This window comes from Roseateles sp. SL47 (genome assembly GCF_026625885.1).
Taxonomy (GTDB): Bacteria; Pseudomonadota; Gammaproteobacteria; order Burkholderiales; family Burkholderiaceae_C; genus Roseateles.
The window spans coordinates 3,253,409-3,308,535 of record NZ_CP113068.1; the positions used below are offsets into that span (position 1 = coordinate 3,253,409).

The window sequence follows — 55,127 nt, forward strand, 5'->3', positions numbered from 1 at the left end:
TCAGCAGGCCGGCGTCCGTCGATGCCTCCTGCAGATCCCAGTAGAGGTCCTTGGTGATCCCCGTCACGCCGTTGATGGGCATGTTGGAGAGGGTCTTGTGCCAACCGACCTCGATATCGATCTTGGCGCGCAGGCCCAGGGCGTAGGCGACGGGTGAAGCGTTCACCGTGGCGTTGAGCGTGGTGTCCCAACGGGTGAAACCGGGGTGCAGGAGCATCAGCTCGCGGGCTCCAAACTTCTTGCGATACAGAATCGCGTCGGCGACGGTCTCGGCACCGCTCGTGCTGGCATAGGCGAAGGCTCGCAGCTTCTGCGCCACCGAAACCAGAGCGGCCGTGACTTCGGGCGTATCCAGCTCGGGCGCACCGAGGATGCGCGGCTTGACCCCGAGCTGGGCCTGGGCCGAAAGCAGGGCTTTCATGCCGGTGTATTGCCCGGATGCCAGTGTGGTACCGATGACGTTGCTGACCAGGTCGGCCGCCTTCTCTTCATCCGTGGCACCTTGACCATCAGGCACGCGCACAACGACGACCACCGGAGAGGCCTGCAGCGCGATGGCGTCCAGGGCAGCGGCCAGCGTGCCCTTCGTACCGGCCTTGCCAATCGCCGTGTTGACGTTGGTGATCAGCGCGGGCTTGTTGTAGGGGAAGGTCGCGTCGTCAGCGTCGGATGCCGTGGCAATCAGACCGATGATGGCGGTGGAGACGGTCTGGATGGTGCGCACGCCATCGGAGATTTCGATGACGCGCACGCCATGGTGGTACGAGTCGAGTGCCATGGGGCTCCTTGCGATAGAAGGGGGAGCCCGCACCGGGACGAAACCCTGACGTGCTGGCGGCTCCGGAGATGAGCCGCCAATGTGCGCGTTCTCTCGCGCGAAGTCATTCTCATGTGGGTCTACCGACGCGCAGTCACGAAGGCCCCAAGAGAGGAGTTCACTTACTCCCCACCCACTGAAGATTCCTAATGCTCCCGTGACGGTTCTGCGCAGAACTAGCCGTCATGTGGCCTTCGAGGTCAGCTCATCACGAATTGCAATCAAAAATTCGCGCGTGCTCGGTCGGAAGCCGGTAGGGATGATGCACGGCTCGAAGTACTCCTGGAAGCGTTCCTCCATTCCTGCGTCGCCGGTGTCGAGGAACGCTTCAATGTCGGCAACTAACCGATCGATAAGTTGCTGTTCTGAATCGTTTTTGAAGGCTGCAACGATGTCCTCCAGCGTGTCGCCCTCGATATCGAAGTCCTGGTGGAACCAAGAGCCCATGAAGTTCGAAAGGACTGGGAAGAACTTGTCGCCCTTCAGTTGGTATGCGGCCATGATCAGGGCACCGGAAATGCGGTGAGAACGAAGTAGATCCTGTTATTTTGCTGCACGCGTCGGAGCACAACCAGAACTTTGGACATCTGCTGAAGCTGGCCGGTCGAACGTACGACGCCCTCTCCGATCGTTACATTGAATGGATGTCGGAACGAGAGCTTGTTGCCATTCGCTGCCGTCTTTGCCCATGCTTCGATCTGAGCCTTGTTGGCCTTGATCGCTGTGCCAACATGCTTTTCGGCGTCAGCCAAGGTTCTGAAAGTTGAGGCTGCTGGTATCTTTGGCTCGGCGGCAAGTCTACTTCTGAGCTGCGCCTCGGTCCGGCCCACATGTTTCAGGATAGTGTGGCCACCTGCTGCCTCCTCTGCGGCAAGGCTGATCGCGCCGCGACGAACCGCTATGACTCGAAGGGCACCGACGCCACCAGCTATTAGCGGTATCGCGATGTCGGCGCCGAGGCCAATCATCTCCGCTGTCTTTGGGTCGGCGCCGAGAACTCCGGACAGTGATTGAGCTGCTTCTGCCGTGAGCGTAGAAGTTTCTCTCCCGCTCGCAATCTGACGGATTGCTGAAGCCGAAGTGTCTACCCCGTGAACACCGAGCGTTGCTCCTGCAACCTTCGTGAGCGCTGTGGGCTCGGGCACAAACAGTAAACCGCTTGCACCTACAAGCTCAAGCGCGCCGATCGCCAGCTTCCCGACTCCCCACAGCCGATTGCCGAGAGTCGGCTCGTCTTCGATCGATTCGCCGGACAGCACTGCAGCGAGTTGGACCGGAGTCAAGACGATACGAATACCTTCTTCGTCGTCCCAGTTCAGCTCTGAGGCGTGGACCCGAGCAACATCTCCAATCGGACCGGGTAGCGGGGAGCTGCTGAGGCACAGGGTACCCCTGTCGAATGGGGCTGCTTCACTTCCGCAGACTGGTCCCGGGACGCGCGAGTTGGCCATTCAGATTCTGCCCGTTATCGGCTGTGGCGGTTGATCCAGTGAGTTCGTTGCGCTTCCGTCCGCGTTCGTTCGGAGCGTCGGAGACCTCAAGACTTTCGGGCAATTTTCCTCTTCCAACTTTCTAGTTGGGATTACCAAAGTCACGCTGAACGCTGCGTGACGACGTGTAAATCGATGTCACGTAGCGCGCGAGGCTTCGACACTGATAACGCCTTGGTGAGCGATCTTCGGTTCTGGCAAGAGAGACGCTATAAGCTGGCGCCTTCGAAGACAATCCCGCTGTCGACGTTCCTGAGTCTAGTGGAGGATATCGAGGTGGAACCGGCTCGTGTCGAGCGCATCACGCAAGGAGTCAAGAAGCATGGTAGTTAAATTCATCGTTGGCGAATACAACGTTATTTGGGAAGCGCTGAAGCACTACGAGAAACACCTTCAGCAGATCTCCCAGACCTCGGAGGACGAGGACGACGAGATCCTCGCGGACGACAAGCTGATGAAGTTGGAATGCATCTTCAAGGACTTGCAGGACTCGGCCATGAAGGACTGGGGACTCGAACTGAAGTGAATGACATCGGCATGTAGAATTCAGGCCGAGCGTTTCTGCTCCTCGTTCTTCCTCCCTGAGCGAGCAGCCATTAAGAATTCGATGAGCTGTTGATGCCCCTGCTCCGTCAGGGGCATTTCTTTTTCTGGAGTTCGATGCGTCTCAAAAGAGACCGCCAGAGTTGGCCGCATCCCAGCTCGTGATGACCAACTCCCCTGTGGCTTGACGCTGCTCGACATCGCGGCCATTGCCGACGGAGTAGCGGATCTCCAGGCGTTCCATCCAGAATCCTTCGAAGCACCGCCGGATCTCGGGGTGGTCGTTGATGCTGACCATCACCTTCCCCTTGGCGCGCCGCATGAAGTCGGCCATGCGTTCGTAGTTGTCGAACGTCCAGTCCGTTCCATACCCCTCTGTCTGCCAATAGGGTGGGTCGGCGTAGATGAACGTGTGCGCGCGGTCGTAGCGTTCCATCACTTCCAGCCAGGGGAGGTTCTCGATGTACGTGCCCGCCAGGCGCAAATGCGCCGCGCTGAGTTGCTCCTCAATACGGCACAGGTTGATCGCGGGGCTAGTCGTCGCTGTGCCGAAGGACTGCCCTGCGACCCTGCCACCAAAGGCGTGATGCTGAAGGTAGTAAAAGCGCGCCGCCCTCTGGATATCGGTCAGCGTCTCCGGCCTGGTCATCTGCTGCCATTTGAAGACCTCACGGCTGGACAAGGCCCACTTGAACTGCCGGACGAATTCCTCCAGGTGGTGTTGCACCACCCGATATAGGTTCACCAGTTCGCCGTTGATGTCGTTGAGCACTTCCGTCTTCGCCGGTATCGGCCGAAGGAAATACAGCGCTGCACCGCCGCAAAACGCCTCGACGTAGCAATCATGCGCGGGAAACAAAGGAATCAGCTTGTCGGCAAGCCTGCGCTTGCCGCCGAGCCATGGAACGATGGGGGTGGTTTGGTACATGAGAAACGGAGCGGGGCGCCCAGGGACGCCCCGCAGTACTGCTAACGCGGTTGCCCGCTATCCAATCGAGCTGGCGGCAGAGATTGATCCACCGGCGACCGTAAAGAGAAAGTCCCTCAGGTCTCCGGTGTGAGTGGCCGGATGAAGCGCGTCAAAGCATTCCTTGACCGCAGCAACAGCAGTCACAGCGGCCAAGGCGGTCACCCCTGACCACACAGGACCGATGCCCAACGCAATCGCAAACGCACGGGCTACGGGGAAGAGAAGGGCGCCGCCCAGGGCATGCAGCGCCTTGTCATGGGGATCAGGGAGCTGATGCTCACAACGAGACCACCTCGGGTTGATTTCCCTCGGCCACCCACTGCTCGAAGGCGCGGAAGTCCACGTTCTCCGGATCCGGAGGGATGAAGGCATCGTCCACTTCGCGGCGGATGGCAACGGTGTTGTTGTCAGCGTCGATGAGTCTCTTGTACATGGTCAGAAGTCCGCGTTGAGGGAGAAGTCGAAGGCGTAGTTGCGTGCGGCTGTGAACTGCCCCACGCCATAGATTCGAGGCGGGGAATAGGGGCCTGCCGAGACGGAACTGACCGTGATCGCACCGCCCGTGTACCAGTCCGTAAGCGTGCCGCTGGTTCGGGGAGCAATGGCAGCCTTGACGACAACAGTCGGGGCGGTCCGCATCGGGACGGGCGGCGAAGGGTTGGTAGCGTGGCACCAATTTGCATTGACGCCGAACGCCAGTGCGCCCGCGCCGCTCTGGTCGCTGGTTGCGATGGTGTCGAATGCGTCCGTCTGGTAGTAGTAGCGCTGGCAAAGTGCCAGCTCCACGGGGACAGGCCGGAATTCAAACGGTGTCGAGACCGAGCCCTTTTCGAGCTGAACGCCCGTGATCTGCCAGGAGCCCATCTGCTCCATGAGGTTGACGTCCCCAGGGGTCCGATAGAACCGACCCTGGGTCCATGCGTTCTTGGTGCCGGTGGAAAAGTTGGTACCCGACCCGAGATTCCAGTCGATACGCAGACCGGCGCTGGAACCGAGTCGAGCCCACACACCAGTCTGCGGACCCGGAAGAGAAATTGTCATTCGCTCCCAGGTGTTTGCTGCTGTGACCACGTAGGTGGCGATGAACTGGGTCTCCGACGCGGAAGATCCTGACGAGATTGCCACGCAGTACGTGCCGGGAATCGTGGCCTTGACCCAGAACGAAAGGATGGCCGGCGCTGCGTCCGCTGTGCCCCACGCGAAGTCGGTGAGGTTGCTGGCCTCCACCTGGTGACTGATCGTCGCGACGCGGTCGGCTGCGGGCTGCTCAGCCGTGGTGACGGATACCTTCGCGGAGTAGCCAAATCCCGGCGGCCCGTCTTGGACTTGCTGAAAGCTCACCCGACCGGTGGGCATCTCATTCCAGCCCGAGCGAAACCGGTCAACGATCCAAACGGTGGACGCGTTGGCGAAGTTCAGACCGGATTGGATGGCACCAGCTTTGCGCTGGTCGATGCGCATGTCGCCGTTGATGATTCGATTCTTGAAGGCGAAGGTCCGCTGCGTCAGCGTGAGGTCGAGCCGCTCGATGGCCTTGGATGCGGCCCCATCGATCTCCCCGATCTTGCCGGCGACTTCTTGTGTGAGCGCGTTGGTGGAGTCCACTAACGCGGCGATTTGTTGTTCCAAACTCATGTCTTGGCTCCGTGTAGATAGGGATGAAGTTGCAAGCGCTGCAGGTCAACGATGGCCTTGGCCATTGCTGCAAACTCTTCGGCGAGTGAGAGGTTCAGGTCTCCGGTCGATTCGATGGTGACGGACCCGGCGGGGACGCCTGAGAGCGCCAGGTCAAAGCCGAGGAGAAGATCAACAGAGGGCGCCTTGTAGGCAAGCGGCCTGGCTGGATCACTCCAGATCGCGAGGAACGTGCCATCAGACAGGACGAAGCCCACCTCGCGGACCCAGAACTCGGAGTCGCCATCCGCGATAGCAGCGATGTGAAGTTGCCGCGCCCCCTGGACTTTCCCGTCAGAAACCGGGAACCGGGCGCGCTCGTTTCGGAGCGAGGTCTGCGCCTGGCTGGGTGTGTACGCGGCATCGCCGAGCGCCACATGAGTGATCTGTGCGGACAGGCCATCCCCTGTCTTGCGAAGGATGGCGGCCAGGCCGGCTTCAAGTGTTGTCGTGACAAGGGATGTCATGCGGAGTCCATGCTCATTCGAAGAATCGAAGCGATGCGGGCGGCGGTGCCGAGCCGCAGCGGCTGCGTGGCGGGAGTTGGTTGTACGGCCCGAGCATCGAGGGACGGTCGAGCCAAGCTAGCGGCCCGGACGGCGCAGGCCAGTCGCAAGTCCTGTCCAAAGGAGGCGCCGACCTGGAGTTCGTAGTGGCTGCGCTCGTTTTTCACGGCATTCACCATCCGCCGGATTCGGTCGTAGAGTTCCAGGTCGATCAGCGCGGTGGATGCGTCGGAGCCACTGGAGCCTGTCCAGACGGTTAGGGTGAAGGTGTAAGGAGCCCCCCCAGTTGCTTGCCATTCGCGCAGATCGACCGTGGCGTCGATGGCTGCGAGAACTCGCCGGATTGCTCCCGCCGTACCTTTGCGCTGGTGGATCTCCACAGAGCTACGAACCAGGGCGCGACGTGATGCCTCGGTGAACGCCCCTTGCCAGCCTTCTGTGGAGCAGGCCCAGGCGAGCCAAGGCAGCACCGACGCAGGAATCCGAGCGGAGTCCGCAAGGGTGCGGAGCACGCCTGGATCGACCTGCGGCGCAAGGACGACTGCGGCAGCTCTCTCGAGCGCGCTTGCCGAGGGCGGCAGTAGATTCCCCGATGCAGTGCTCATGCCAAGGTCTTGCTGATCATGACAGCGGTGCAGTTCGGGAAGTGCCGCAGGTCTGTCGCCACATCTTGGGCCGGTGCAGTCAGTCGCACGTTGTGAACCCCAGAGATGTGCAGGGCGGCGAATATCGCTGAGCGAGACATCAGGCCGCCAAGCTTGCGAGCCGCTGCAATGGCATCGTTGAGGCGCGCGGTTGCCGAGGCGACAACCACTTCGTGGTCGGGGCCATCCTCCAGCTCCAGCACGGCGTTGACTTCATAGTCCGTTGGTTTTCCCGCCAGAACGCGTGGCCTGTCCGTGAGCGGGCGGACTTCGTCGGCGGACAACGCGGATTGCGTCAGTTCCACGAGCGCTTGACTGGTTAAGGTGGCATTGCTCTGGGGCAGGACCGTGACGGTGACATCACCTGGAAGGGGGGAATCCAGTCCTGCGATGTAGGTGCAGACCAGCACGATGGCGCCGGCCGGGAGCTGGGCGCGCAGGTCGGTCGATACCTCGACCAGGTCGAAGGTGGGGGAGTCGATGGACGCGTCCGCGATCTGCGCGTGCGCAGAAAGCGCATGGTAGTGGTAGGCCCCGCGACTTCCAGCCACAGCAAGGCCCTCAAGAGCCATTTGGCAGCGATAGCGCAGGCGCGAATCGCTCTCGTAGACGGCGGCCACGGGCGGGACTGCCTCCAGGTCGGCTGGCGTGATCAATAGCCGCGTGACGCCGTAGTCGGCCGCACGGTTGTCCAAGTCAGTTCCCTGCGCATAGGCGAGCAAGGAGGCTTTGGCTGCCTCGTTTACGCGCTGGCGCAGGAGCAGCTCGCGGTATGCCCCCTCCTGGAGTAGCTTTGTCAACGGCTCGGACTCCAAGGCGAGGACCTCCGCCACGCTGGAGCGTGTGTCCTCTGGGAGCAATGCCAGGAGAGCGGCCTTGCGCTCCGAAAAAATGGTCTCGTAATCCAGCGCCTCCACAACAGCAGGCGCGGGCAGTTGGGATAGGTCGATCACAGAGAGGCCCTCGATTGCAGCGGCAGCACCAGGCTGATGGAGCGTTGCGCGCCTTCCAGCGGCCGGTAGACACCCTCCAGCTCCACGATGACCTGGCCGGCCCGCTCACCGGTGGCCAGGCTGACCTTGCTCAGCTTGAGACGGGGTTCCCAGCGCATGAGGGCCGTGGCCGTGGCGGCATAGATCCGCACCCGTGTGGCGCCGTTGTCCGGGTGGTCGATCAGTTCGGGCAGAAGACTGCCGTAAGTGCGGCGAGCGATGCGGCTGCCGATGGGGGTCATCAGGATGTCGGCGATGCTCTGGCGCAGGTGGTCGATGCCATCCAAAGAGCCGCCTGTGGCCTTGCTCATTCCGCTCATACCGGCCGCCCCGAGGTTTCCGTGCCGGTGCGGACCTTGTCGTGAACATGGCTGACGACGCTGATCCCGCTCACGACCAGGTCCGGAGTGCCGCTGATGCCAGAGTCGCTGAGTGTGATCTCGCTGGCGCCAACCCGCAGCGTGAGGGAGGTCGCAGATTCAATGACCAAGGCCCCGCTGGCCTGGATGGAAACGGAGCCGCCCACCTGGACAGACGAACTACCGCCAACCTTGGCCAGCAGGTCCTTGGCGGCATGCAGCTTGATGTTGGCATCGGCCTGCAGCAGGATGTCACCTACGCATTGCAAAAGCGCGCGGTGGCTCTCGTGGTTGTATTCGAGGAGAGTTCCGTCCGGATACAGCTTGGCCTCGGTGGTCGCGCGTGAGTCATTCGCTGGGATGACCTCGCTGAAGAGACCCACAAGCGCCACAGCGTTGGCGGGGTCGCCGCCTGGGGCGAGCAGGAGGCATTGCTCGCCGATGGTGGGTGGGCTCCATTCGCGCACCGCTCCTGCGCGGCGCGCGAACCAACGGACCCATGTGGACAGCAAGCTGCCATTGCGCACCCGCACCAGCGCCCCGGACACATCGACCTCTTCGATGGTGCCGGGGCGCAGGAGGTTTTCAAGGCGGCGAATCAGCTCGCTGACATCGGGGGATTCCATTGCGCCCATGTTGCCGACATACCTCGCGCGAGGCACGTCCGGCGCGGTCTGCCCGAGTTGGGCAATCCAAAGCCAATCAGGTGGCGTCGTTCAGGGCGGCACTGGCTCGTCGGAGTAGGTCGGCGTGGGGGCGCATGAGCGCAGCAATCCCACCGGCAGACACCGGCTTGTCGGCCTTTGCCAGCAGGTCAATCAGGGCGCTCAGGCCATCGTCCACTTGATTGATGGAACGGACGATTTCGGCGATAGACGGTGAGGAGATGGACGGGCTTGTGTTGGTGGCCGTCCCTGGCTTGTTGGAGCGCATGTTGTACTGCGTTGTTGTGTAACGGAGTGTGTAGAGTGGGTGCGCAAGGGCGCATGCACAAGCCGTGGCGCTCCATCAGTCGCACCAGTAAGTCGCTCAAGTTTTGTCGGCCAGGGACTGGAGCACTTTGTCGCGGATGGCTTCGCGCTCCAGGGGTGTCAGGCCGAGTAGCCGGCGCGCCGCGTACTGGACCTCAGGGCCATCGGGTCTGACACGATCTCGCAGGCCGAGCTGGTGAACGGAGGCAATGCGGGCCACTCGGCCAGCAAAGCCTACGCTGGCCTCATCGGCGGTTGCATCCACCCTGAGGTGCTTGGCGGCCCGGATCCTGGAGAACATGGCGCCACGGCGGATGTGGCCCTTCAACTCCAGGAGCGTGACCTTGCGCGGCTCATAGGCCGAGCCGTCTGGATTTAACTGAGCAGCGATTCGCTGTTGCTGCGAGCGGCGCAGATCGCGCGCCAGCTCGCGAGCGAGGCGGCGCCGAGCTGCAGGGCCGAGCTGGTCAATGAGTGGTGACAGCCAATCGTCCAGCGCTCTGAGGTCGTCGGTCATGTCTTGACTGGGAATGCCCAGGCCGCCAGCCGCTCACCCTGAAAGAACACCTCCCAGGTCTCCCCACTGGGAGTTGCGCCAGCATGTGCTGGTTCGCCGAGATGCTTCACGTCGAGGCCGATGCCGCCGTCTCGTGGCCGCACGAGCACGCGCTCCGTAAGGTCCACCTCGATGGAGAGATCCACGGTCGCTGCGTTGAGAAACTCCACTTCGAAACGCAGCGCCTTCTCGCGAAGGTCCGGGTTCTCTGCGATTTCCGGCTGGTTGAGCTGCAACCAGGCAAGCAGGGGCACCATGATGGCGTCCGCGTGGTCGGCGTAGTCAAGCAGGACCAGGTTCAGCGTGTAGCGGTACTCAAAGGAGAGCGACTCACCGCCCGCGCTGACCAGCTTGCCGTCCCGGATGAAGACGGCAAGCTTGTCCGGATCGCGCTTCAGCGCAGGCACAGCGCTGCAGAGGTGCTGACGCAGGCTATTGGGCTTGAGCATGGCCCGCCAACTCGTCCAGTTGTTTCTTCACCGCGTTGTAGCGGTCGATGACGGCGTTGAGCTGGAGGATGGCGGCGTTGCCGTCGGTGGCAATGGCGTCAAGATCTGCTGCAGCCGCTGGCGCAAGTTCGGCTCGCGCTTCGTGCCCAGCTCCGGCGGCAAGGCTGGGATCTCCACTGGCTTGGCCTGTACAAGTCGGACTGGGGGCGACGATGGGGACTGACACCCGGACATTCCCGCTACGAAGGCCAGCCACAAGGCGGTCATGCTGATCTTTTTCATTGGCGATGGTTCTGCTGAAGGACTGCATAGCGGCGGCCAGCTCGTCACGCATGGCTGCCTCGGTGGCGCGATAGCGCTGGTTCTGCGCTGCCTGGGCTGCGGCTTGTTGTGCAGACATGGCCTGTTCACGGAGATCCGCCGCCTGGCGTTCTGCTTCGGAGCCGCGCATCTGTCCGTGCAGCTCACCGAGCCAGAAGGCGATCAACGCGGACGCGATCAGGAGTAGGGTGTTGGCCTTCCGCTTCACGACTGAAGCTCCATGCAGCGGCTATGCCGGGCCTGCTGCCGTGTCCAGACGCCTAGGCAGACCTTGTTGCCGGGTTGGGCGCAGTCAAACTGCCAGCGGACTGGGTGGCCGGCCGCATTGCGCTTGGATACCGTCCAGCCGTCGTGAGGACGGGAGTCGCTCATGAATCGATAGCTCAGCAGTGCGTCGCACGCCTGGGCGTAGCGCTGGGCTCGGAGGTGGACGGCGACGGCAGATGCACAGAAGGTTGGAACACCGTACTGGTAGGCAAAGTCCATGTAGAGGTCGAACTCGCCCTGGTGGAGCGGCACGTCGATGCACTTCTTGATGTCGGCCTCCGCCTGTGCGGTATAGGCCAGCGTCCGCTGCAGCGCCTTGACGGGGGTTGTCCGATCTCCCAGGCGTACCGGGCTGCCGTCAAGGTGGGTGGTGCTGCCGAATCCGAGCGTCGGCACATCACCCTTGACCGGGACGGCAGCCTGCTCCATATAGTTCTCGCGAGTGGCGAGGCCCACCAGGCCGGCGGCGCTGAGACTGAGGGCACCGATGACGATGCGAGGGGCGCGGCTCATGCATCCTCCTCCTGGGGCTTGGTGAGTGGCGCGCCGGACTTCTTGCGCAGCCAAGTCCCCACAGTCGTCTCCTCCCGCCACCACTTGCGCAGCAGGTAGGCAATCTGCAGCACCACCAAGACGCCTGAGAGAACCGCCGTCCAGTTCACGGACGACCACCACGGCGCCGAGAAGAAGGTCAGGCCGCCAGCCGGTACGGTTTTGGTGGCCACCTCGGTGGCGAGGTCCTTGATTTCTTTTTCGAGAATCACGATCAAGTCCAGAGCTGCACCATGTCGCGGGTGCTGGGTTTGGGGGTGGGGAGTTCCACGAGCAGGCCCACCGGCAGGATGGGACCCCACTCGGCCAGGCCGGGGTTGAGGAGGAGCGTGTCGGCCACGACGCCGTCTGTGCGGCCGAGGTGGCGCCAACACAGCGCATCGACCGTGTCGCCCTGAAGGGTGCGGACCTGCATCAGATCAGCTCCACCGTGGTGCGGCGGCGGCCGACCAGGTCAGCGATGGCCCACCGCACATCTCGTCGAAGGCCGTCCAGCCGCAGCTCCAGCTTCTCTGCAGCCTTGTCCCCGGCCCCGGTCGTATCAAAGTCGCGGTAGGCCTCCACCAGGCTGGCTTGCACGCCGGCATACACGGCCCGCCGATAGCACTGCAGCTTCACGCTCTCGCCATTCAGCGCGGCGGCGGGGACCTTGGCCAGCGAGGCGTGGCCGGCGTATTGCTGAGCCTCCTGGTAACTCGCCAGCTCTGCATTGACGCTGCCCATGGCGTCCAGCGCTGCGTGGCGCAGGCGCTCGGACGTGACCGTGCCATCCAGGCGGACCGTCTTGCGAAGGTCTGCCAGGTCAATGTCCGGGAACCACCCGTTGTTGGTCAGGGTGGGTTCGTCCGCTGCGGCGGGGGAGGGTGGGGTTCCGAGGAAGCTCATGGTGTAGGTCGGCGGTGGTCGGGCGTCACGCGGTGGGGCCAGGGCCTTGAGCGATCAACCCGAGCCGCCGGGGTTCCGGGGTCCGGAAACGGTCAGGCGCCGGAGTCGTCGGCGGCCTTCAGCCGACGCTCCAGGCGCTCAATGTCCTTTTTCACGCCCACTTGCTCGAAGAGCTCGTAGGCGCGGCGGCACTGCTGCAGCGCCAGGCGCGCGGCGGGCAAGTCGAGCTGGTTGACGTCCACCTCGCTGCCGCCGCGACGGCCCATGTAGGCGTAGCCCAGGGCCTTGTGGACCTTGGCGCGTGCCTGGTCGGGGGTGTCTTCGCCCTGCGTCATTTCGCAGATCTGCTCCAAGACGCGGATGCACTCGCTGCCGAACAGGGTCTTGCCCGAGAGCGCGGCGCCGCCGATCTCGTCGAGCAGCACGGTGGCCAGGTTGCGGTCGTACTGATCGGGCATCTTCAGCCCATGGGCCAGCGCATAGCGGGCGACCATGAGCGCGGTGCCGAAGTCACCGACATCGATCAACCAGACCAGCACGGTCATGAGCACCTGGTCCTGCGCGCCCTGGCCGTGCTCCAGGGTCTGTTCCACCCAATCCCGATAGGCGGGGAGGAAGACGCGCTTGGCCTCGATCTTGCGCTCCACGGACTGAATGTCGCGGAGCTGGCGCCGGTGCTCGACGAGCTGGGCCAGCATTAGCTCATAGGCGCCGCCAACCACTTCCCCGCCGGCCGGCGCTGCGGCAGCGGAAAGAGCCGCGAGCGTGCGGGCGCGGTGGGCGCGGGCAGGACTGAGGCTCATGATCAGGCCACCTCGATCTGGATGTTCTCCAGCAGCGCGGCCATGCCGTAGTCCTCGACCACGTAGGCGTCGTTGGACGACTCGTAGTTCTCAACCCGGTCGCGCTTGGGGTTGTCGTCCACGCGGCGGCGCCGGGCGGCTTCCTGCCAGTACAGCGACAGGTTGTCGAAGCGGGTGATCAGAATCGCGTTGGCCGGGAAGAACGGGACGGTGGCTGCAGCCAGGCCGCCCACGCGCTTTTGCGACAGGATCACATCGGCCGCCAGGCGCTCTGTGGGATCGGTCGGGCCATTCACCAGGGGGAACAGCTTGTCGTGCATCAAATCGCGGCCGAGGATCGCCACCAGGCCGGGGTCTTGCTGGTACCAGGGGTCCAGGAGCTGGATGGCGTCGAAGACCGCAGCGTCCAGGTTCTTGTAGTCGGCATCGCCACCGGCGCCGATCACGATCTTGCCGGCGACCTTGCCCTTGCCCATGACGCGATCCGGGGCGTCTTCACGCATGTGCTGCAGCCACCCGATGTTGACGTCCTGCAGCAGCGGGAACGCGTTCGGGTCAGTCTCCGCAGCGGCCTTGACGCCATTGAAGCCGATCATGATGCGGTCCAGGGCCTGGCGCTGGACGATGACGTCGCGGATGCGGTTCTGGAAGTCCGGGAACTTCGCCCAGGCGTCCAGCTTGGCGTAGCTGACGTGCGTGTCGAAATTGGTCTTCGCGCACTTGTAGCCGCTGGAATCCAGACCAGTCAGGTCGCGGGTCTCCCGGTCCTTGTTGGCGGTGTTGGTGCGGCTGGCGATGGGGCCGGAGATACCCAGGCCCAGCTTTTCGCCTTCCATCTCGGTGACGCCGATGACGTTGATTCGTTGCAGGAACTCGCTGGATTCCTGAATCTTGGTTTCGAGGGTCTGCTGGACGCTGGGGGCCACAGCGAAGGTATGCGCTGCGGAGGCAACACTGCTCAGCTCGGCGATGCGGGACAGATACGAGTTGAAGGCCAAGCGGGTTTCGTTACGCATGGGGATCCTGTGGTGAGTGGCGGGGAAGGGGAGGGCGTCAGCAGTCGGTCTGGGCGGCGCTGCCCGCGCTGCTGCCGGTCGCTGGCGGGCGCTGCGTGAACCCGGGGGCGGGCGTGGTGTCGATCTTCAGGACCGTGGCCTTGAGTTGATCGACTTCGGCCTTGAGGGCGTTGAACTGGGTCTCGGCCTGGTCGGCGCGCTTCTTCTGCGCAGCGAAGGCCTTGGACTGCTCGCCCAAGTGGTCCCCGATCTCGCCCATGGCATCCAGCAGCTCGCTGAAGCGGGCGTCGTCCCCGGTTTTCTTGGACGAGAACTTGGCGAGGACCTCGCGCAGCTTGGCGGTGAACGTGCCGGTGTCGTCGGGCTCATCCGCGAAGGCCAGTGCCGTCTCCACGGCCTCCGTGAAGAGCGAGTCCGGGTGCTGCTTGCGTGCCGCGAAGGGGCTGGCCTTCGGATTCTTCGCGGCGAAGCTCAGCACCTCCGTGCCCAGGCTTGCGGGGTTGTCCGTGACGGCCACTCCGACCAGGTAGGCCTGGTCGGTATCCGCGAACTTCGGATTGATCTCGATGCTGGTGAACAGCTTTTGGCCGGCTTGCGTCAGCGTGACCAGGTCGGGCAGCGGCTCGATCTCGGCATAGAGGCGCATCTTGCCGTCCTCTTCCTTCGCCTCCACCGCCGTGATCTTCCCGTAGTTGCGGAAGGTGCTGTCGGGATAGGCGCTGCGGATGTGCTCGATGTTCACGAGCGCGGTGAAGGTCTTGGGGTCGTAGTTCTTCGCCGCTTGGACCAGCCATTCACGCTGGATGGTGCGGCCGTCGGTGGTGGCGCCTTCTGTGGCGACGCGGAACTTGCGGGACTTGGTGGGCATGACGAGCGGTGCGGGTTGCTGTGTCGTCATGGTCCGCGCTGGGGCAGGTGCTTTCAACGCGATGCGGGCTTGCCGGGCACGGGTAACGCAGCGCGAGGCCGCCCATGTATCGCGCATGCGCGCGCACGCCCATAACCTCGCTGCCCATGACTTCGCAAGCTACTGAAGCCGCATCGGCTCAGCGCCGAATGCCCGCCGAGGGTGTCAATGCCGACAAGCGCCGCACTGCTCGCCACCTGTATTGGCAGGGATGGCGGGTGTCGTCCATTGCTGAATGGCTGGAAGAGCCGCGCTCGACCGTGCAGGGCTGGAAGGATGCCGAGGCCTGGGACAAGGCGCAGCCCGTGGAGCGCGTGGAGGGGGCGCTGGAGACGCGCCTGGTGCAGCTCATTGCCAAGGACCAGAAGACTGGCGGCGACTTCAAGGAGATTGACCTGCTGGGTCGCCAGATTGAGCGCCTGGCACGTGTGCGCAAATACGAAAAGACAGGCAAGGAAGCCGACCTCAACCCCAACATTGAGCGTCGCAACGCAGGTCCGAAGAAGAAGCCCGAGCGCAACCACTTCAGCGAAGAACACCAGGAGAAGGTGCAGGCGGCGTTCCGCGACTCGCTCTTCGGCTACCAGAAGGTCTGGCTGCGCAACGGTCACCAGCGCACGCGGATGATCCTCAAATCCCGGCAGATCGGCGCTACCTGGTACTTCGCCCGCGAGGCGTTGATGGATGCCATCGAGACGGGCCGCAACCAGGTGTTCCTGTCGGCTAGCAAGGCGCAGGCGCACATCTTCAAGCAGTACATCCTGCAGTTCGCGGCGGAGTCCTGTGGTGTCGAGCTGGCCGGCGACCCCATCGTGCTCTCCAACGGCGCCCACATCTACTTCCTGGGCACCAACGCTCGCACGGCCCAGGGATACCACGGCAACTTCTACTTCGACGAGTTCTTCTGGACGCATCGCTTCGAGGAACTGAACAAGGTCGCCTCTGGCATGGCCATGCACAAGCAGTGGCGCAAGACCTACTTCAGCACGCCCAGCTCGATCCAGCATGAGGCCTACCAGTACTGGAGCGGCGACAAGTTCAACAAGCGCCGTGCCAAGAACGAGCGTGTGCCGTTCGATCTGAGCCATGACCGCCTCGGTGGTGGCGGGTTCACCGGAGAGGACAAGGTCTGGCGCAACATCGTCAACATCATCGACGCCGCCAACAGCGGCTGCGATCTGTTCGACATCGACGAGCTGCGGCTGGAGTACACGCCAGAGGAGTTTGAGAACCTGCTGATGTGCGGGTTCATCGACGACACCTTTTCGGTGTTCCCGCTGTCTGAGCTGCAGCGCTGCATGGTGGACAGTTGGGAGGCTTGGGACGACGTCAAGCCGTTTTCCATGCGGCCCTTTGGACACCGGCCGGTGTGGGTGGGCTACGACCCGTCTCACACAGGGGACACGGCAGGTTGTGTCGTCGTCGCGCCCCCGGCGACGCCCGGCGGCAAATTCCGCGTGCTGGAACGCCACCAGTTCAAGGGCATGGACTTTGAGGCCCAGGCCGAGTTCATCAAGAAGATCACCGAGCGCTTCAACGTGCAGCACATCGGCATCGACACGACTGGGCTGGGGCAGGGCGTCTACCAGATCGTCCAGAAGTTCTACCCGGCGGCCAAGGCGATCAACTACTCGCTGGAGGTCAAAACGCGCATGGTCCTGAAAGCCAAGAGCGTGATCAGCAAGGGCCGCCTGGAGTTCGACGCGGGATGGGTGGATCTGGCGCATGCGTTCCTGGCCATCCGCCGCACGTTGACGGCCAGTGGCCGCAGCGTCACCTACGACGCGGGCCGCAGCGAGGAGACCGGCCACGCCGACCTTGCCTGGGCCTGCATGCACGCCCTCGATAACGAGCCCCTGGAGGGCTTCACGCTGCAGAGCCGCAGCATCATGGAGATCTCGTAATGGAAACGACAGAAGCCCCGGGCAGCAGCATTGCGTCCGGGAAGATGGAAGCCTTCACCTTCGGTGACGCGATGCCGGTGCTCGACCGGCGCGAGCTGCTGGACTACGTGGAGTGCGGCCGGGCCGGAAAGTGGTACGAGCCGCCTGTGAGCTGGGAAGGCCTGGCGAAGACCTTCCGTGCCAGCACTCACCACAGCAGCAGCATCTACTTCAAGCGCAACGTGCTGGTGTCCACGTTCAAGCCGCACAAGTTGCTGAGCGCGGAGACGTTCGGCGCACTGGTTCTGGACTTCCTCACCTTCGGCAACGGCTATCTGGAGCTGCAGCGTAGCCGAACGGGCAAGCTGCTGGAGCTGAAGCACGCGCTGGCGAAGTATGTGCGGCGTGGTACCGACCTGGAGACGTATTACTTCGTGCGCGGCTGGCGGGACGACCACCAGTTCGCGCCCGACTCCGTCTTCCACATGCGGGAGGCCGACATCAATCAGGAGATCTATGGCCTGCCGGAATATCTCAGCTCATTGCAGGCGGCCTGGCTGAACGAGTCGGCCACGCTGTTCCGGCGCCGCTATTACAACAACGGCAGCCACGCGGGCTTCATCCTCTACATCAGCGACCCGGCGCAGCAGCAGGAGGACATCGATGGCATTCGGGAGGCGCTGAAAAACAGCAAGGGCCCAGGCAACTTCCGGAACCTGTTCCTCTACAGCCCGAACGGTAAGAAGGACGGTGTGCAGCTCATCCCGGTGAGCGAGGTTGCGGCCAAGGACGACTTCTTCAACATCAAGAGCGTGAGTCGGGACGACGTGCTGGCGGCCCACCGCATCCCGCCTCAGTTGCTGGGCATCGTGCCGAGTAACACTGGCGGGTTCGGTGCGGTGCTGCCAGCCGCGACGGTGTTCGCTCGCAACGAGATTGAGCCGTTGCAGGCGCGATTTCATGCGTTGAATGATTGGATAGGCGATGAGGTAGTGAGATTCTTGCCCTATTCTCTACAGTAGCCCAAGGAACAAAACGCCCAGTAAAATCTTGAATTAATTGATTAAACCAATGCGAGCATCTCTCCCAGGATGTTCTGCCGTTTCAATCGGTCCGTTGTTGCTTCGCCAAGCGAATTGCAAATTTCTGTCACTCGACCAAAGACTTCATTTGCGGGCGCGCCGTGTTGAGCCATTATGTTGATGATCGCTTCTGCGTGCCGTTCGGCGGCGCGGGAATTGAGCTTTGGCGTGTTTTTCCCGTTCACGATGGCCCAAACGACAGGTAGCATGTGCCACTTAAATCTCTTTAGATTCTGTGGAATTATCCGGTTTGAAACTAACAGCGTGAAGCGATAAAGTGTTAGGCAGGCGGCGTAGAATACAATTTCCTTGGTGTCATCTGAGAAGATTTGATCTGTCAATTCCTCGTACATTTTCTTCGGATACCTTGAGGCAAGGTCGGGGCGGTTGCACCACATTGCCGCCACACATTTGGCGGCATTGTGCAGTGAGAATATTCTGGTGTTTGGGATGTCTTGTCCCACATATTGCCGATCTCTCCGTTCAAGGTATAGGCGGCCATCCGCGCCATCGTAAGTATTGAAGAACTGTTCCACCTTTCTAACAATTGGCTTTAGGGAAAGAAATTGTGTGTCTTCAACCTTCGTCTGACTGTTGGTCGCTCTTACCAGTTCCGAGAATACGTCCTCCAATTGTGTCTCGACAATCTTGACGTTTACCATAACTTCGCCAAGCGTTGCTCTATTCTCAAATAGAACATTCGATGTCTGACAACCATTCACAATCTGAAAGTTGGCGAGATGGAGCGTTGTGCCTTGCAACTGCACGTCGGGGCTCACAATTGTTATGCCGTTATTGAGTACCGGGAAGCGACTCGACGAGTCCGAGGCTAATGTCGCTGCGATAGACTTGTTGACGGGATTCTCCGAGCCGAGGAATGACCTGACGTTTTCCTCGAATACCTGTGTTCGAAGATTTCCATCTTCGGTCTTGAGTAGATTATTTACAAAATCGCTTGCACGTACTACAGCCAGATAAGCTTCATCTATGCCGGCAATGTTGGGTAGTGCGGCCATGCTGTAAGCCGGGAGGCTTGCATTGACTCCTGAATAGGTGTCCACCCAAAGCCGAGTTAGTTCATCACGATCGACGAATTTGACGTCAATCTCGTGAAATATTCCAAGGGCGTGCAGCTGATTATGAAAGTCACTCAGCGCCACCTCAAGTGCATCAGGCCGTTGATATATTCCAGTTGCAACGAACCTCGCGATCAAAGACGGTCGGCCATTTCGAAGCTTTGGTACCTGTCGTAGGACCACATCGAACATGCCACGCGACTCAGCGAGGACGTCATCGGTGGCTGCATAAGGCGACGCGGTAGCGAAGCGCAAGATCCCCTCTTTGAACTTGAGAAAGTCGCCTAAGTCGAATCCTTCTGAACGCTTAGCTTGAATAAAGACCATGTCAACGTCGTGATTCCGACGAGGCGAAACGAATACTTCCTCAGCATCCTCTATTGACGCCGTGATCGCCTCATCAATTACAACCGCCAAGCCATCAATGCCTTCGTCCCCAGTGCCTGTAACTACGTCGTCTAGGTCGAAGGCCCCGCTGAAGCGACTGGAGATGATGCAGTAGGTCGCGAACTTTTCAAACTGCTTTGCCTCATCATCTGCCTGTAATGAAAAACTCTCTACGAAGCTTCCCAGATGAGTTTTGACAATTCTGTGCATGGATCAATCTCCCTTTAGTCCTCGGAGTGTAGGCGCTGACGCGGCGTTCCGTGAAGTGGCGAACACGGTGGTGAGCGTTACCAAGTAGGTCGTAGGGCGTAAGAAGAGCGGCGCATCGCGCACCAGTTCGAGCAACGTTCACATGTGTAGACCAGCTGCAGACTGCGGGAATCCAGCCGCATTGAAACGTCAGCTAAATAGGTCGGCGAGCAAGCTAAAGGCTGCAGCACTGGAAGGGCGGCGGGCCGACTCATTCGGAATTCTGCTGATGGAAGGGTGTCGCCGACCGTGCGGTGAGTGTCAGGCGTAGCGGCTTTCCGCGGCCTCGGGCGATCGCATGTGAACGGGGACTGAGAGGGCTTAAGGCCAGACATCGAGAGGCTTTTAGGTGGCGATCACGGATTGAGTCCATATGCCGGTAGGCGAAGCCGCCCATTGGGCCGATGCGCCTCTTCGAACGACACCCCTGGGCATTGGTAGGCGTAAGCGGAGTTGCACACCCCAACCAAAATCGCCAGTGCGCGCTCGGGACCTCGCCCCGCCGGGGCGCTAAATCCACCGCTTTTGACGAACCAGCAGATGTCCTCAGTCGGCTGTGCAGAAAAAAGCCCGGCGGGAGGCCGGGCTAGCAGGGAGTATTGGGCTGCGCTTCGATGTTAGACGCGCATGTTGTTTAGATCTGTGGTGGCCTTGCTGAGCTGCTGGTGCAGAGGTCGCAGCAATTGCGCCAGGTGGTCGCTGCGCATGTGTGATTCGCTGGCCTTGTCCAGCAGGTCGATTAGCCCCTCCAGGCCCAACTCGGCGGCGTTGACCATGCCAACGAGCTCGGGGAAGGGCCGGAGGTCTGGTGTGGGGCGGCTACCAGCGCCGTTACGCGTGGCACTCATTGTTTCGCTCCCTCGACGGCCCCGTCGAACACCCAACAGTGCACGGCGTTGCCGAGGATGGCGCTATTGACGTTGCGCGTGTCGAGGAACTTCGGCGATACGCTTTTTCGCAATGCCAGCTTCAGCGCAGCCTGCGGCGGTGTCCGCAACTTGTGTTCAGCCGCAGCCTGGCCGAACTGGCGCATGTTGACAGCGATCAGGCTGGGCGCCTGTCGCGAATGGTTCAGACGGACCCCCTTCGCTTCGAGCGCCGCGTAGATTTGCCAGAACGAGGTCACCTCCGGCGGAACGAGCGGTCGGTCGTACCCAATGCTGCTAAGGGGCACGGGAGCCTGGCCGAGGTCGCCAAGTACCGCGCCGAGCTGGGCGTGCAGCGTTGCGCGTAGCTCGGGGTCACGTTCAGCCCTCAGCCGGGTAATGAGCTTCCAGCTCTGCTCCTGCAGGCTGATCAGCCTGCTTGTCGTCAGACCAGAAGTGACGCCGACGGCCTCGGTGCCGCCAGAGCGCTGACCAGGCGAATCCATGAAGGCGCGGATGACCTTGAGGTTGAAAGCGGGGCTGATCCACATGGCATAGGCGTAGACGAGCTCGCGGACGACATAGGTGCCTCCGTATCGGCCCACAGACGATTCAGCAGGACGGTAACTCCGGGAATCCCCGGAATTAGAAAGCTCAGCGATCAGGGCCTGAGTTTGTTCCAAGCGCAGCCAGTCAGTCGGCTGGTGGCGCTTCTCGCCGCCGGCGGCAGCGTGGAGGTCGTTGAGGGAGTAGCGACCGTGGGCGTCCTGGCGGACGTAGGTCTCCTCGAGGATGAAAGGCGCAGTGCGCGAGGGGGTAGCTGCCATCAGTGCTCCGTGGGTGCGATTGCTGATGAGCTGCCTCCTCCGCCAAAAGGCGGCAGCCCGAGGTGGGTTGGCGGACCGGGCACCCAGCGGAGCTGAAACCGGTGAACCTTGCGGTTCCCCACCCGGGCCGCCATTGAACGTCAAGGCGGAATGCGGGCATGAAAAGCCGCAACGACGGGGTGTGCGGCTCTTCGCCGCTGGATGCATCGGGCCGCCAAGCCCGGCCACTGCTCATCGCAATGGTGCGGGAAGTATATCTTGCGAGCGCGTCTGTCGATGCACAGGTGCACCCGTTCGGCAACCGGTTGGCAACCGTCACGCAACCATGTGGCAACCGCACGCAACCATGCGGCAACCGAAGTGCGGCCGATGGCAACCAACAGGTGCGGCGTGCCCGATGGCCCGCTTGCTCCCCGGGAACGGGCTTCCGGCCATTGACGGCTCAGAGCTGGATGAACAAGCCAATTCCTCAGATCTGAGGAATTGGCGGCCCTCTCACCCGCCTCGGTTCTGCACGCGGAGAGACCGCTTCCGACTGCACAATTTTGTGCAGTCGAACTGCCGACGTGCAAAGGGACCTACCGGGCTGCCAGCCCCTGCACGGCCCGGGAGACCCTCGGCGAGCGAACGGTGCGCGCTCCACGGGGCTTTCAGGGGCCTGCGGCGCGCGAAGGTATGTGGACCTTCCGGCGGCCCAGGGCCGTTCGGACCGACGAAACCCGTCGGCGCGCGCTCGGGACCCCGCCCCGCCCGCGCGCTAAATAGGTCGCTCCTGACGACGCAGTCGGGGCACATGCAGGCCCGATGGCTGCGCGCACCGTCGGTGCCTGCAGGTCCGGCACTCCTAGACGGGAAGTGACGGCGTTTGGCGGCCAAGAAGGAGGTTGCCGGCGTCGCCTCACACGGCCGATTGCGCCGGCAAAGCGGCACCGATCTCCCGATTCCAGAAGCGCCTCGGGAACTTCCTAACCTTCCGAACTGGGGCCGTAAATCGAGCCTAAGTCGTTGTCGCAGCGAAGAAATTTTGGTTAGGGTGCATTCCTAATCTCACCTAACCTCTTTCCTAACTTTTCCGTAAGTCTTTGATTTTAAAGATATTTCTAATTCCATAAATTAGGTTCGTTCTTCCTAATCTGATTAGGTTTTGGTTAGGAAAAGGTTAGGTTCTTCGAGTGTCCGTAAGTCATTGTTATGAAAAGACTTTTCCGCGATTTTGCTCGACTGGTTAGGAAGGTTAGGAACTTCCCGAGGGTCTTCCGATTTTGAAGGGCAATGGATCCGGGCGGCCGTCAGGCGATCTAAGCTGCGGCCATGGATGAAGAAAATTTCTGGGCGGATGTGCAGGTAGAAGAGCCTGAACCTGGAGTCTGCGTGCCGGTCTTGGTGATGGGCATTGGCGAGGATCCCGACCAGGTGAGGCGAGTGCCGCTGGGCGGGGTATTCACAAGCGCAGAGGCGGCGCTCTGCTCAGCCCAAGCCTCGATAGACGCGATGGCGCTCGGTGACGATTCAAGCGCTACAGACTCAGCCCGAGCTCCATCAGGGGAGTGACCTGGTGTGCAATCGGTATCGCACGAGCCCGAAGGATCACCTCGAGGTCTGTGTGCGTGGGCACCTAGCTAAGCTGTGGCTACCTGAGGCCCGAGAGAAACGGTATGCAGCGATTTCTGCCTGTCGCCGCGCTAGGCTGAGCGACTCGTCTTGATCAGATACCGGGCGCTCTTCATCGCTTGTTTCGAGGCCGCTGCATTTGCTTCTGACGCATGATGGTAGTGGTGTACCGTGCACGTCGGGGAGAAGCGCCCGCATTCGCTCACGGCGACAACCGCTTCTCGAATAGCAATCAAAGGGAGGAAATGTCTCATGGTCGATTTCACCAAGAAGCTCGCAAGCAAAAAGGTCTCGAAGGTATCAGACCCCATTGAACTCTACAAAGTGCTGGACCGGGCCAGCGACAAAGGTCCGCTACGGCCGTCCCAGGAAGCGATTCTTCGAGAGTGGAATGCGACCGGACGCGGTGAGCGCGACGTCATCATCAAGCTTCACACTGGCCAAGGTAAAACGCTAGTCGGGCTTCTCATGCTGCAGGCTCGCCTGAATGAAGGAAAAGGTCCGGCTGTCTACCTGTGCCCGAACAACTACCTCATCGAACAAACGTGTGAGCAGGCGCGTCAGTTCGGGATTGCAACATGCCAGGTAGAACCAGATCTGCCTGAGGCGTTCCTCACAAGCGAGCAGATCCTTGTGACATCGGTGCAAAAACTCTTCAACGGCTTGACGAAGTTCCGCCTTGAGCGCAATTCCATCGCCGTCGGGACACTGCTAATGGACGATGCACACGCGTGCGCGGACACGATCCGCGAGCAGTGCAAGATCCGCATCGATACCAGTGACGCAGCCTACCAAGCGCTTCGAACTCTGTTCGCTGCCGAGCTTGAACAACAAGGCGTCGGCACTTACGCTGACATCTGCAATGCGAAATACGATGCCCTGTTGCCGGTTCCCTATTGGGTCTGGCGCGATCGCGAGTCCGACGTTGCTGCGATCCTTTCAGCAGCATCTGACCGAAAGAGTGTCAAGTTCGCATGGCCGCTCTTGCGCAACATGCTCGCGCACTGCCAGTGCGTTGTCTCCGGAACCTCGATCGAGATTGAGCCGCAGATCGCACCGCTTCAGTCTTTCGGGAGCTACTGGAGGGCGGAGCATCGGATCTTCATGTCCGCCACGGTGACCGACGATGCATTCTTGATCAAGGGGCTTCGACTGCGGCCGTCGACGATCGTCGCTCCGCTTCTCTACTCTCACGAGAGCTGGTCGGGCGAGAAGATGGTGCTGCTGCCTTCTGTCATCAACCCGTTGTTGGACCGTAAAGCGATCGTTGCTAAGTTCGCGCCCAAGGATGCGCGTCGCCGCTATGGCGTTGTGGGCCTCGCGACCTCCTTCAAGAACACGGCTGATTGGGAGGCCTACGGTGCCAAGGTCGCAACGACGGAGACGGTGTGGAAGGACATCGACGGATTGCGTAAAGGAAGCTACGAGCAGACGACGGTGTTGGTCAATCGCTACGACGGCATTGACCTTCCTGACGATGCCTGCCGAATTTTGGTGGTCGACGGAAAGCCTTACTCCGAAAGCCTGATCGATCTGTATCAAGAGGACTGCCGCCCGGCGAGCGACACTACCCTCATGCGCCTGGTTCGAACCATCGAACAGGGTATGGGAAGAAGCGTGCGAGGTGAGAAGGACTACTCCGTGATTCTTGGAATCGGTCCTGATCTCACCCGTGCGCTTCGAGACCAGCATTCGCGAAGCTATTTGTCGTCCCAGATGGCCACGCAGATCGAAATCGGTCTTGAGGTTGCTGGGTACGCGAAAGATGACATTGCCACTGGAGTGGATGCCGATACGGCGTTCTCCGGCCTCATTCGTCAGTGTTTGGGCCGAGACGAGGGCTGGAAGGCCTTCTATGCCGAGCACATGGAGAAGGTTGAACCGAGGGGCGCCAATAAGCGGCTGCTCGATATCTACGCTGCTGAGCTCGAAGCCGAAGAGCTGTTCATGGCCGGAGAATACAGCGGCGCTGTACAGCGCATTCAAAAGTTGATGGACGGTCACAGTTTCGATGCGTCTGACCGTGGCTGGTACCTCCAGATCATGGCTCGATACAGCTATCCGCTCGATCGGACCGAGTTCAATCGCCTGCAGTTGGCCGCGCACGGAGCCAATCGCATGGTGATGAAGCCGCCGCAAGGCTTGAAGGTCGCGAAGTTGTCTGTCATCAGCCAGGGGCGCGTGGAGCGCATTGCCCAATGGATTCGCGATCACAACGATTACGCCCAGCTCGACGTCGCGTTGGCGGACATCCTCGGACGTCTTGTGTTCGGCGTGAAGGCGGACAAGTTCGAACAGGCACTTGATGAACTGAGCCGCGCACTGGGCTTCGCTGGCGAGCGGCCCGACAAGGAGTGGAAGGAAGGTCCGGACAACCTCTGGGCGCTGGATGACGCCAATTACATCGTCTGGGAATGCAAGGACGAGGTCGACCTGAGCAGGACGGAGATTAATAAGACGGAGGCCGAGCAGATGAACCGGTCTGCGGCATGGTTCAAAAAACACTACGAGGGATGTACCGCCATCCACATTGAAATTCACCCCGCTTATCAGGTGCAGAGTGCAGCCAACTTCTTGGTGGACGTCAGGGTGATGCGCGAGAAGGAGTTGAAGTCTTTCGTGAAGGCCGTGAAGAACTTCTTCCAGTCTTTCCAGCGCCTAAATTTCAAGGACTTGTCCCTGCCTCACATCCAGACTCTCCTTGTTGAGAACGCACTGGACGTGAACAACTTGCTCGAAGGCGGCTTTACCAGGAAGGCCGTTGACCGAAAGTGAGGGCCTTCATTGATGGGGCAATGATGGAAAGTCGGCCATCGGAAATTCATGGGGGCCCACGCGCTTTGGCCAATCGAACGGCCGCTTCTCTTCAATACAAGTTCGTCGGCGACATCGAGGGATGAGCTATCGCTTGGGGCCGGCTCCGCCCGGTCGCCCCAAGTTGGACCTGGCATTAAGGTGCGGGTCGCAGTCTCCAACGGTCGAGCGGCCCGATCTAGGTGCATTGTCGCCATACGCGGCCGAGACCCTCGAATGGCCGTTGCTGGTGGAAGCTGCCGGTCACGCCGCCATCCGCGAATGACTCACATCAGCCTAGAGCTGAAGTTGGGGCCATGCACGGGGCCATGATGCAGGTCTGTTGGGGGCTTTGTCGATGGCTAAGTGCACCATCCGTCGCTTCAAGGTGATGATCGAGAATATGTAATCTCGGCACCGGCCCGGTGAAGCCGGGCTGATGTGAAGAACCCCAGTGCGTGAAAGCGGCTGGGGTTTTTTTGTGTCTGTAGGGGAACGGTCTTCAAGGGTCATGCGGCCTTCGAGCTCAGCTCATCACGAATGGCAATCAAAAATTCGCGCGTGCTCAGTCGAAAGCCGGTTGGGATGATGCAAGGCTCGAAGTATTCCTGGAAGCGTTCTTCCATGCCTGAGGCGCCGGTGTCGAGGAACGCTTCGATGTCGGCCACCAAGCGATCGATCAGTTGCTGTTCTGAATCGTTTTTGAAAGCTGCAACTGCGGATTTCAGCGATCCCGGACAGTCATTTCAGCGTGATGGCGGACAGCGTTTCAAACTGATCGCGGACAGTTTGGGCGCGCGCAAGTGCCTGGGTTGATGGTAGCTCAGGTGTCCGCGATCAGCCTGAACCGGGCTGGCGTGGACGGCCTTGGGTTGGTCGGTTTGATGCTCATGCCGGGTCCTGTTTCTTGCGCAGCGACTCGCCTTTGAGCGCGATCTTGTGGGCCGAGTGAACGATGCGGTCGAGGATGGCGTCAGCCAGGGTCGGATCGTCCAGCCACTCGTGCCAGCTGGAGACCGGCAACTGGCTGGTGATGAGAGTCGAGCGGCTGCCGACCCGGTCGTCGAGCAGCTCCAGCAGGTCGTTGCGGTCGGCCGCCGTGATCGGCGCAATGGCGAAGTCATCAATGACCAACAAGTCGATGCGCGCCAGTTGCGCCAGGCGCCGGCTGAAGGAACCATCGCCGTGCGCGACCCGGAGTTCCTCCAGCAAGCGAGGCGCCCGTGTGTACAGCACGGCGAATCCCTGGCGAGCCGCCTGCTGAGCCAGTGCGCATGCCAGCCAGGTCTTGCCGCAACCGGTGGCCCCGGTGAGCAGCACGTTGTGGCCGTGGCGCAGCCAGTCGCAGCCCGCCAGTTGGGTGATGAGGCTGCGATCCAGGCCGCGCGAACCGCGCCAGTTGATGTCCTCGATGCAGGCGCTGCTGACCTTGAGTTTGGCGGCCTTGAGCAGCCGGGCCAGGCGTTTGCCGTCGCGCCAGTCAACCTCGCGCTGCACCAACATGGCCAGCCGCTCCTCGAAGGACAACTCGGCCGCCGCCGTGCGTATGGCGTCATCGGCCAGCGCGTTCACCATGCCGTCCAGGCGCAGGCCGCGCAGTTGATCCAGGGTATGTTCGTTGAGCAAGAGCTTCTCCTTCTTCAATGGTAGTAATCGGGGCCGCGCACGTTGTCGTGCAGCGGCAGGGCGGCTTGTGTGGCTGGAGCCGACGCGGCTTGCCGGTCCAGCCCGGTGGTGAGGATCGACTTGATGCTCTGATAGGTCGGTGAGCGGATCGCCATGGCGCGAACGCAGGCCGCTTCCAGCCGCTCATGGCCGAATCGGCGCGCCAAGCTCTGCAGGCCGAGGCAGGATCGGTAGCCCTGCTCGGGGTGCGGCCGGTGCTCCATCTGCCAGCGCACCACGGCGGCAGTGGCCTCGCCGATGCGCTCCCCCCAGGCCAGGAGCTTGGCCGGCGTCCATTCCCGGTGGGCGCGGTGCGAAGCGGGCATGTGCTCCGGTGCCGTCGTGTGGGCGCCACGCCGCTCGCTGTAGGCGTGCACGGCCACGCGTTGCTGACGGCTGAGGATCTCCACCGTGGTCGAGGTGACGCGCAACTCGACCTGCTCGCGCACCAGCCGGTGCGGCACGCTGTAGTAATGGCCATCGAGCTCGACGTGGTAGTCGATATTGACGCGGGCGCGTTTGAAGCGGGCGATGGGCATGCGGGCCGCCGGCAGCGGCTTGAGCACAGGTCGGTCCAGGGCCGCGAAGGCGCTGGCCCGGCAGCCGGGCAGCTTCTTGAACGGGCGTTGGTTCAGATCGACCAGCAAGACCCGGATGGCGGCGTTGAGCTCGGCCAGGGTGAAGAAGCGTCGATGCCGCAGCCGCGCCAGAATCCAGCGCTCGACGATCTGCACGCCAACCTCCACCTTGGGCTTGTCGCGGGGGTGAGCGGGCCGAGCCGGCAGCATCGCCACGTCATAGTGGTCGCAGAACTCCTCGACCAGGCGGCCGGGCGTGGTTTCGTACCGGTCCGGCCGGGCAATCAGGGCCCGAGCCTGGTCCGGCACGATCAGCCGGGGCACGCCACCCATGAACTCCAGTGCGTCCATGATGGCACCGACCCAGTCGGCGGCAGTCTGCGTCGGGGTGGCACAGGCAAAGGTGTAGTTCGAGGCGCCGAGCACGGCCACGAAGATCTGGGCGGCACTGATCTCGCCGGTGGCAGCGTCGATCAGCGGCACGGTCTGGCCGGCGTAGTCGATGAACAGACGCTCGCCGGCTGGGTGGACCTGGCGCATCGAGCGCTTGAGGCCGGTCACCCAGGTACGGTACTTCACGCAGAAGCTGGTGTACTTGTAGGCTTGCGAGCCGGCGTCGGCCAGGCTGCGCTGGTACTCCTCCCAGAGCAGTTGCAGGGTGACGCCGGGGCGCTTGAGTTCCTGGTGGACGAGGGCGAAGTCGGGTTCGAGCTGGGTGCTCGCACGCGGCACGGGCGGGCCGTACAGGCGGGCTTCCAGGGCAGCATCGTCCAAGGTCTGAGCGATGGCCCAATCCACTCTGGCGGCGCGGGCCTTCATGACGATGCTGTTGACGGTCGTCTTGGCGATGCCCAGAACGCGCGAGCACTCGCGCATGCTCAGGCCCGATTCCAGGTGCAGTCGAAGGGTTTGACGTAGTTGGCGCATGTGAATCCTGGGGGTGGGCATGAGGACCGAAAAATCGGTCAGCATGCCAACGGCTCAGGTCACTTGCGCGCGCCCGGGGTGTCCGGGATCAGATTGAAACGCTGTCCGCGTTCAGCCTGAAATGGTGTCCGCCTTCGTCTGAAACGCTGTCCGCGTTCCGCTGAAATGGGTGGCCGCGATGGGCTGAAATACGCAGCTGCAACGATGTCCTCCAGGGTGTCACCCTCGATATCGAAGTCCTGGTGGAACCAAGAGTGTCGGCGCCAACACTGGAGAAACATCTTGGATCGAGATCTGCTCGTCACGTTGGCAGCTTGTGTTGCACTGACCGGGTGCGCCGTCAAGTCCGGTGCGCCTGTCGAGGCGCTGCCGCAGCACCTTGCCTGTGCCCAGAGTTCAGACGACGTGAAACAGGTGACGAATCTTCGTCGCCAGTTGTGGACTTCTCTCAACCAGGGCCATCTCGACGCCGTCATGGCGCTGCTGGATCAGCGAGCCGTCTTGGTCTCCCCGGATGCGAACGGCGCCGAGCCGCTGGCCAACGCCGTGGGAACACCGGCGCAGATCCATGACTATTTCGCCAAGAAGATTCTGGCGGCCGGCTATCAATTCAACCTGGTCGGGGGCCAGGGGCTGGCTGTGTTGGATTGCAAGCTTGCCGTTGTGGCGGAAAAAACCAGGGTCAGCCGTGATGGTCATACGTCGGAGATCGTGATCAGCTCCACCTTGAAAAAGACCGATGGTCAATGGCGGCTCTGGCTCCTCAATCTGGGAAAGCTGCCTTGAGCGGGCAGGCAGGCGCCTGTTGGCGCGACCTGGAGCTTGCCTTTGGAAGATCGTGCCCAGCCGTCCTATACCGACTCAGGGATGTCTTCGCGATTGACCTTCTGCATCGACATGACCCAGCACGTCGTTTCAAACGCTGTTCGGCGACGTGGCGCCTCGTTCCTGTCGATCCACGGTGAACTGCGCCATCTGCTCGGCCAACTCGGCGGCCTGTGACTTGAGGCTGGTGGCAGCAGCTGCGATTTCCTCCACCAGCGCAGCATTTTGCTGCGTGGCATGGTCGATCTGCAGGACGGATTTGCCCACTTGCGAAATGCCGCTGGACTGCTCCCGACTGGTGGCGCTGATCTCACCGAGGATGTTCTGTACACGGCGTGCCGCCTCCAGCATTTCAACCATCGTCGCACCGGCGTTATCCGCAAGCATCGAGCCTTGGGCAACGCGTTCGACGCTGGCGCCAATCAGTGTCTTCACTTCCTTGGCCGCTTCGGCGCTTCGCCCGGCCAAGGAGCGCACTTCTGCGGCCACGACGGCAAACCCCCGGCCTTGTTCGCCGGCCCGTGCGGCCTCAACGGCTGCATTCAGCGCGAGGATGTTGGTCTGAAACGCGATCCCCTCGATCACGCTCACGATGGTGGAGATCTGCTGAGACGACGCGTTGATGCCTTGCATGGTCTGGACCACCTGCTCGACCGCCTTCCCGCCACGCTCTGCGACGTCAGCCGCCTGTTGCGCCAGCAGGTTGGCCTGCGAGGCGGACTCGGCGTTCTGATTCACAACGGCCGTCAACTGCTCCATGGAGGCGGCTGTCTGTTGCAGCGAGCTCGCTTGGCTTTCGGTCCGCGCCGACAGGTCAAGGTTGCCCTGCGCAATCTCAGAACTGGCGGCTGAGACCTTGTCAGCCACTCCCCGCACGGAGGCCACCGTCCGGTTCAGGTCCGCCCGCATGGATTGCAGCGCCGCCTGCAGTTCCCCCAGGCTGTCTGAGCGGCCCTCATCGAACTGGACCCGAGTCGCCAAGTCGCCTGCTGCAATTCGCTTGGCCGCCTCTGTGCTGGCCCGCACCGGCTTCTGAAGGCTCGCCAAGACTGCCCGGTAAACCACAAACACGATCACGGCCGCCATCAGCGCCGTGACCACCATGGCCAAGTTGGCCAACCGGTTGGTGTCATCAAAGACCTTCATCGAGGAATTTGCGAATGTGTTGCCCGCAGCGACCGTGGCATCCACACCGGCTCGATGTTCCAGATACAGCGCATGCACAGCAGGCAAGCTGATTTTGGCGGCCGCCGTTTGTCCGGATGACATCGCCTCCACAATCTCCTTACGCGCCGCAGCAATGAAGGCCTGGCCAGCCTTGTGTTGGGCCCCCAGCAAATGTGCTTCGAGCCCGTAAGGGGGATGCTTGGACCAGTAGTCCACCCGTTGCTGATACTCCGCAGCCAACTCTTCGAACCGCTTCTTGCCATCGGTGGCGGAGACGCTGCCATCCAACATCGTGGAAAGCACGAGCCGCATTTCAATCAGGTACATCGGCGGCGGAAGGATGTCTGCCACCATGTCCTTGGCGACGTAAACCCTCACCGCCGAGGTGTCGAGCCTGTTGACGAAGAAGTAGCCTTGCGCGGCGACCCCCAGCGCCGCCAGAACCCCGATGGTGCCGAGCAGAGCCATGACCCAACGCAGTGACTTGACCATGCTGCAACCCTTTGGTGTTAACCCTGACGAAATGCTGAATTCCGCCATAGTGCAATGAGTTTGGCACAAAAGCTAGCACATTTATCACAAATAAATGTGCTTTCATCATTTTGTGTGGATGCAAGCGAACCCGGGTCGCGTGCGATTGAAGAACGCGGCCGTGCGCATACTGGACCGTTGCCGTGTGGAGCGCAAGCGCAACCCTGCGGCCGCTGCTCGCCAACGGCCGGTCGTCGGATCGGGGGCGCCTTGAGGTGTTGCGTCAGACCGCAGGCCGCCTGCCCGCGTCCATATGCACGGTGGCCTTGCTCGCCAGCCTGCGCAACCATTGCACGCCGGGGTCCTGGTCACGATAACGGTGCCATTGCATGGTTTGCCGCATCGGGTGGATCTGGAACGGGCAAGGACGGATGACCAAGGGGTGCGACAGGGAGGTCAGGCGTTCCGCGAGCCTGGCATGCACGGTGGCGATCAGTTCAGTGCCTGCCACCAACGCCGGCAGCACGGTGAAGCTGTAGGTCCGCACGGCCACGTCGCGGGTGACGCCGACCTGCCGCATGAACCAGCCCTCGAAGGGTTCGGCGTGTCGTCCGGGCGGCAGCATCACGATGTGGCGCGCTGCCAGGTAGCGCGCTTGGTCCAGTTCCTGACTGGCCAACGCACTGTCGGGCGAGAGTACGCAGACGAAGTGCTCTTCATAGAGCACCTCACATGGGTTCTCATCCGACATGAAGTTCGCCGGGATGATCACCAGATCGACTTCTCCACGTTCCAGCTCCCGCTGCGGATCACTCACCTGGGGCAGGAATTCGAACTGACCCGTGAAGCCCTCTTTCTCGGCCAGGGCCAGCAGGGAAGGCCCCCACACGAACTGGGTGTAGTCCGAGGTGAACAGCCGGAACACCCGATCACTCTCACGGGGCTCGAAGGCCGGCTGCGCCGTGATGGTCGTGTCGATGCGCAGCAGAACATCTCTCACGGCGTCGTGCAGATTCAATGCACGCGGGGTCACTTCCATCCTGCGGCCGATCTGCACCAGCAGTTCATCGTCGAAGTACTCGCGGAGTCGGCTGAGTGCATTGCTGACGGCAGAGGGGCTGAGGTTCAGTCGTTCCGCCGCACGGGTGATGCTGCGTTCCTTCAGCAGCATGTCCAGGGCGACCAGCAGGTTGAGGTCGAGCTTGTTGAAGCGCATGGGTGCTTGTCTCCGGGGTAACCCTCGATCTTTTCGATTGATCGAATCGTCGAGTTGATCGAAGTGATTTTTCACAAGAGTCGTGTCTCCGTACGCTGTCGCAAACCCCATAAAACAAAACCAACCGGAGACAACGAATGGCACAACGCCAGGCGATGGGACAGCTCGCCCCCAGATTACTGGATGGGCTGATCAGGAAAGGAAGAACCTCGGGCAGCGGTCCCGCTCGAGGCTGGTTCGCAGGCTCAGCCGCAGCACTTGTCAGTGTCGGCAGCTCGGCAGCAGGCATCAGCGTCGACGATCCCGACTGGTCCTTGCGTTGGGACAACACCATCAAGCTTAGTGCCATGGCGCGTGTGGCCAAGGCCGATGGTGCGCTGGCCGACTCAACGCGACTGCTGGTGCCCGGCGTGTCGTCTTCGGCATTTCCGCAGGCACTGAACTTCAACGCGGGCGATGACAACTTCCGCCGTCGTGGCCTGGTCTCCGAGCGCGTTGATCTGTTGAGTGAGTTCGATGCGGTCTATCAACGGCGCTTTGGCGTGAGGCTCAGTGGCGCCGGGTGGTATGACGCCGCCTACCACCGGAACAGCGATGCGGTCGATCCACTCAACGGCCAGACCCCGGAGAACCGCTTTCCCAAGCACACCCGCGAGATGGCCGGTGGCAAGGCAGAACTGCTGGATGCGTTTGTTTTTGGCGCCTGGGAACTGGAGGGCGGCCGCCGCCTGAGCGCACGTCTGGGGCAGCATGCGTTGCAGTACGGCGAGAGCCTGTTTTATGGAGACAACGGCATTGCCCGTGCCCAAGGCCCGATCGACGTTGCCAAGTTGCTGGCGTCGCCGAACGCCCAGTTCAAGGAAATCATCCGCCCCGTGCCGCAAGTGTCGGCGCAGTTGCAGCTCTCGGCCGATGTGTCGGTGGGGGCGTACTACCAGTTCCAGTGGGAGTCGGACCGCCTTCCGGCGGCTGGGAGCTACTTCTCCACCGTCAACGTCCCGTGGGGATCGTCACAGCCCGAGTACATCAATGTGAGCTCGGGGGCTCTGGCAGGGCAGTACGTGCTCAAGGCCGATCGGTTGGTGGAGCCCAGCAACAGCGGCCAATACGGGATGCAGGTGAAGTGGCGCGCGGCCGACACCGACCTCGGTGTCTATCTCGCCCGCTATCACGACAAGTCCGGGCAACTCTATGGCGACCTGAATGTGGCGGCGCCGCAGGACAGCCGCTGGTTCTATGTCTTCCCGGCGGCGGTGAAGACCGTTGGAGCCAGCGCGTCGCATTCGTTCGGTGATGTGAACCTGGCTGGCGAGGCTTCCCTGCGCTGGGACATGCCTCTGCGCAGTCAGAACATTCTTTATCCCTCGGCCTTGAGCCCTCAGCCTGCATACGCCACAGGCAAGACCGCCCACATCAATTTGTCGTGGCTGGCCACTCTGGGGCCGAACTGGCTGGCCAATGAATCCAGTTTTGTGGGCGAGCTGGCCTGGCACCGGGTGCTCAGCCGCCACGACCCCGATCATGAACTCGACCCGGCCCGCAGCCGCGATGCCACCGCGCTTCAGTTTGTGTTCAGTCCCAGCTACCGGCAGGTCCTGCCAGGTGTGGATCTCAGTGTGCCGGTGGGACTTCGCTACACCCTCGACGGCCACTCTCCGGTCATTCCCTGGGAGTCGCGCGGCAGCGGCTCCGCCTCGCTGGGGCTCGAAGGCAACTACCTCGGCGTCTGGCAATTCACCCTCAATTACACGCGCTACATCGGCTCCGCCGTGCCCTTCTTGGATTACCGCGCGCTGCTGAGTGGCGGCTCCACCTTCTACAGCCGGGGCAATCCATTGGCAGACCGTGACTATGTGGCGGTCTCGCTTCGCCGCACCTTCTAAAAATGAAATCGGAGACAAGCATGCAAAGCATTCAGCCACGGGCGCTGGCACCTTGGAGTTTTGGCCTCATCGCTTTGATGGCCAGTTGTGCAGTGCCGGTATGGGCGGGCGTCTCTGCGGAGGAGGCCACCCGCCTGAAGGGCGAATTGACCCCGTTGGGCGGCGAGCGCGCTGCCAACAAGGACGGCACCATTCCCGCCTGGACCGGCGGCATGACCACCCCCATCACCGGAGACAAACCGGGAGGGCGACGCGGTGATCCGTTCAAGGATGAGAAGCCGCTGTTCAGCATCACTGCGCAGAATGTCGGGCCCTATGCGGACAAGCTCACCGACGGCACCAAAGCAATGCTGAAGCGGTTCCCGGAGAGTTTCCGGGTGGACGTCTACAAGACGCACCGCACCGCCGCCGCTCCGCAATGGGTCTACGACAACACCTTCAAGAACGCCACCCGTGCCCAGCTCAAGGGTGACCTGGTGGAGGGCGCTTATGGCGGCATTCCATTCCCCATCCCGAAGTCCGGCGCGGAGGTGATGTGGAACCACCTGTTGCGCTGGCGGGGCACGACGCTGCAACTGGACATCACCCAGTACCAGCTCACCTCGGACGGCAAGGCCGTGCTCACCACCGACGGCAGCATGGATCAGCAGATGCCCTATTACTTCCAAGAAGGCACGGCTGAGCAATTTGCGAAGACCCAGGAACCCTGGATGGTGCGGCTGCGTAACTCCGGCCCGCCGATTCGTGCCGGTGAGGCCATGGTCGGGCGCAACAACATTGACGGGGCCAAGGATCAGGCCTGGGTGTACCTCACCGGGCAGCGCCGCGTGCGCAAGCTGCCGAACCCCTGCTGCGATACGCCCACCCCGGCCACTGCAGGCGTGATGAGCTTCGACGAACTCGAGACCTGGACCGGGCGGCTGGATCGGTTCGACTGGAAGCTCGTTGGCAAGCAGGAGATCTTCATCCCCTACAACGGCAATCGCCTGCTGCAACCGAAGGAGGATGCGGCGGTGGTGACCCGGTCCCATCTGAATCCGGACCATGTGCGCTGGGAACTGCACCGGGTGTGGGTGGTGGAAGCGACCTTGCGCAAGGGGCAGCGTCATCAGGCCGCGCGGAGCCGCTACTACTGCGATGAGGACACCTGGAACTGTGTGCTGGGCGACCGTTGGGACGCCCAGGGGCAGCTGTGGAAGACCCTCTGGGCCCAGACCCTGGTGGCGCCGGACTTGCCTGGCACCGTCATTGGCGCATTCGGCTTTACCGATCTGCTGTCCGGAACCGGCTTTGTGGGCAATCTCTACAACAGCAAAGCCCAGCAATACGCCGTCAAACCAAGGTTGGCCGACAGCGTTTTCACGCCGGACGCCATGGCAGGTGAGGGCATCCGGTGAGGGCGCGCGGCATGAACATGGTGGGGCGGTTGCCGAAGGCATGGCGACCCTCGTTCTGGATGACCTGCGGCTGCTTGGGCCTTGCCGTCAGTCAGCTGGCCCTGGCGTCCGCGCCGGTGTCCCCCACCTCGACCAGGGCCGAAGATGCCTTGCAACGCCCTGCGGTGTCGGTGAAGCACCCCGGTCAGGCGGTGCTGCTGGGGGCGGCCGTGCAGGGCGCGCGGTGGGTGGCCGTCGGCGAACGAGGCCTGATTGTGGTGAGCGAGGACGGAGGCCGCCAATGGACCCAGGTGGACTCGCCCGTCAGTGTCACGCTGACGGCGGTCCGATTTGCGAATCCACAGTTCGGCGTGGCAGTGGGGCATGGCGGTGTGGTTTTGGTGACCAACAACGGCGGCCGCGAGTGGAAAGCCCGTCTGGATGGGCGGGCACTCGGAAATCTTCTGCAGGCGCAGGCTCAATCACGCGGCGATGCCGACGCCATGGCGATGGCGCAACGTCTGGCCTCCGAAGGCCCGGACAAGCCATGGCTGGACGTGAGTGTGGCGGGCGCCGGCCAGATCACCGTGGTGGGCGCTTATGGATTGGCGCTGCACAGCGACAACGGCGGGCGGAGCTGGCGTTCATTTGCGGGCCCTCTGGACAACCCCAGAGGCATGCATCTCTATGCCATCCGCCAGGTGGGCCAGCGCATCCTGATCGCTGGCGAGCAGGGCTTGGTGCTGCTGTCGGAAGACGGTGGACGGAGCTTCAGCCGACTGCAGACGCATTACAAAGGCAGCTTCTTCGCTGCCGAATTGCTGCCCGATGGCGGCCTGCTGGTCGCGGGCCTGCGCGGCCAGGTGCTTCGCAGTGGCGATGGCGGCCAGAGTTGGGTGGCGCTCGCCTCACCCGCCACCGGCGCCATCACCGGCATCGCTTTGCAGGCGAATGGCGTTCCGGTGCTGGCCAGCCAGTCGGGGCAGCTGTTGGGACTGCAGGGGAGCGCGCTGGTGCCGTGGGGGCCGCAAGACCTGCCGCCACTCAACGGCGTGGTGGCGGTGGATGCCAAGCGGGTATTGGCGCTGTCCGTCCGAGGCCCCATCCCCATTGAGCTTCCCGGAGGCGCGCCATGACGCCGGCACGCTTTGATGCCACTGCGGGCATTCCGCTGGCGGCGCAGTCGGGCTCATTGCTCGAGCGTGCCGTGTTCAATCATCGCTGGCTGGTGCTGGTGGTGTGCGCGTTGGCGACGCTGCTGCTGGGCTGGCAGGCGTCCCGGCTCAGCCTGAACGCCAGCTTCGAGAAGACCATTCCGCTGCGCCACCCCTACATCCAGAACTTTGTGGCGCATCAGTCGGAGCTGACCGGACTGGGCAATGCCGTTCGGATCGCTGTTGAGAACCCCAAGGGCACCATTTATGACGCCCACTACATGGAGACTCTGCGTCAGCTCAACGACCAGATCTTCCTGCTCAAGGGCGTGAACCGGACGCAGCTCAAGTCGCTATGGACGCCCAACACCCGCTGGGGCGCGGTGACCGAAGAGGGCCTGGATGGCGGCCCGGTGATTCCGGATGGTTTTGACGGGTCTCCTGCCGCCCTTCAGCAGTTGAGCGTGAACGTGTCCCGGTCGGGCGAACTGGGGCAACTGGTGGCCAACGACCTGCGCTCCAGCATCATCTCGGTGCCGTTGCTCGCGAAGGATGCGCAGGGGAGGTCGCTGGACTATGCCGAGTTCGCCGCCCAACTGGAATCGCTGCGGGCGACCTACGAAGCGAAGGGGCTGGTGCTGCACATCACCGGTTTTGCCAAGGTCATTGGGGACCTGCTGGACGGCGTACGGGCGGTGCTGATGTTTTTTGCTGCGGCGGTGCTGATCGCCACGCTGGCGGTGTGGGGCTACACGCGGTGTCTGCGTTCCACGGCGCTGGTGGTGGCCGCATCGCTGATCGCAGTGGTGTGGCAGTTGGGGGCGCTGCCGATGTTGGGCATGGCGCTGGACCCTTATTCGATTCTGGTGCCGTTTCTGGTCTTTGCCATTGGCATGAGCCATGGGGCCCAGAAGATGAACGGCATCATGCAGGACATCGGCCGCGGAGCCTCCCGTCTGATGGCGGCGCGCCTGACCTTTCGGCGGTTGTTCATGGCCGGTCTGACGGCCCTGCTGGCCGATGCCGTCGGATTCGCGGTGCTGCTGGTGATCGACATCCAGGCGATTCGCGAGCTGGCCATGGCGGCCTCCTTGGGCGTGGCGGTGCTGATCGTCACCAACCTGATCCTGCTGCCGGTGATGCTGTCCTATGTGGGCGTGAGCGCAGCGGCGGCTCAACGCAGTCTGCGCGACGAGGCGCCAGCGACCGCCACAACGAGCGTCCCCGCGCCCAGCAGTCCAGGAGGATGGGGGTGGCTCGAACGCTTCACCCATCGCCGTTGGGCCCGTGCGGCGGTCCTCGGTGGGCTGCTGATGGGGGTGGGCGGCGCTTGGATCGCGACACGCCTGCAGATTGGCGATCTTGATCCCGGCGCCCCGGAACTGCGCGCCAACAGCCGCTACAACCGCGATGTGGCCTTCATGAACCAGGGCTACGGAGCCAGCAGCGATGTGCTGGCGGTGATGGTGAAGACGCCTGAAGGGCAGTGCGCGCAGTGGTCCGTGCTGAGCAAGGTCGATGCGTTGGAATGGGAACTTCGGCAACTGCCCGGTGTGGAGTCCACGCAGTCACTGGCGCTCTTGAACCGGCGGGTGCTGACCGGACTGAACGAGGGCAACCCGAAGTGGTATGAGCTGCTGCCCAACCAGGACATGCTCAATGCCGTCACCGCCGGTGCGCCCCGAGGCCTCTACAACGACAGCTGCAGTCTGTTGACGCTCTATATCTATCTGGCCGACCACAAGGCCGCAACGCTGACGCGGGTGGTGGAGCACGTGGAAGCCTATGCCCGCCTGCACGACGGCCCCGATGCCAGCTTCCTGCTGGCTGCAGGGCCGGCAGGCATCGAGGCGGCGACCAACATGGCGGTGAAGGACGCCTGGCGTCTGATGCTGGTGCTGGTGTATGGCGCCGTCATGCTGCTGTGCTTTCTCACCTTCAGGTCATGGCGGGCCGTCCTGGTCGCCGTGCTTCCGTTGGTGTTGACCTCCATGCTGGCGGAAGCCTTGATGGTGGCGCTGGGCATGGGCATCAAGGTGGCCACCCTGCCGGTGATCGCACTCGGGGTGGGCATCGGGGTGGACTACGCGCTCTACATCCTCTCTGTCACCTTGGCCGGGCTGCGTGCCGGTCAGTCGCTGACACAGGCCTATGCCGATGCACTGCGATTCACCGGCCGTGTGGTGATGCTCACAGGCGTCACGCTGGCCGTTGGCGTGGCGACGTGGATCTTCAGCCCCATCAAGTTCCAGGCCGACATGGGCCTGCTGCTGGCGTTCATGTTCCTCTGGAACATGGCGGGAGCGCTGGTGTTGGTGCCTGCCCTCGCGCATTTCCTTCTCCCCGGCGCTACCCGCGCCTTGCCCAATCCGTCGGCAGGACCGGCGGGACCAACCGTCGCACCGGTTTAACTCTGGAAGTCTCACGATGTTCAAGTATTTCCCCACCAACTACGTTTGGAACCTGTCCGTCGACCTGGCGCTCGAAATGGGCGCCCGGATCGGTGAGATCGAAACCATGTGCGCCCCGCTGCAAGAGGCCGCCAAAGCGCCCGATGCCGCCGGCACACGGGCCTTCCGGGACACCTGGGCCGCCATGGCGGACAAGCTCTGTGCGCTGGCGGAAGAGGATGAAGCCCAAGGGCGCTTGTTGTCCGCCGGAGAGAAATACAACCGCGCCGCCACCTATTACCTGACCTGTGAGCGGCTGCAGGCCCATGGCGCACCAGGCCGTGTCGAGCTGTACAGGCGGTTTCTGGCGGTGTTTGATCGGGGTGTCCGGCTGAGCGGCGAGAACTGCCGTCGTGTCGAGATTCCCTACGAAGGTCAGGTTCTGTCGGCGCTCTATGTCCCGGCCGAAGGCGTGCAAGGGCGGGCTCCGGTGCTGGTGCAGGTCAACGGCCTCGATTCCACCAAGGAGATGAAGTACAGGGTCGGGCTGCCCCAGTGGCTGGCGCGCCGGGGTGTGGCCTCGCTGGTCGTGGATCAGCCCGGCACGGGCGAGGCGCTGCGCCTGCATGGACTGACCGCACGTTTCGATAGCGAGCATTGGGCGTCCCGCGTGGTGGACTGGCTGGAACGGCAGGAGGGGGTGGACCCCGCCCGCATCGGCCTGGAAGGCGTGTCCTTGGGCGGCTATTACTGCCCGCGTGCGGTCGCCTTTGAACCTCGCTTCGCCTGCGGCGTGGTCTGGGGCGCCAATCACGACTGGCGCGACGTGCAGCGCAAGCGGCTGCAGAAGGAGGGAAGCTTCCCCGTGCCGCATTACTGGGCGCATGTGCAGTGGGTCTGGGGCGCCAAGGATCTGGACGACTTCATGCGCATCTCCGAAGACGTGCATCTGGACGGCATCCTCGACCGCATCCGGGTGCCCTTCCTGGTCACGCATGGCGAGAGGGATTCGCAGATCCCGCTCCAGTGGGCCCACCGGACCTACGACCAGCTCATCAACAGCCCCAAGCGCGAGCTCAAGGTGTTCACCGACCGTGAAGGCGGTGTGCAGCACTCGAGCTTCGACAACAGCATCAACGCCGGCCAGTACATCGCCGATTGGGTCGCCGAAACCCTGGGCGGCCGCACGGCCTGCTAAGGCGACGCTCACATCCCACAAGGAGCACACATGAACATCATTGGACCCGATGCGCTGGTTTTCGGCGTGGACGACCTGGCCGCCTGCAGCCAGTACCTCATCGATTACGGCCTGACCCCCGTCGAACAGAGTGCCGCCGGTGGGCGCTTTGAAGCACTGGACGGCACCGCCATCGTGCTCGCCCTGGAGAACGACCCGTCACTGCCACCGTCTCTGGGCACGGCCAGCCGCCTGCGCAAGACGATCTACGGGGTGCGCGATGAAGCCAGCCTGAGCGCCATCGCCGAGGAACTGGGCCGTGACCGTGAGGTCCGCCGACTGCCCGATGGTTCCCTGGAGGCCCTGGATGACATGGGCTTTGTGCTCGGATTCCAACTGGCCCGCCGGCGTCCCATCACGGTGGCGGCGGAGCTCATCAACGCGCCGGGTACAGCGGTGGCCCGTGCGCCCAATGCGGTGGCCGTGGATGAGTCCGCCGAGGTGCGGCCGCTGACGCTGTCGCACGTGGTGTATTTCGTGCCGGATGAAGCCCGGGCGACGGCTTTTTACACCCAGCGCCTGGGCTTCCGTGTCACCGACCGCCTGGAGGGCGCCGGCCCCTTCCTGCAGCCTGCAGGGACGCTGGACCACCACACGCTGTTTCTGATCCAGACGCCCCCCTTCATGAAGGGTGTTGAGCACTTCACCTTCCACATGAGCGGCCCGACCGCCGTGATGCAGGCGGGTACGCGCTTCGTGAACAAGGGGTATCAGAGCTTCTGGGGGCCCGGCCGCCACAAGTTCGGCTCCAACTGGTTCTGGTACTTCAACAGTCCCCTGGGCTGCCATGTGGAATATGACGCCGACATGGACCATCACGACGCGCAATGGACGGCGCGCAGCGTCCCGATGAGTGCCGATGCCTCTCAGTTGTTCCTGTTCCAGCATCGTGACAAATGGGCGCCGGGTGAGCCGCCCAAGGGCATTCCTCCGGGGGGCTCGGCCGCTGCCGGCGCCACGTCCACCACAACGGCTGCCCCATCAGCCCTGCACGACGATGCTCACTGATGCCACCAGGCTTTGCCACGCGTCGGAGGTGGCGGAGGACGAGGCGCTGTGCGTACCCGCCCCCGCTGCCGCGCCAACGCCCGGCGAGCCTTGGTTCCTTGTGCGCCATGGGGGGCGACTGTACGGCTACCGTGACGATTGCCCGCATATCCCTGGGTCACCGCTGGCATGGCGCCGCCATGCATACCTCAGCGGCGACCATCAGCGCATCGTCTGCCACGCGCATGGCGCGCAATTCGAAATTGCAACCGGCCACTGTGTGATCGGTCCCTGTGTTGGGCTTTCCCTGACTGCCATCCCACTTGCACTGGCGCCTGACGGCAGTGTGCATTTCGATTCAAACGCCCCACACCCGCAACACCCTCCACACCCTCCACACGCTTCCAGCGCTTCGAACGGTCCGTATTCCCGCATCACCCTCACCAAAGATTCCAGGAGACAGCCATGACATCAACAGCCCAACGTGTCCTCATTATTGGCGGAGGCTTCTCCGGCATGTCCGCCGCTATTGCGCTCAGACGTCAGGGCGTTCAGGTCGATCTGGTGGAGATCGACCCAGGCTGGCGCTCCTATGGGGCCGGCATCAGCCTGGGAGGGGCCACGCTTCGTGCGTTCAGCCAATTGGGAATCCTGCAGGATTTCCTGCGCGAGGGGTGGGCCAGTGATAACGTGGCCATCTATACGCCCGAGGGGGTGAAGGTCGGTGAGATTCCCACCCCCCGAATCGCCGGGCCGGCCGTGCCGGGCGGCGGCGCCATCATGCGGCCGGTCCTGGCCCGCATCCTCGCCCGGGCCACGCGGGCCGCCGGTACGGATGTCCGGCTGGGCGTCACCTTTGAAACGATTGAAGACCTCGGTGACGAGGTGTCGGTTCGTTTCACCGATGGCCAGACGCGCCGGTATGACCTTGTCATCGGGGCGGACGGGCTCTACTCCAAAGTCCGTCAGACCCTGTTCCCGGAGGTGCAGGCGCCGAAGTACAGCGGGCAGGCGGTCTGGCGGGCCGTGTTGCCTCGTCCGCCGGAGATCACCACGGCGGTGATGTGGGTCGGCGGCGACGTGAAGCCGGGGGTCAATCCAGTCTCCAACGAAGAGATGTACCTGTTCGTCACGGAGCATCGGCCGGTCAATGATCGCGTGGATCCGGCCACCTTCGTCGACCATCTGAGCGGGCTGCTGAAAGGGTTCCGGGTGCCCTTGATCCAGCGCATGTGTGAGCAGATCAGCGAGGGCGCGCAGATTGTGTTCCGGCCATTGGAAGGTTTGCTGGTCCCTCGGCCGTGGCACCGGGGGCGGGTGGTGCTGATTGGTGACACGGTCCATGCCACCACCCCACACATGGCGTCCGGTGCCTGCATCGGCATCGAGGATGCGCTGGTCCTGGCCGAGGAACTGGGCCGCCACGCCGAAACCGAAGCGGGCTTGTTGGCGTTCCAGGCGCGCCGCTGGGAGCGCTGCCGGATGGTGGTGGAGAACTCCGCGCGCCTGGGTGAGATCGAAATGACCCATGGCAGCAAGGAAGAGCACGGGTCCATCATGCGTGAGACGCACATGGCGCTGGCCCAGCCCATCTGAAGGAATGGCCATGAACCACACAATTGGCAAGGGCGGCATCTTCGCCTTGATGGTGGCGCATTGCGCCGGCATGGTGGACTTGGTGGCGCTGCCGGTCTGGATCGGTGCGCTGGTGCAGGACTTCGGCCGTGACCCCCAGCAGGCCGGCGGCATCGTCACGCTCTTTCTGCTGGGAGCGGTGGTAGCCAGCATCGGCATCGCCCGGCAACTTGCCGAGGTGAATGGCCGATTCTGTGCCGCGCTCGGTTATGGCTTGGCGGCCATCGCTTTTCTCGCCATGCCGGCCACGCAAAACATTTCATGGATCGCTGCCTTGCACTTCGGGGCCGGGTTGAGCGCTGGCGCCGCTCTGAGCGTCACGCACGGCACGATCGGCCGCGCGGGCAATCCTCATCGGCTGTTTGCACTCGCTGGAATGGCCTTGGGGGTGTTTGCCATCGGCTTTCTCGGTTTTGCCGCTCCCCTCGTGAGCGAAGCGGGTGGGGCGGCCCTGTTCCGCCTCTTTGCGGGGGTGATGGCGACGGCATCGTGCTTGTCACTGGTCGCCTTTCCGGCGCTGCACAAGCCGTCCTCCGGCACCACCCTGGGCGCCCCGGCTATTCCGGCGGCGGCCTGGTACGGTGTGGCCGGCATCAGCCTGATGGCCCTGGTGCAGGCCATGGTCTTCAGCTTCCTGGAGCGGGCCGGCCATGCGCGGGGATTCAGCGTGGCGCAGATCACCAGTGTGCTGATTGCGGTGGGGGTGGTGAACCTCTTCCCTGCGGCCGCTGCCGCGCTGCTCGAGCGGCGCCTGCATCCGTCTTCGGTGCTGCTCGCTGGGCCGATTGTGCAAGCCGGCGTTGCGGCGACGCTCATGGGGACGGCCGGCTTTGGTGCCTATGCGGCCGCGGCCGCAGTGTTTTCGGCGGTGATGATCTTCACGCACACCTTCGCCTTTGGCGTGATTGGTCGCAGGGATCGTGGTGGAAGGGCGGTCGCAGCCACCCCCGCCATGCTGATGACCGGTGCCGCCATCGGCCCGGTTCTGGGCGGCACGCTGGTGAAGCACGTGGGCTTTTGGAGCCTCGGCATTGCTGCGGCGGTGCTGGCTTGTGTGTCCTTTGCCTGCTTCCTGCTTGCGCAACGACCTGATCCGATGCCCGCATCCAACCTGGAGCCCACCGTATGAGACCCCGCAAGACGAATCGCCGCATGGTGGACCTGTCCATCTTCCTGGAAAACGACGTGCTGTCGGACCCACCGCCGTTGGCCCCGAAGATCACCTATCAAACGCACAAGGAAACGGTGGGCGAATTCATGTCGCTGCTGCCGGGGACCCAGGCCGAGGACTATCCGGACGGTGAGGCCGCCGCTGCCGAATGGGTCACCCTCACCACGCACAGCGGCACCCACCTGGATGCCCCATGGCACTTCCATTCAACACAAGACGCCAAGAATGGCGGCGCCAGGCCCTCCATGACCATTGACCAGGTGCCGTTGGAATGGTGCATGCAGCCCGGGGTGAAGCTGGATTTCCGGCATCTGCCGGATGGCCACGTGGTGTCCGCCGCCGAGGTGGAGGCGGAACTCAAGCGTATTGACTGGGAACTTCAGCCCCTGGACATCGTGGTGGTGAATACCCGTGCCGGCCAGCGTTATGGTCAGCCGGACTATGTCCGCACCGGTTGTGGCATGGGCTACGAAGCCACCATGTATCTGCTGGAGCGGGGTGTTCGCTTGACCGGCACCGACGCCTGGAGTTGGGACGCGCCCTTTGTCTACACCTCCGAAAAAATCAGGCAGACGGGTGACACGTCGCTGATCTGGGAAGGTCACAAGGCAGGCCGTGACATCGGGTATTGCCACCTCGAAAAGCTGCACAACCTGGAGGCGCTGCCGCCCCACGGTTTTACGGTCGCCTGTTTCCCGCACAAGATCCGCGCGGCTTCGGCTGGATGGACGCGCGCCGTTGCCATCTTTGAGGAGTAAATGATGAGCTTGCCCCCCATTCATCGCGTGGTCACCGGCCATGATGACGCTGGACGTTCCAGGGTGTCCTCCCACGGGCCGCTACCCACGGTCCGCGAACTGGCGGCCATTCCAGGCACGGTGTTCCATGAGGTGTGGAGCACCGCAGCCAGCCCGGCACCGATCCACAACGGGCCGGACCCGACGCTTGGTCCGCTGGTGCTGCCGCCCCCCAAAAACGGCACCCGCATTCGATTTGTGGATATTCCTCCGGACACCGAGGATTTCCTGTCCAACGGCGCGGGCCGCATGAAGGACGCCTTTGGTGAGATCGGTGATACCCACGCTTCCACGGTCAATGCGGAGTCCCCGCATCCGTTGATGCACCGCACCGAGTCGGTGGATTACGGCGTGGTGATCGAAGGAGAAATGACACTGGTACTGGATGTGGGGGAAGTCTCGCTGAAGCCGGGCAGTGTGGTGGTGCAACGGGGCACCAACCATGCCTGGGCGAATCGTTCGGACCGGCCGTGTCGAATGCTGTTTGTGCTGGTGGACGGTGTGTTCTCCGCTGGCCTCAAGGAGAGCTGAATGCGCTTTGCCACATTGAAGAATGGGTTCAAGGATGGCCGCCTGGTGCTGGTGTCCCGGGATCTCACCACCTGTGTCAGTGCGGGCCCGATGGCACCGAGCCTGATCCATTTGATGGAACGATGGGACGAGCTGCTGCCGCAGCTTCGGCAACTGGATCAAAGGCTCCAGGCGGGCACCGCCGAGGGCATCCAGCCGCTGGTGCCGGAGCAGTGCGCCGCGCCGTTGCCGCGCAGCCCCCAGTGGTGCGACGCCTCGGCATTCCTCAATCACGGGCGATTGATGGAGCGGGCATTCAATACGCCGCCCATTCCTGATTTCGACACGATTCCGGTGATGTACCAAGGTGCCAGTGACGACTTCCTCGGGCCCTGCGACGATGTGCTTCTGCCCTCCGTTCAAGACGGCATTGATTTCGAGGGGGAATTTGGCGTGATCGTTGGCGAGGTGCCCATGGGGGCGTTGCCGCAGGCCTGCCTGGCGGCGGTGCGCCTCATTGTCCAGATCAACGACTGGAGTTTGCGGGCGCTGGGGCCGCGAGAGATGCGCAGCGGCTTTGGATTCCTCCAGGCCAAGCCCTCCACGAGCTTCGCTCCGGTGGCAGTGACACCCGACGAATTGGGGACGGCGTGGTGTGACGGTCGGGTTCACCTCGGTTTGCGGGTCACCTGGAACGGTGTCCATTTTGGACAAGCGCACGGGAGCGAGATGAACTTCGGGTTCGGCCAATTGATTGCCCATGCCGCTCGCACCCGGCGATTGACGGCAGGCACCATCATCGGCTCCGGCACGGTCTCCAACGAATCAAGTCAACGCGGCTCTGCCTGCATCGCCGAGCGCAGGGTGATTGAGATTCTCGAGACCGGTGCGGCCTCCACCGGCTTCATGCAGTTCGGGGACCACGTCAGCATGCAGGCGGTCTTTGATGACGGCACGGACGCGCCCTTTGGCCGGGTGAACCAATACGTTCGGCAGGCGCGGCCATGACCCGGGTGGCCATCACCGGAGCGAGCGGCTTCATCGGACAGACGCTGTGCCGGCAGTTGCTGGCGAATGGGCTGGACGGGCAACCGGTGGGCTCATTGGCCTTGTTTGACCTCGATGTGTCGGTGTGGGCGGAGGAGGGCGGGCGAGACTCCCGCCTTCATCTCTTCGGCGGCAGCCTTGCAGATCCGCAGGTGCTGGAGGACCTCGTCCGCTGGGGCCCGGACGTTGTGTTCCATCTGGCCAGCGTACCGGGCGGCGCGGCCGAGCGGAATCGGGCACTGGGGCGTTCCGTCAACCTGATGGCCACGCTCCAACTGATCGAGGCGCTCGGGCGGGATGTGGATCCAGTGCGTCTGGTCATGGCCAGTTCGATTGCGGTGTATGGCGACCACTTGCCGGCCCTCATTGAAGAGGCGAGTACGGTCCCGGCGCCGAAGTTGAGCTACGGCGCGCACAAACTGGCCTGTGAGACGGTGCTGGCTGATGAGACGCGGCGTGGGCGGATCGCCGGATGCGCGCTGCGTCTTCCCGGTGTGGTGGCCCGGCCCGGCCCGTCGTCGGGCTTGATGTCTGCTTTTATGAGCGACATCTTTTGGGCCCTGCGGGATGGACAGCCGATTCAGCTACCCGTGTCTGAAGCGGCCACGGCGTGGTGGATTTCCGGCCGGGCTTGCGCCAGGAATCTCCTGCATGCCGCCACCTTGCCTCCGCAGTGCCTGCTGGCACGCAGCGTTTATCAAATGCCTGCGCTGCACCTGTCGATGGGCGAGTTGGTGGCCGCATTGGGCCAGCGATTTGATCGAGATCCGATGCAATGGGTTCGCTACCGTCCCGACCCCCTGGTGCAGCAATTGTTTGGCAGCTATCCGCCGCTGCAGACGCCGCATGCAGACGCGGCGGGTTTTTGCAGCGATGGATCTCTGTTGGCACTGATCGACGCGGTCCTGCAAGGCTGAATGGTGGCATCGAAGCGCCTGCGGCCTGTGATCCCGCAACGACATGCACATGACATCGCGTCTTTGACCCCAAGGCTGCGTTGCACATCCTCGCGATGCCTCCAGTCATCACTGCGGTGTGCGCCTTGCCCAGGGCCCGGACGCCCTGCGTGTCTGTCGGCGGTGGCATCCTGTCACCGCCGACACTCGGAACAGCCGTCGCTGCCTATTTCGCATTGCCCTGAATGGACCACAGGAAGTCGAGCTGCAGGTAGCCCTTGAAGGCCGGGTCCGTCCGCGAGAGGTAGAAGTCCGTCAGGTACGGCAGGCTGGCTTTTGGATTGGTCGGCGAAAAGGTGGCAGCGCCGTGGCAGGTCATGCAGTTGCTCTGAATGCCGACGGTGGCCATGTAAAGCCGCTGGGTGCCCGGCGCCAGGATGCCGGGATTGACGGGAGGCTCACCAAAGGTTCTGGCGTTGAATCCCGACTCCAGGTATGGGTTGAAGGCCGTCACCGGATAACCCACGCTTTTGCCGCCGACCGCAGGCTGATTGGGCGTCACCATCTGGTAGCCGATCGACATGGCGTAGTGCGCTGCAGCACCCTTGAGCTGCGGCGGGCGGGCCTTGGCGATGGCGCTGCTGCTCGGCAGGGGCGGGTTGGCGGGGTTCGGCGTCCAGAAGTAGGTTTGCCAGGTCCACTCGTCAATCTCGCGCGAGGTGACGTGCATGGCCATGAGCAGCACCACATCGCCGACCTCCAGTGAACTGTTCCCCAGCAGCTTGTCGAAGCTGCTGATGTTGTCGGCCGTGACGGGAAAGCTCACGAAGTCACCCAGGCCGTAGGTGTTGGTCGGCGTGGGGCCGGTCTTGCAATCGGCGTCTATGGCGCTGGCCGTGGTGCTGCCGGTTTTCTTGACATCCACATAGACGCATCCCGGCCAATCCGGCTCAGGGAATCCCCGTTGGGTGATCTTGGGCGTGACGGTCTGGGGGGTGCCAGGCCAGGCGGGCATGGTGTAGATGCTGCCATTGAGCTTGGCTTTGGTGATGACCTTGTAGGTCGGCTTGGTGGTCACTGACCGGGCGGGAAAGCTGGGAATGGAGCGGATGTCGCCCGTGCCCGCGTTGTAGATCGCCTGCAGTGACTTCACCGAGAACAACTGGTTCTGTTGCGCCCAGGCTTGCGCGGCCGGGTCATAACCCACCGTGACAAAGATGCTGGCGTCCCGCTTTACCGCACTCGCCGGCTCCCTCGCGTTCGACGCCGCTTCCGGCGCCGTCGGGACCGAGGCGCTTCCATGCGAGAACTGTCGTGGCCGTTCGAGCTTGAACAAGCGCTTGGGTGGGGTTGCCGTGGTTTCGATGGCCGCCCCAGGTGTGATCGGCGGCAGATCCGCGATCTCGGCGGGGCTGAGCCAGGTGAGGTAGACCGGCACATTGGGCATGCCGAACTCGGACTGCCCGCTGGGCATCGTGAGCGATGTCCAGAGCCCCCAACCATGGAGGTTGATGGGGGCGGCCTGATCCTTGTTGATCCAGCCCATCAGGGTGTCCTTGGCCTCCGGGAACTTGTAGCCCTTGATGCCCGGATCCGGCAAGGGCACGGGGGTGGCCATGCTGACGCTGGAAAAAGCGAGTGCGGCGCACGCCAGTGTGCCGATGCGCACGCCGGCATGGAGCGCGGGGGTGAGTGTCATGGTGCTGCCCTTCCTGTGATGGATGAGGTTGAAGATGGACTTCAATGCGGGGAGGGCCCGATCCCGTGAGCACCTGCGTGCAATGCGTGTCTTCTGGTCAAGCGCCAGCGGGACCCGATGCATGTGCGACACAGATCCTCCCTTGGCGGGTGGCGGCTGCTCTCATGGCAGGATTCACCAACCCGGACAACACGGTACGCGGGCACCGTGCTGACGTCATCCGCAATGAAAATGATCTGGGGACGGGATTGCGGGTCCTGTGGCCGGCTCAAGGTTTCCAGCTCTGTCCAGGGACTTTGCGTTAGGCTCCAGGCGAGCATTCCCCAGGAGCGCCCGCATGAAACGAGTGACCGGCATCGGCGGCATCTTCTTCAACGCGAAGGACCCCGACGTCCTGCGCGCCTGGTATCAGCGCCATCTCGGCATCGATGTGCAGTCCTGGGGCGGCGCCTCGTTCCCATGGACGGATGAGCAGGGTCAGCCAGTGGCCGGTGCAAGCGCGTGGTCCATCGGCGCGGCCGATGGCGAAGGCTTTGGCCCCGCCCGTGCCCCGTTCATGATCAACTACCGCGTGCACGACCTGAAGGCGCTGCTGCAAGCGCTCCGGGCTGAAGGCTGCCAGGTGCTGAACGAGACCGATGAATCCGAATTCGGGAAGTTCGGATGGGTCATCGATCCTGAAGGCAACAAGGTGGAGCTTTGGGAGCCGCCAGAGGGGCGCTGAAGTGAGGCGATGCGCCCCGGAATGTTCACGCTCGCGGGATCTTTCCGACGGTTGAATGGGCGAGTCGTTGCGCCTTCATCGCAACCACCAGCGGCACCAACGTGGCCCCCACCGCATACGCAGCGACATCCATCCAATCGGCCGTGCTGCCCACGATGATGCGCAGCACCGGCTGGGTGATCTCCCAACCCATTTCTCCACGCACGTACTGGGACACCTCCACCAGGCACGCCACCGCGAGTGAAAGGCCTGCAATCCGTCGGGGAGGGGCACTGCGCACAGTGGCGATGAGGCAGTGCACCCAGGCCACCACAATGACGTCGCCCACATACCAACGCAGCCAGGCCATGTCCCGGCCTATCGTGGCAATGGCCACCTCGGCCAGGAAGATCAGCAGGGCCGCTGCAGCGTAGGCGGCGCTGAATCGCCAGGACGACCTGGCTGTTGTCGGCAAGCGGCGCTTGCGGGGAGGGGGGGAGTCAGCCGCAGACGCCGGCTCAAGGGCAGGAATGGTGTTGTTCATTCGGCGCAGCGTAGTCCCGCACGGTGAGCTCACTGTGAAGTCCCCAGGAGTGCCCGTGGGCTAAGGTTCTCACCAGGTCTTTCCCCGCTTACATCCCTGCCGACTGCTGTAGCCGGGGCCGCCGCCAGGCCTCGCTGCGCCCACCACGGCACGCCGGTCCAGCCCCATCCCGCCTGCCTCGCAGCGCTGATTCACCCCGTTTCAAACAAACACGCCTCTCATATGAAAGCGCTTTCACAATTTCTCATTCTTGTCTAGGATGGCAGCCGCTGGAGAATGCCGCAGCCGGACGCGTGTCGCAGAACGCTCGCCGGCTGCCCCGATCGGTGCCCTCCCGCCCATCAACACCTCTTGGAGACATCAATGGGACATCAGAACCGCTTTGAAGTGCCGGGGATGCTGCGCACGGTCGCCTTCGGCCTGCTGGTTGCCGCCAGCGCCCAGGCCTCGGCCAGCGTCACCAATCCGACCATCGGCCGCCTGCTGTGGTCGGAAGAGTTCAATGGCAGTGCCTTGAACACCGGCGTGTGGAGAACCTACGACGGCAACGGCTGCCAGATCAACCTCTGCGGCTACGGCAATGCGGAGCTGGAGTACTACAGCCCCAACAACCTCTCCATTGCAGACGTTCCGTTTGAGCCCGGCACCCGGGCGCTGGCCATTCGTGCGCAGCGGCAGACGGTGGGGAGCAACCAGTTCACCTCCGGCAAGGTGGACACCTACGGCAAGGTGCAGATCCAGTACGGGATGGTTGAGATCCGGATGGCCTCGCCGTCCGTCACCACCGGCCTGTGGCCGGCCGCATGGATGCTGGGCACCAGCCCGCAGACCTGGCCGCGCAATGGCGAGATCGACATCATGGAGCAGGGCCATCGCGCCTCGGCGTGGTCCGCCGCCGGTGCGTCGTCCCCCGACTATTACGTCGGCGCCAACGTCATCACCTGGAGTCAGGCGGCCTGCGTCCCCGGCAATGAGTCATGCGCCGCGTCCACCGCCTGGCAGACCAAAAACTGGTACAAGCCGCAGGCCACGCTGGCCAACCGCTTTGTCAAATACCGCCTCTACTGGACCGACAGCCAGATGCGCTTCACCGTCATCGACAACGACGGTGAACATGACATGTACAACGCGCCGCTGCCGGTGAACTCCACATCACTGCAAGCCCCGTTCTATCTGCTGCTGAACCTGGCCGTGGGGGGCAATTTCACCGATGCTGCCACGCCTTCGCAGGTCACCGCAGCACTGCCTGCCACGATGTATGTGGACTACATCCGCGTCTACGAGCTGGACGGCAAGGGCGAGGTGAAGCTGGGCAGCCAGGTGGTGCCGGAGGTCGGCAAGTTCGGTGTGTTCACCGACACCACCACGGTGAACAACAAGCTGGTGGCCGGCACTTCGTCCGACATCTTCCTGTGGAACAGCGCCTCCTCCGGCGCCGGCAACATCGCGCCGTTTGAGGGCAGCAACGTGATGGCCTGGAGCTACAACGCGCCGGGCCAGTGGTTTGGCGGCAGCGTCCAGTCTCGCCAGATTCGGGACCTCACCAACTTCCGCAATGGCACGGTGAAGTTCCGTATCAAGATCCCGGCGGATGTGTCCTTCAACATCGGCATTGGCGACACCTACACCAACCAGTCGTGGGTGAACTTCCCGCCCAACACCACCACCTACGGTCTGGTGCGCAATGGGGATTGGGCCACGGCCACCATCCCGGTGTCCACGCTGATCGGCACGAAGGTGGCGCTGCAATCCATCGCGGACATCTTCATGATCTCCAGCGACGCCAACCGCTTTCCCACGTCCACCTTCCAGTTCGCCATCGATGATGTGGTGTGGGATTCCGGCACCACCTCGCAGGACCCGCCCACCCAACCCACGCCGGCCGGCATCTCACAGCCCACGTCCACCTCGGTCAAGTTCTCCGAACCCACCGGTACCTGGGCCGACGTTCACTACACCGTCAACGGCGGTGGCCAGTTGAATGTGCGGATGCAGAAGGAGGGGAGTGGGAATGCCTACACGGTGAGTGGCTTGAAGACCGGCGACGTGGTGCGCTACAGCTTCACCTACTGGGACCCTAGCCGCAATGCCGCCTATGACACGGCCCTGCAGAGCTATACGCTGAAGTGAGCCAGCACACCGGCGGTGCCGCCTGTCGCTGACCCAAACACAAACGCCCGGCATGCCGGGCGTTTGACTTGGAATGTGCCGTTGAGAAGACCGAGCGGGTCAGGCTTCCTGGCCGAGGTTGAAGGCCTCCACCGTGGCGGACTGCTCCAGCGCGGCTTGCCGCAAGCCGACGGCCGCAGCCGCTGATTGCTCCACCAGAGCCGCATTCTGCTGGGTGACGGTGTCCAGCTCCGAGACGGACCGGCTCACCTTGTCGATGCCGCCGGCCTGATCCGATGCCGAGGCGGAGATCTCGCCGATGATGCTGGCGACATGCCGCACGCTCGACAGGATGTCCTGCATGGCTTGGCCGGCCTCGCGTACGCGGCGGTCGCCTTCGGCCACCTTCTCGCTGGAGACGGAGATCAGCTGTTTGATTTCACGCGCGGCCTGCGCGCTGCGTTGTGCCAGTGAGCGGACTTCGCCCGCCACCACCGCAAACCCACGCCCTTGTTCGCCGGCACGTGCGGCTTCCACTGCCGCATTCAGCGCCAGGATGTTGGTCTGGAACGCGATGCCGTCGATGACGCCGATGATCTCCTCGATCCGACCCGACGCCTGGGTGATGCCGTTCATGTTGGACACCACCCCGGTGACGATCGACTCGCCGCGCTGCGCAGACTCGCTCGCCTGGCGGGCCAGGTCGGTGGCCTGCTGAGCGCTCGCAGCGGTCTGACGCACCGTCGTGGACATTTCTGTCATCGAATGCGCGGTCTGTTCCAGGTTGGCGGACATCCGCTCGGTGCGATCACTCAGATCCTGGCTGCCTGCCGCGATCTCGGCCGACGCCTGTGCCACCGACTCGGCCGCAGTACGAATGCCGCGAACGGTGCCGCGCAGTTTCACCGCCATGCGCAACAGGGCCGCCTGCAAGGACTTGCCGTCATTCGCTTGACGCGTGTTGATGCTCAGATCCCCGGCCGCAATGCTGTCGGCGATGCGCCGCAGCGCGTCCGGCTCGTCGCCCAGGTCTCGCCAGACCGAGCTCACGATCATGTGCGCGCCCAGCCCCAGGCAGGCCAGGATGACCACGCCCAGGCCAATCACGACCATCTGGCCGCGTCGCACCCCCGCTGCGGCTTCGGCTTGCGCCTGCTCAACGGCGGCCTGGGCCACCTTGCGCAGCTCGGCGATTTGACCGTCCCACAACCCCTTGTTCTGGGTCATGCGCTGCATGCTGTCGCCTGCCTCGCCTTTACCCGCCATGGCATTGGCTGCCTGCAGGGCTGCCGGAAGGTAATTGGCCAGGACCTGCTTGAGCTTGGCCACTCGGTCCGATTCAAAGGGGAGGCGGGTGAGCTCAGCCAGTTCCTTCTCCGCCCGTGTGGCTTGTGCTTGGGCCTCTTTCAGCTTGTCGGCATCGCCTTCGGTCGCCGCCGCCTGCACAGCCGCGCGGAAGTCTTCAACCGCCTGGGACAGACGGTTGATCGACTCCTTGGCGGGGTAGGCGGTGTTTTGAAGGCCTTCAAGTGCGGCAGAGGTGCGAGCCCCCACCGCATAGGTGATGGCGATGCCAATCAGGAACACCACCGCCGCAAGGACAGGCAGCATCCAGATGCGTTGCCTTAGTTTCATTCTTCACCCCTTCAGGTTTGTCAGCGACCCAGCGATTGTTCAGGGAAGGGTCAGCAGGACTTTGACGCTGGCGTCTGCGGCGCTTTTGTCGATGTAGCCCACGGCCTTGGGGTTGTTGGCGACTTCCTTCTTGACCGCTGCAGCGTCTGCCGCCTCCTTGGGCGGCTGTGCCTTGCCGGAGAAGGCCAGGCGGGCCCAGGTGGCCTTGATCTGTGCGGCATCCTTGCCGGTGGCCTTCTCATAGAAGCTGGCTCGGATCGGCGAGGCTTCCGGAAGGTCGATCGGCTGCGCAGCCTGGCTCTTGCCGAGGTAGATTTCAGCCACTTGCTCCTTGGTGAGCGGAGCAGCGTTGGGATGTCCCACAACCACAATCTCTGCAAAGGCCGCTTGGCTAGCCAGCAGGAGGGAAGCGAGAGTCAGAGTGATATGACGGCTCATGTTGCTTGCCTCGTGATCAATAGACAAAATCCACAGCCACGCTGAGGGTGGTCACGTTCTTGGCGATGTTGGGCGCCGAGCTCAAAGCCGAGCCGCCTGAGCCGCCCGAGGTCACAAAGCTGGCGCCGCCGGTGCCCTTGGTGTCGATGCGTTCAAGCTGGAACTTCAGAGCGGCCGACTTGAAGGCGTCCCAACGGGCCCCCAGGGCAAGGGTGTTTTGCGGGTTCACCACACTGCTCTTGGCCGCCTTTCGTTCACCGTAAGAGGCGTAGGGCACCCATTTGCCCATGCGATAACCGGCTTGCAAATACCAGGCATTGGCGGCAATCAGGGTGGCTGCGGCGCTGGAGCGGCGCTGGACATATTCCCCCTGCAGCAAGACGTTCGAGCGGTCTACCGTGAAACCGTAGCCATTGAAGGTGTAGACCTCATGCACGCCCGGGCCGAGCACGGCTTGGACCTGTGGGTCGGCTTTGGTCTGACCTACGCGAAGGGTGTACCAGTCACCATCCCAGACCACGTTGAGGTTGCGGATCTTCTTGACGTCGAACACACCCAAGGTGGATTTGCC

General features: G+C 62.9%; 56 protein-coding genes (2 of these 56 running past the window's edge). 21 read left to right on the forward strand and 35 right to left on the reverse strand.

The window, feature by feature from the left end; all coding sequences use genetic code 11:
- The 3 genes from OU995_RS14310 to OU995_RS14320 form a co-directional block, all read right to left on the reverse strand.
- Nucleotides 1–778, reverse strand: partial view of a phage tail sheath protein gene (locus OU995_RS14310; RefSeq protein ID WP_267830708.1) — the 5' portion only. The gene continues 416 nt to the left of window position 1, outside the view; only the first 778 of its 1,194 coding nucleotides appear in the window; it begins with the start codon at nt 776–778; its stop codon lies off the left edge, out of view.
- A gap of 222 nt (nt 779–1,000) precedes the next feature.
- Nucleotides 1,001–1,318: a contact-dependent growth inhibition system immunity protein gene (locus OU995_RS14315; protein ID WP_267830709.1), complete on the reverse strand. Its 318-nt coding sequence runs from the start codon at nt 1,316–1,318 to the stop codon at nt 1,001–1,003.
- A 2-nt stretch (nt 1,319–1,320) separates the two neighbouring features.
- Nucleotides 1,321–2,268 carry an RNase A-like domain-containing protein gene (locus OU995_RS14320; protein WP_267830710.1) on the reverse strand — a complete coding sequence of 316 codons (948 nt, stop codon included), beginning with the start codon at nt 2,266–2,268 and terminating at the stop codon, nt 1,321–1,323.
- Between the two features lie 361 nt (nt 2,269–2,629).
- On the opposite strand from OU995_RS14320, the gene OU995_RS14325 reads away from it, so the two are divergent.
- Complete coding sequence (locus OU995_RS14325; protein ID WP_267830711.1) at nt 2,630–2,833, forward strand: hypothetical protein; 204 nt, start codon at nt 2,630–2,632, stop codon at nt 2,831–2,833.
- Between the two features lie 141 nt (nt 2,834–2,974).
- On the opposite strand, the gene OU995_RS14330 is transcribed toward OU995_RS14325, so the two are convergent.
- The 19 genes from OU995_RS14330 to OU995_RS14420 form a co-directional block, all read right to left on the reverse strand.
- On the reverse strand, nt 2,975–3,778 hold the full coding sequence (locus OU995_RS14330) for a DNA adenine methylase (RefSeq protein WP_267830712.1): 804 nt from the start codon (nt 3,776–3,778) through the stop codon (nt 2,975–2,977).
- A 319-nt stretch (nt 3,779–4,097) separates the two neighbouring features.
- On the reverse strand, nt 4,098–4,253 hold the full coding sequence (locus OU995_RS14335) for a hypothetical protein (protein WP_267830713.1): 156 nt from the start codon (nt 4,251–4,253) through the stop codon (nt 4,098–4,100).
- Between the two features lie 2 nt (nt 4,254–4,255).
- On the reverse strand, nt 4,256–5,455 hold the full coding sequence (locus tag OU995_RS14340; RefSeq protein ID WP_267830714.1) for a hypothetical protein: 1,200 nt from the start codon (nt 5,453–5,455) through the stop codon (nt 4,256–4,258).
- Nucleotides 5,452–5,961, reverse strand: a complete 510-nt coding sequence (locus tag OU995_RS14345; RefSeq protein ID WP_267830715.1) for a phage tail protein — start codon at nt 5,959–5,961, stop codon at nt 5,452–5,454. Before OU995_RS14345 ends, OU995_RS14340 begins: the two co-directional genes overlap by 4 nt.
- Nucleotides 5,958–6,605 (reverse strand): phage tail protein I, encoded by a 648-nt coding sequence (locus OU995_RS14350; protein WP_267830716.1) that lies wholly within the window; start codon nt 6,603–6,605, stop codon nt 5,958–5,960. The genes OU995_RS14345 and OU995_RS14350 overlap by 4 nt, the downstream gene beginning before the upstream one ends.
- A complete protein-coding gene (locus tag OU995_RS14355; RefSeq protein ID WP_267830717.1) occupies nt 6,602–7,597 on the reverse strand; it encodes a baseplate assembly protein in 996 nt (331 codons plus the stop codon). The genes OU995_RS14350 and OU995_RS14355 overlap by 4 nt, the downstream gene beginning before the upstream one ends.
- Nucleotides 7,594–7,956, reverse strand: a complete 363-nt coding sequence (locus tag OU995_RS14360) for a GPW/gp25 family protein (RefSeq protein ID WP_267830718.1) — start codon at nt 7,954–7,956, stop codon at nt 7,594–7,596. The genes OU995_RS14355 and OU995_RS14360 overlap by 4 nt, the downstream gene beginning before the upstream one ends.
- A complete protein-coding gene (locus OU995_RS14365; RefSeq protein WP_267830719.1) occupies nt 7,953–8,621 on the reverse strand; it encodes a phage baseplate assembly protein V in 669 nt (222 codons plus the stop codon). The genes OU995_RS14360 and OU995_RS14365 overlap by 4 nt, the downstream gene beginning before the upstream one ends.
- Before the next feature lie 76 nt (nt 8,622–8,697).
- Nucleotides 8,698–8,928 carry a hypothetical protein gene (locus OU995_RS14370; protein ID WP_267830720.1) on the reverse strand — a complete coding sequence of 77 codons (231 nt, stop codon included), beginning with the start codon at nt 8,926–8,928 and terminating at the stop codon, nt 8,698–8,700.
- A 96-nt stretch (nt 8,929–9,024) separates the two neighbouring features.
- Nucleotides 9,025–9,483, reverse strand: coding sequence for a phage virion morphogenesis protein (locus OU995_RS14375; protein WP_267830721.1), 459 nt, complete (start codon nt 9,481–9,483; stop codon nt 9,025–9,027).
- Nucleotides 9,480–9,971, reverse strand: a complete 492-nt coding sequence (locus OU995_RS14380) for a phage tail protein (protein WP_267830722.1) — start codon at nt 9,969–9,971, stop codon at nt 9,480–9,482. The genes OU995_RS14375 and OU995_RS14380 overlap by 4 nt, the downstream gene beginning before the upstream one ends.
- Complete coding sequence (locus OU995_RS14385; protein WP_267830723.1) at nt 9,955–10,500, reverse strand: lysis system i-spanin subunit Rz; 546 nt, start codon at nt 10,498–10,500, stop codon at nt 9,955–9,957. The genes OU995_RS14380 and OU995_RS14385 overlap by 17 nt, the downstream gene beginning before the upstream one ends.
- Nucleotides 10,497–11,072, reverse strand: a complete 576-nt coding sequence (locus tag OU995_RS14390) for a glycoside hydrolase family protein (RefSeq protein ID WP_267830724.1) — start codon at nt 11,070–11,072, stop codon at nt 10,497–10,499. The genes OU995_RS14385 and OU995_RS14390 overlap by 4 nt, the downstream gene beginning before the upstream one ends.
- Nucleotides 11,069–11,323 (reverse strand): hypothetical protein, encoded by a 255-nt coding sequence (locus tag OU995_RS14395; protein WP_267830725.1) that lies wholly within the window; start codon nt 11,321–11,323, stop codon nt 11,069–11,071. The genes OU995_RS14390 and OU995_RS14395 overlap by 4 nt, the downstream gene beginning before the upstream one ends.
- A 2-nt stretch (nt 11,324–11,325) precedes the next feature.
- The gene (locus OU995_RS14400; protein WP_267830726.1) at nt 11,326–11,526 is read right to left on the reverse strand and encodes a tail protein X; all 201 of its coding nucleotides are present in this window, start codon (nt 11,524–11,526) and stop codon (nt 11,326–11,328) included.
- Nucleotides 11,526–11,996: a head completion/stabilization protein gene (locus OU995_RS14405; protein WP_267830727.1), complete on the reverse strand. Its 471-nt coding sequence runs from the start codon at nt 11,994–11,996 to the stop codon at nt 11,526–11,528. Before OU995_RS14405 ends, OU995_RS14400 begins: the two co-directional genes overlap by 1 nt.
- A gap of 92 nt (nt 11,997–12,088) precedes the next feature.
- Nucleotides 12,089–12,799, reverse strand: coding sequence for a phage terminase small subunit (gene gpM / locus OU995_RS14410; protein ID WP_267830728.1), 711 nt, complete (start codon nt 12,797–12,799; stop codon nt 12,089–12,091).
- Nucleotides 12,800–12,801: 2 nt separating this feature from the next.
- The gene (locus OU995_RS14415; protein WP_267830729.1) at nt 12,802–13,815 is read right to left on the reverse strand and encodes a phage major capsid protein, P2 family; all 1,014 of its coding nucleotides are present in this window, start codon (nt 13,813–13,815) and stop codon (nt 12,802–12,804) included.
- A 37-nt stretch (nt 13,816–13,852) separates the two neighbouring features.
- Entirely contained in the window at nt 13,853–14,713 is an 861-nt protein-coding gene (locus OU995_RS14420) for a GPO family capsid scaffolding protein (protein ID WP_267830730.1), read from the reverse strand.
- Between the two features lie 158 nt (nt 14,714–14,871).
- On the opposite strand from OU995_RS14420, the gene OU995_RS14425 reads away from it, so the two are divergent.
- The gene (locus tag OU995_RS14425; protein ID WP_267836265.1) at nt 14,872–16,626 is read left to right on the forward strand and encodes a terminase ATPase subunit family protein; all 1,755 of its coding nucleotides are present in this window, start codon (nt 14,872–14,874) and stop codon (nt 16,624–16,626) included.
- Nucleotides 16,626–17,627 (forward strand): phage portal protein, encoded by a 1,002-nt coding sequence (locus OU995_RS14430; RefSeq protein ID WP_267830731.1) that lies wholly within the window; start codon nt 16,626–16,628, stop codon nt 17,625–17,627. The genes OU995_RS14425 and OU995_RS14430 overlap by 1 nt, the downstream gene beginning before the upstream one ends.
- 41 nt (nt 17,628–17,668) lie before the next feature.
- Here the strand turns inward: OU995_RS14430 and OU995_RS14435 are convergent, their stop codons facing one another.
- The 3 genes from OU995_RS14435 to OU995_RS14445 all read right to left on the reverse strand — a co-directional run bounded on the left by OU995_RS14435 (nt 17,669) and on the right by OU995_RS14445 (nt 21,092).
- On the reverse strand, nt 17,669–19,360 hold the full coding sequence (locus tag OU995_RS14435) for an AIPR family protein (protein ID WP_267830732.1): 1,692 nt from the start codon (nt 19,358–19,360) through the stop codon (nt 17,669–17,671).
- Between the two features lie 656 nt (nt 19,361–20,016).
- Nucleotides 20,017–20,247, reverse strand: a complete 231-nt coding sequence (locus tag OU995_RS14440) for a DUF1484 family protein (protein ID WP_267830733.1) — start codon at nt 20,245–20,247, stop codon at nt 20,017–20,019.
- The gene (locus tag OU995_RS14445) at nt 20,244–21,092 is read right to left on the reverse strand and encodes a KilA-N domain-containing protein (RefSeq protein ID WP_267830734.1); all 849 of its coding nucleotides are present in this window, start codon (nt 21,090–21,092) and stop codon (nt 20,244–20,246) included. The genes OU995_RS14440 and OU995_RS14445 overlap by 4 nt, the downstream gene beginning before the upstream one ends.
- Before the next feature lie 1,863 nt (nt 21,093–22,955).
- Between OU995_RS14445 and OU995_RS14450 the strand changes: the two genes are divergently transcribed.
- Nucleotides 22,956–25,478 (forward strand): DEAD/DEAH box helicase family protein, encoded by a 2,523-nt coding sequence (locus OU995_RS14450; RefSeq protein ID WP_267830735.1) that lies wholly within the window; start codon nt 22,956–22,958, stop codon nt 25,476–25,478.
- A gap of 527 nt (nt 25,479–26,005) precedes the next feature.
- On the opposite strand, the gene OU995_RS14455 is transcribed toward OU995_RS14450, so the two are convergent.
- Nucleotides 26,006–26,167 (reverse strand): hypothetical protein, encoded by a 162-nt coding sequence (locus OU995_RS14455; protein ID WP_267830736.1) that lies wholly within the window; start codon nt 26,165–26,167, stop codon nt 26,006–26,008.
- On the opposite strand from OU995_RS14455, the gene OU995_RS14460 reads away from it, so the two are divergent.
- Nucleotides 26,154–26,312: a hypothetical protein gene (locus tag OU995_RS14460; RefSeq protein ID WP_267836425.1), complete on the forward strand. Its 159-nt coding sequence runs from the start codon at nt 26,154–26,156 to the stop codon at nt 26,310–26,312. The two genes, OU995_RS14455 and OU995_RS14460, sit on opposite strands and share 14 nt — an antisense overlap.
- A 72-nt stretch (nt 26,313–26,384) precedes the next feature.
- Here OU995_RS14460 and istB read toward each other — a convergent pair whose 3' ends face one another.
- Together istB and istA are read right to left on the reverse strand one after the other, a co-directional pair.
- Nucleotides 26,385–27,122 (reverse strand): IS21-like element helper ATPase IstB, encoded by a 738-nt coding sequence (istB, locus tag OU995_RS14465; protein WP_267830737.1) that lies wholly within the window; start codon nt 27,120–27,122, stop codon nt 26,385–26,387.
- Nucleotides 27,123–27,136: 14 nt separating this feature from the next.
- The gene (istA, locus tag OU995_RS14470) at nt 27,137–28,687 is read right to left on the reverse strand and encodes an IS21 family transposase (RefSeq protein WP_267836161.1); all 1,551 of its coding nucleotides are present in this window, start codon (nt 28,685–28,687) and stop codon (nt 27,137–27,139) included.
- Nucleotides 28,688–28,948: 261 nt separating this feature from the next.
- Between istA and OU995_RS14475 the strand changes: the two genes are divergently transcribed.
- The gene (locus tag OU995_RS14475; protein WP_267830738.1) at nt 28,949–29,452 is read left to right on the forward strand and encodes a DUF4440 domain-containing protein; all 504 of its coding nucleotides are present in this window, start codon (nt 28,949–28,951) and stop codon (nt 29,450–29,452) included.
- A 129-nt stretch (nt 29,453–29,581) separates the two neighbouring features.
- Here the strand turns inward: OU995_RS14475 and OU995_RS14480 are convergent, their stop codons facing one another.
- Both OU995_RS14480 and OU995_RS14485 read right to left on the reverse strand, forming a co-directional pair.
- Nucleotides 29,582–31,198, reverse strand: a complete 1,617-nt coding sequence (locus OU995_RS14480) for a methyl-accepting chemotaxis protein (RefSeq protein WP_267830739.1) — start codon at nt 31,196–31,198, stop codon at nt 29,582–29,584.
- A gap of 214 nt (nt 31,199–31,412) precedes the next feature.
- Nucleotides 31,413–32,345 (reverse strand): LysR family transcriptional regulator, encoded by a 933-nt coding sequence (locus OU995_RS14485; protein ID WP_267830740.1) that lies wholly within the window; start codon nt 32,343–32,345, stop codon nt 31,413–31,415.
- 155 nt (nt 32,346–32,500) lie between these two features.
- Between OU995_RS14485 and OU995_RS14490 the strand changes: the two genes are divergently transcribed.
- The 13 genes from OU995_RS14490 to OU995_RS14550 all read left to right on the forward strand — a co-directional run bounded on the left by OU995_RS14490 (nt 32,501) and on the right by OU995_RS14550 (nt 47,449).
- Nucleotides 32,501–34,228 carry a DUF1302 domain-containing protein gene (locus tag OU995_RS14490; RefSeq protein WP_267836267.1) on the forward strand — a complete coding sequence of 576 codons (1,728 nt, stop codon included), beginning with the start codon at nt 32,501–32,503 and terminating at the stop codon, nt 34,226–34,228.
- Between the two features lie 20 nt (nt 34,229–34,248).
- On the forward strand, nt 34,249–35,625 hold the full coding sequence (locus tag OU995_RS14495; protein WP_267830741.1) for a DUF1329 domain-containing protein: 1,377 nt from the start codon (nt 34,249–34,251) through the stop codon (nt 35,623–35,625).
- Between the two features lie 74 nt (nt 35,626–35,699).
- Nucleotides 35,700–36,740, forward strand: coding sequence for a YCF48-related protein (locus OU995_RS14500; RefSeq protein WP_267830742.1), 1,041 nt, complete (start codon nt 35,700–35,702; stop codon nt 36,738–36,740).
- Complete coding sequence (locus OU995_RS14505; protein WP_267830743.1) at nt 36,737–39,169, forward strand: efflux RND transporter permease subunit; 2,433 nt, start codon at nt 36,737–36,739, stop codon at nt 39,167–39,169. The genes OU995_RS14500 and OU995_RS14505 overlap by 4 nt, the downstream gene beginning before the upstream one ends.
- Before the next feature lie 16 nt (nt 39,170–39,185).
- Complete coding sequence (locus OU995_RS14510; RefSeq protein WP_267830744.1) at nt 39,186–40,346, forward strand: alpha/beta hydrolase family protein; 1,161 nt, start codon at nt 39,186–39,188, stop codon at nt 40,344–40,346.
- Nucleotides 40,347–40,376: 30 nt separating this feature from the next.
- On the forward strand, nt 40,377–41,393 hold the full coding sequence (locus OU995_RS14515) for a VOC family protein (protein WP_267830745.1): 1,017 nt from the start codon (nt 40,377–40,379) through the stop codon (nt 41,391–41,393).
- Nucleotides 41,383–41,841, forward strand: a complete 459-nt coding sequence (locus OU995_RS14520; protein WP_267830746.1) for a Rieske (2Fe-2S) protein — start codon at nt 41,383–41,385, stop codon at nt 41,839–41,841. Before OU995_RS14515 ends, OU995_RS14520 begins: the two co-directional genes overlap by 11 nt.
- Nucleotides 41,838–42,968 (forward strand): FAD-dependent oxidoreductase, encoded by a 1,131-nt coding sequence (locus OU995_RS14525; RefSeq protein WP_267830747.1) that lies wholly within the window; start codon nt 41,838–41,840, stop codon nt 42,966–42,968. The genes OU995_RS14520 and OU995_RS14525 overlap by 4 nt, the downstream gene beginning before the upstream one ends.
- Before the next feature lie 10 nt (nt 42,969–42,978).
- Complete coding sequence (locus OU995_RS14530) at nt 42,979–44,136, forward strand: MFS transporter (RefSeq protein ID WP_267830748.1); 1,158 nt, start codon at nt 42,979–42,981, stop codon at nt 44,134–44,136.
- A complete protein-coding gene (locus OU995_RS14535; RefSeq protein WP_267830749.1) occupies nt 44,133–44,936 on the forward strand; it encodes a cyclase family protein in 804 nt (267 codons plus the stop codon). Before OU995_RS14530 ends, OU995_RS14535 begins: the two co-directional genes overlap by 4 nt.
- A gap of 3 nt (nt 44,937–44,939) precedes the next feature.
- Complete coding sequence (locus OU995_RS14540; protein WP_267830750.1) at nt 44,940–45,506, forward strand: cupin domain-containing protein; 567 nt, start codon at nt 44,940–44,942, stop codon at nt 45,504–45,506.
- A complete protein-coding gene (locus OU995_RS14545; protein ID WP_267830751.1) occupies nt 45,507–46,493 on the forward strand; it encodes a fumarylacetoacetate hydrolase family protein in 987 nt (328 codons plus the stop codon).
- Nucleotides 46,490–47,449 (forward strand): NAD-dependent epimerase/dehydratase family protein, encoded by a 960-nt coding sequence (locus tag OU995_RS14550; protein WP_267830752.1) that lies wholly within the window; start codon nt 46,490–46,492, stop codon nt 47,447–47,449. Before OU995_RS14545 ends, OU995_RS14550 begins: the two co-directional genes overlap by 4 nt.
- A 205-nt stretch (nt 47,450–47,654) precedes the next feature.
- Here the strand turns inward: OU995_RS14550 and OU995_RS14555 are convergent, their stop codons facing one another.
- Complete coding sequence (locus OU995_RS14555) at nt 47,655–49,127, reverse strand: hypothetical protein (protein WP_267830753.1); 1,473 nt, start codon at nt 49,125–49,127, stop codon at nt 47,655–47,657.
- Between the two features lie 337 nt (nt 49,128–49,464).
- Here OU995_RS14555 and OU995_RS14560 point away from each other — a divergent pair, with 337 nt between their 5' ends.
- On the forward strand, nt 49,465–49,851 hold the full coding sequence (locus OU995_RS14560; RefSeq protein ID WP_267830754.1) for a VOC family protein: 387 nt from the start codon (nt 49,465–49,467) through the stop codon (nt 49,849–49,851).
- 25 nt (nt 49,852–49,876) lie between these two features.
- Here OU995_RS14560 and OU995_RS14565 read toward each other — a convergent pair whose 3' ends face one another.
- The gene (locus OU995_RS14565; RefSeq protein ID WP_267830755.1) at nt 49,877–50,374 is read right to left on the reverse strand and encodes a DUF2809 domain-containing protein; all 498 of its coding nucleotides are present in this window, start codon (nt 50,372–50,374) and stop codon (nt 49,877–49,879) included.
- A gap of 363 nt (nt 50,375–50,737) precedes the next feature.
- Here OU995_RS14565 and OU995_RS14570 point away from each other — a divergent pair, with 363 nt between their 5' ends.
- A complete protein-coding gene (locus tag OU995_RS14570; protein WP_267830756.1) occupies nt 50,738–52,504 on the forward strand; it encodes a glycoside hydrolase family 16 protein in 1,767 nt (588 codons plus the stop codon).
- A 99-nt stretch (nt 52,505–52,603) separates the two neighbouring features.
- Here the strand turns inward: OU995_RS14570 and OU995_RS14575 are convergent, their stop codons facing one another.
- The 3 genes from OU995_RS14575 to OU995_RS14585 all read right to left on the reverse strand — a co-directional run.
- Nucleotides 52,604–54,118: a methyl-accepting chemotaxis protein gene (locus OU995_RS14575; protein WP_267830757.1), complete on the reverse strand. Its 1,515-nt coding sequence runs from the start codon at nt 54,116–54,118 to the stop codon at nt 52,604–52,606.
- 39 nt (nt 54,119–54,157) lie between these two features.
- A complete protein-coding gene (locus tag OU995_RS14580; RefSeq protein ID WP_324288542.1) occupies nt 54,158–54,481 on the reverse strand; it encodes a hypothetical protein in 324 nt (107 codons plus the stop codon).
- Nucleotides 54,482–54,572: 91 nt separating this feature from the next.
- Nucleotides 54,573–55,127, reverse strand: the 3' portion of a protein-coding gene (locus tag OU995_RS14585; protein ID WP_267830759.1) for a porin. It continues 549 nt past the right edge of the window; the window shows 555 of its 1,104 coding nt (coding positions 550–1,104); its start codon lies off the right edge, out of view — the gene reads right to left on this strand; the stop codon is at nt 54,573–54,575.

Excerpts from the sequence above, each read along its gene's own strand:
- OU995_RS14315 (WP_267830709.1), bottom strand. The coding sequence starts at position 1,318 with ATGGCCGCATACCAACTGAAGGGCGACAAGTTCTTCCCAGTCCTTTCG.
- OU995_RS14320 (WP_267830710.1), bottom strand. The coding sequence starts at position 2,268 with ATGGCCAACTCGCGCGTCCCGGGACCAGTCTGCGGAAGTGAAGCAGCC.
- OU995_RS14325 (WP_267830711.1), top strand. The coding sequence starts at position 2,630 with ATGGTAGTTAAATTCATCGTTGGCGAATACAACGTTATTTGGGAAGCG.
- OU995_RS14330 (WP_267830712.1), bottom strand. The coding sequence starts at position 3,778 with ATGTACCAAACCACCCCCATCGTTCCATGGCTCGGCGGCAAGCGCAGG.
- OU995_RS14335 (WP_267830713.1), bottom strand. The coding sequence starts at position 4,253 with ATGTACAAGAGACTCATCGACGCTGACAACAACACCGTTGCCATCCGC.
- OU995_RS14340 (WP_267830714.1), bottom strand. The coding sequence starts at position 5,455 with ATGAGTTTGGAACAACAAATCGCCGCGTTAGTGGACTCCACCAACGCG.
- OU995_RS14345 (WP_267830715.1), bottom strand. The coding sequence starts at position 5,961 with ATGACATCCCTTGTCACGACAACACTTGAAGCCGGCCTGGCCGCCATC.
- OU995_RS14350 (WP_267830716.1), bottom strand. The coding sequence starts at position 6,605 with ATGAGCACTGCATCGGGGAATCTACTGCCGCCCTCGGCAAGCGCGCTC.
- OU995_RS14360 (WP_267830718.1), bottom strand. The coding sequence starts at position 7,956 with ATGAGCGGAATGAGCAAGGCCACAGGCGGCTCTTTGGATGGCATCGAC.
- OU995_RS14365 (WP_267830719.1), bottom strand. The coding sequence starts at position 8,621 with ATGGAATCCCCCGATGTCAGCGAGCTGATTCGCCGCCTTGAAAACCTC.
- OU995_RS14370 (WP_267830720.1), bottom strand. The coding sequence starts at position 8,928 with ATGCGCTCCAACAAGCCAGGGACGGCCACCAACACAAGCCCGTCCATC.
- OU995_RS14375 (WP_267830721.1), bottom strand. The coding sequence starts at position 9,483 with ATGACCGACGACCTCAGAGCGCTGGACGATTGGCTGTCACCACTCATT.
- OU995_RS14380 (WP_267830722.1), bottom strand. The coding sequence starts at position 9,971 with ATGCTCAAGCCCAATAGCCTGCGTCAGCACCTCTGCAGCGCTGTGCCT.
- OU995_RS14390 (WP_267830724.1), bottom strand. The coding sequence starts at position 11,072 with ATGAGCCGCGCCCCTCGCATCGTCATCGGTGCCCTCAGTCTCAGCGCC.
- OU995_RS14400 (WP_267830726.1), bottom strand. The coding sequence starts at position 11,526 with ATGCAGGTCCGCACCCTTCAGGGCGACACGGTCGATGCGCTGTGTTGG.
- OU995_RS14405 (WP_267830727.1), bottom strand. The coding sequence starts at position 11,996 with ATGAGCTTCCTCGGAACCCCACCCTCCCCCGCCGCAGCGGACGAACCC.
- gpM (WP_267830728.1), bottom strand. The coding sequence starts at position 12,799 with ATGAGCCTCAGTCCTGCCCGCGCCCACCGCGCCCGCACGCTCGCGGCT.
- OU995_RS14415 (WP_267830729.1), bottom strand. The coding sequence starts at position 13,815 with ATGCGTAACGAAACCCGCTTGGCCTTCAACTCGTATCTGTCCCGCATC.
- OU995_RS14420 (WP_267830730.1), bottom strand. The coding sequence starts at position 14,713 with ATGACGACACAGCAACCCGCACCGCTCGTCATGCCCACCAAGTCCCGC.
- OU995_RS14425 (WP_267836265.1), top strand. The coding sequence starts at position 14,872 with ATGCCCGCCGAGGGTGTCAATGCCGACAAGCGCCGCACTGCTCGCCAC.
- OU995_RS14430 (WP_267830731.1), top strand. The coding sequence starts at position 16,626 with ATGGAAACGACAGAAGCCCCGGGCAGCAGCATTGCGTCCGGGAAGATG.
- OU995_RS14435 (WP_267830732.1), bottom strand. The coding sequence starts at position 19,360 with ATGCACAGAATTGTCAAAACTCATCTGGGAAGCTTCGTAGAGAGTTTT.
- OU995_RS14440 (WP_267830733.1), bottom strand. The coding sequence starts at position 20,247 with ATGAGTGCCACGCGTAACGGCGCTGGTAGCCGCCCCACACCAGACCTC.
- OU995_RS14445 (WP_267830734.1), bottom strand. The coding sequence starts at position 21,092 with ATGGCAGCTACCCCCTCGCGCACTGCGCCTTTCATCCTCGAGGAGACC.
- OU995_RS14450 (WP_267830735.1), top strand. The coding sequence starts at position 22,956 with ATGGTCGATTTCACCAAGAAGCTCGCAAGCAAAAAGGTCTCGAAGGTA.
- OU995_RS14460 (WP_267836425.1), top strand. The coding sequence starts at position 26,154 with ATGTCGGCCACCAAGCGATCGATCAGTTGCTGTTCTGAATCGTTTTTG.
- istA (WP_267836161.1), bottom strand. The coding sequence starts at position 28,687 with ATGCCCACCCCCAGGATTCACATGCGCCAACTACGTCAAACCCTTCGA.
- OU995_RS14480 (WP_267830739.1), bottom strand. The coding sequence starts at position 31,198 with ATGGCGGAATTCAGCATTTCGTCAGGGTTAACACCAAAGGGTTGCAGC.
- OU995_RS14485 (WP_267830740.1), bottom strand. The coding sequence starts at position 32,345 with ATGCGCTTCAACAAGCTCGACCTCAACCTGCTGGTCGCCCTGGACATG.
- OU995_RS14490 (WP_267836267.1), top strand. The coding sequence starts at position 32,501 with ATGGGACAGCTCGCCCCCAGATTACTGGATGGGCTGATCAGGAAAGGA.
- OU995_RS14495 (WP_267830741.1), top strand. The coding sequence starts at position 34,249 with ATGCAAAGCATTCAGCCACGGGCGCTGGCACCTTGGAGTTTTGGCCTC.
- OU995_RS14505 (WP_267830743.1), top strand. The coding sequence starts at position 36,737 with ATGACGCCGGCACGCTTTGATGCCACTGCGGGCATTCCGCTGGCGGCG.
- OU995_RS14510 (WP_267830744.1), top strand. The coding sequence starts at position 39,186 with ATGTTCAAGTATTTCCCCACCAACTACGTTTGGAACCTGTCCGTCGAC.
- OU995_RS14515 (WP_267830745.1), top strand. The coding sequence starts at position 40,377 with ATGAACATCATTGGACCCGATGCGCTGGTTTTCGGCGTGGACGACCTG.
- OU995_RS14520 (WP_267830746.1), top strand. The coding sequence starts at position 41,383 with ATGCTCACTGATGCCACCAGGCTTTGCCACGCGTCGGAGGTGGCGGAG.
- OU995_RS14525 (WP_267830747.1), top strand. The coding sequence starts at position 41,838 with ATGACATCAACAGCCCAACGTGTCCTCATTATTGGCGGAGGCTTCTCC.
- OU995_RS14530 (WP_267830748.1), top strand. The coding sequence starts at position 42,979 with ATGAACCACACAATTGGCAAGGGCGGCATCTTCGCCTTGATGGTGGCG.
- OU995_RS14535 (WP_267830749.1), top strand. The coding sequence starts at position 44,133 with ATGAGACCCCGCAAGACGAATCGCCGCATGGTGGACCTGTCCATCTTC.
- OU995_RS14540 (WP_267830750.1), top strand. The coding sequence starts at position 44,940 with ATGAGCTTGCCCCCCATTCATCGCGTGGTCACCGGCCATGATGACGCT.
- OU995_RS14545 (WP_267830751.1), top strand. The coding sequence starts at position 45,507 with ATGCGCTTTGCCACATTGAAGAATGGGTTCAAGGATGGCCGCCTGGTG.
- OU995_RS14550 (WP_267830752.1), top strand. The coding sequence starts at position 46,490 with ATGACCCGGGTGGCCATCACCGGAGCGAGCGGCTTCATCGGACAGACG.
- OU995_RS14555 (WP_267830753.1), bottom strand. The coding sequence starts at position 49,127 with ATGACACTCACCCCCGCGCTCCATGCCGGCGTGCGCATCGGCACACTG.
- OU995_RS14560 (WP_267830754.1), top strand. The coding sequence starts at position 49,465 with ATGAAACGAGTGACCGGCATCGGCGGCATCTTCTTCAACGCGAAGGAC.
- OU995_RS14565 (WP_267830755.1), bottom strand. The coding sequence starts at position 50,374 with ATGAACAACACCATTCCTGCCCTTGAGCCGGCGTCTGCGGCTGACTCC.
- OU995_RS14570 (WP_267830756.1), top strand. The coding sequence starts at position 50,738 with ATGGGACATCAGAACCGCTTTGAAGTGCCGGGGATGCTGCGCACGGTC.
- OU995_RS14575 (WP_267830757.1), bottom strand. The coding sequence starts at position 54,118 with ATGAAACTAAGGCAACGCATCTGGATGCTGCCTGTCCTTGCGGCGGTG.